Origin of the sequence: Acinetobacter sp. YH16038, from assembly GCF_013417275.1 — a bacterium.
Classification (GTDB): domain Bacteria; phylum Pseudomonadota; class Gammaproteobacteria; order Pseudomonadales; family Moraxellaceae; genus Acinetobacter.
The window spans coordinates 1-57,671 of the sequence record NZ_VPEG01000005.1; the positions used below are offsets into that span (position 1 = coordinate 1).

The window sequence follows — 57,671 nt, forward strand, 5'->3', positions numbered from 1 at the left end:
GAGAATTGAGACATCAATATGGCAATAAACTGATCCCACCGGGAAGCCGCTCTAAATTTCTGTCCAACATGGTGCACTTTAGCAAGTTGTTCAAAATCCTGTCGCACAACAGGTTTAATTAGCTCATGAAATACGGTATTCTGATGTGACAAAACCTGAATCCTGGTCGTTAAAGTGTTTGTTTGCACTCATATTTTAACTGTTAGGACTCAGGTTTTTTTATTTAAAGCAAACTATGGGACAGCAGTGCCTATCCAGGTCGCTTTTTTATTATATCAAGCTTTAAAAATTAATGTGACCACTGACCTAAAGTTACCCGGTCATTTCCGCCATAATCTTTCACTGTACGGACCTGTTTATAGCCAGCTTGAGTAAACAGATGGCGGACCGCATCGCCCTGATCATAGCCGTGCTCAAGCACAACCCAGCCATTTACGGTCAGATGTTTTTTGGCTTGCTGAATAATCATCTCAATATCAGCCAAGCCATTTTTGTCTGAAACCAGCGCACGTTCTGGTTCAGTCGCCAGATCCTGCATATGTTCATCGGCTGCATCAATATACGGTGGATTAGAAACAATCACATCAAAGAACTGACGACCCAATGGTTTGAACCATGAACCCAATACAAACTGTACCTGAGACAAGTCATGCTGTTCAGCATTGAACTTGGCCACCTCTAGAGTCGGTTCATAAATATCAGTTGCAGTAACTGACCACGCTGGACGTTCCGAAGCCAAGGATAAGGCAATCGCACCAGTACCTGTCCCCAGATCTACCACACGGGCATCTTCAGGCAAGTCCAGCTTAAGTACAGTTTCAACCAATACTTCTGTATCGGGACGTGGCACCAACGTGTCTTTGGTGACTTTCAGATCCAATGTCCAGAATGGTTGTGAACCAGTCACATAAGCCAATGGCTCACCCGCAGCAATGCGCGCCAGAGCATCAACATAAGCCTGTTCCTGTTCAGGCATCAGTTCCTGATCCTTTTTCATCACCAGATCAAAAGAATCAATCTTGGTAATGTGTTCCAGCAACCAGGCATTTTCCTGACGTTCATAGCTCTCTGGTTCACCACGCAAAGCCAGCGCTTGTAAAATATTCATTATCCACCATTCTGCTGTGCGAGCATGGCAAGCTGATCCGCCTGATATTCACGGTGCAGGCTATCTAACAGTTCGGTCAAATCACCTTCCATCACCGCATCCAGTTTATATAAAGTCAAGTTAATACGATGATCAGTCATACGACCCTGTGGATAGTTATAAGTCCGGATACGTTCTGAACGGTCACCTGAACCTACCAGGTCACGACGCATTTCAGAAGTTGCCGCATCTGCTGCTGCACGCTTGGCATTTTCAAGACGTGACACCAGAAGCGCCATCGCTTTGGCCTTGTTCTTATGCTGTGAACGTTCGTCCTGACATTCCACCACAGTACCTGTTGGAATATGGGTAATACGTACCGCAGAATCGGTTTTGTTAATGTGCTGACCACCGGCACCTGATGCACGATAAGTATCAATACGCAAATCCGCCGGGTTAATGTCAACTGAAGTATCCACATCAACCTCAGGAAGAATCGCGACTGTACATGCTGAAGTATGTACACGGCCTTGGGATTCTGTTGCTGGGACACGTTGTACACGGTGTGCGCCACTTTCGAATTTCAGACGACCATAGACACCTTCACCATTGACCAGGCAGATCACTTCTTTATAACCGCCGTGTTCACCTTCATTTTCGGACAGGATTTCGATACGCCAGCCCTGACTCTCTGCATATTTACTATACATACGGAACAAGTCACCCGAGAAGATCGCTGCTTCGTCACCACCGGTTCCTGCACGGATTTCCAAATAAGCCGAGTTCGCATCATTCGGATCTTTCGGAATCATCAAAATGTTCAGATCTGCTTCCAGCTGTTCGATCAGGGCTTTATTTTCCTTGATCTCTTCCTGAGCCATTTCTTTAAAGTCAGGATCGCTCAGCATGGCTTGAGCAGTCTCGATATCTTCTTCAGCCTGTTTATATTTGGTCCATACTTCAGTAATTTCGGTCAGATCATTGTGCTCGCGGGAAAGCTGGCGAAAGCGTTTATTATCTGAAATGACTTCCGCATCTGCTAATAAGGCAGTGAGTTCTTCGTGACGGTCGGAGAGCTGGTCTAATCGTAAACGTAACGATTCTTTCATTTTTTAAAGTATCTCAAACTAAGGCTATAGCTAAATAAAGGTCTTAGCACAGCGAAATCAAAAATTGCGCCTAGTTTAACGATTCTCAGGCATAAAGAACATCTTTATTCAGTACAAGCTTTCTGCGGCTAAAGCATCCAGATAATTAACTTCCATACGATTAAAATCAACCTAACGCCTCTTTTTTAATCAATTTAATCCGCATTCTTTACTTATTTTACAAACTCGCAAATAAAGCATCTAAATATGGAGATCTTTCTTCACAATGTAATGACGATTTTTTGTTACATTTTCCGCCATCGATACACAATATAATCCGATCACGGATATGGAGTTCCAGCATGAAACTGAGCGCAGTTTTATTAAGTACCGCTTTAGCCGCAGGGTCAATGATGACCGTTAATGCTCATGCCGACAGCACTGCTCGTGTTGCTGCTGCAAGTGCATTAGGTAGTGTGGCTGGTACAGCTTTGGGTAAAAACATGGGGGGCAACACAGGTGCAACAATTGGTGCAGCTCTTGGCGGTGCTGGTGGTGCAGCTGTAGCAAGTAACAAGAAAAACCGTACTGAGTCTGCCATTGGTGGTGCTTTAGGTGGCGGTGCTGGTTATACCGTAGGTAAAAGCATGGGTGGCTCCAACGGTGGTTACATTGGTTCTGCGTTAGGAGCAGCAGGTGGTGCAGCTTTAGGTAATAAAATTGCCAAAGACAAAACAGCAGACCGTCGAGCTGAAAAACGTGCGAAACATTGGAAAAAACGTTACCGTTAATTCAGCTCTTATAGTGTCTCAATCGCATCTTACATTCGACATAAAAAGCACCTTCGGGTGCTTTTTTAATTACTTCTAAATGAGTCCAACTACTTGTAATACGTGAAAAATATTGTTTAGTAATTATGAATAAATTAAGGAGAGAAAAAACACATTTCGTCTACAGACTCTCCATGCTGTTTCGCTCTTGCTAGATTAAATTTAACTCATAGACAAATACAGCCATATATATAAAAGGTGTACTCATGAACTACAAATCTCTAATGATCGCGGTTGTTGCTACCTCAGCTATGGGCATGGGTATGACAGCAGCGAATGCGGGTAATACAACGAATACTGCTCTTGCTTCTGCACTTGGTGGCGTAGTTGGTGCTGCAGTAGGTAATAGAGTTGGTGGTACAACTGGCGCAACAATCGGTTCTGCAATCGGTGGTGGTGCAGGTGCAGCCATTTCAGCGAATAAACGTGACCGTAACGGTGCCATTATCGGTGGCGCACTGGGTGGCGGTGCAGGTTATGCCGTAGGTAAAAATATGGGTGGTAACAATGGTGGCCTGATTGGTGCAGCATTGGGTTCTGCGGGTGGTTCTGCACTTGGCAAGAAAGTAAGTGAAGACCGTCGTTATGATGACCGCTATGACCGCCGTTATAATTCCTCACGTAATTACCGTTATAACGACTACCGCTATAACAACCGTGGCCGTCGTTAATCGTTCAATACAAAGCTTAATCTCTTTTACAACCTTCCCTCTTTTAAGCATCCTCGGATGCTTATTTTTTTTGCCTATACATTTCGTTTACACTTATATCGTTTTTTTTCGATATACAAATCCGGTTGAACATCGTATGCTTTTAGTCATGTCAAATAAAGAGTAATATTATGCGTACGCTTAACGATACTCAGTTCTCCATTCTTGAACTGGTTCCTGTTCGTGACGATAAAACCATTCAATTCTCCCTGCAACATGCTCTGGAACTGGCACAAACCGCAGAAAAGCTGGGTTACCGCCGCATGTGGTTAGCCGAGCATCATAATATGGATGGTATTGCCAGTTCAGCAACTGCTGTCCTGCTTGGCTATTTACTGGCAAATACCAATAGCATCAAACTTGGCTCTGGCGGCATTATGTTGCCAAACCATGCACCCTTGGTAGTAGCAGAACAGTTCGGTACATTAGCGACTTTATATCCAGATCGTATTGAGCTGGGTCTAGGCCGTGCTCCTGGTACCGATCAAATGACCATGCGTGCTTTACGTCGTGGCCGTCAGGAAACTGAAGATCAGTTCCCGCAGGATGTTTTAGAAATTCTGCAATACTTTAAAGATCCGATTCCAGGCCAACGCATTGTGGCAACTCCAGGCCAAAGCACACACGTACCTGTGTGGTTATTAGGTTCGAGCCTGTTTAGCGCACAACTGGCAGCAAAACTTGGTCTACCCTATTCTTTTGCATCTCACTTTGCTCCGCGTATGCTTGGTCAAGCGATTCAATTGTATCGGGACAATTTCGAACCGTCTGAATATCTGGATCGTCCTTATGTTTCTATGGGCGTACCGACTTGTGTCGCAGATACAGATGAAGAAGCTGAATATCTGGCAACAAGTGCTTACCAGCGTGTCCTTGCCCTGATTCGCGGTCAAAGCCTGAAATTGAAAGCACCGATTGATTCTATGGAAGGACTCTGGTCACCACCTGAAAAAATGTCTGTCGACAATTTCTTTGCCATGGCGCAAGTGGGTTCCAAAGAAACTGTTAAAGCCGGTTTGGAAGCACTCATAGCAAAATATGATGTAGATGAGTTTATCTTCACCTGTGACATCTATGACACAGAGAAACGTCTGCATAATTTTGAATTGCTGATGCAGATCAAAAACGGGCAATAATGCTGTCTTGCTTTGCCTAATTTATTCTCATCTATATACCCATTCTTAGGAATGGGTATATTTTTTTTAAAACTTTATTTGAAAATCGTAAGTTTCCAAATGGATAAATTTATTTCTAAGATGGAGCTCCTGTTCTTTAATACATCTATCTCTTATTAAAAATACAATAGAAAAAAGAATGACTGTCTAAGTTAAATTTTGAACTTTACCGTTCTAGGGCTTTTGTTAATATCTATAACAAAGCAAATAAGACCAATTATTAAATAATTTCAAGGAAAAACAATGTCCACCAAGCAGGATGCATACGCGGGTATATTTGAGAATCGTCCCGAAAATTTCCAGCATTTTACTGGCATTAAAATGCCCTCTTCCCAGCTCGCTGAACTTGACTGTGCCGGAAAAGATATTGCGATTATCGGTACGGATCAATTTACCGTAAGCCAGCTCAACAAGATTAGCCAGCAAGCTCACTCAGTAAAAGTTTTTCAGATTAATCCGCAATTTGTATTGCCAGGTACTGAACGTGGTTTGCAGCGGTTATTAAATCACCCCTTAATCATTAAAAATCGACGCCTATTTAATAACCGAATTAAAAGCATTTTATCATTACGTTATCTAGAAAATCAGGTACAAAATTTATGGCTCAGACGCCAGCTCATGCCAAATCTTGCAGCCGCATCCAAAGTTTATCTTAAATCAGATCACTATTATGCTGCTCTGCAACGTGAAAATTGCCAGCTGATTACCTGGCCTATTGCAAAAATTTCCGAAAATAGTATTCATTGTATTAATGGAGATGAACATCAGGTTGAGCTAATTGTGCATACTTTTCAATCAGCAAGTTAATCTGTTTTTAGCACATAAGATTAAAAATTCGGAGTGTATTTGGAAAAATTTAGCTCTGCAAAATTGAATTTTTGATTTCATTGAATAGCAAAAAAATTTAAAAAACAATTACTACATTTTTTATTAAAATATTGAATATTTCAACAACTTATAATATTCATATTTTATTTCTATGAAAGCAGTATTTTTATTAATTTTTATCTATAAATCAGAGCCAAACTGAAGTCTGGCTCTGAATTCTTTTTAGCCAATTCGACGTTTTAGCCCTGTCATCTGTAAGACACGCGTTGAGATTTCTTCAATCGACATTTCCGAAACATTCAGGTACTTGATCCCTTCCGAAATATAGATGCCTTCAATTGCACGCAGTTCCATCTGGCACTGACTAAAGCTGGCATAACGGCTGTTGGCCTTACGTTCTGTACGGATTGCAACCAGACGCTCTGCATCAATCATCAGGCCAAAAAGCTTGTTTTTATGCGGTCTTAGCACTGCTGGCAGGCGGTTATCGTCCAGATCTTCTTCAGTTAGCGGATAGTTCGCTACACGAATTCCAAATTGCAAAGACAAATAAATTGAGGTCGGAGTTTTACCGGAACGCGATACGCCAATCAGGATCAGATCAGCCTTATCATAGTGACGCGTACGCGCACCATCATCGTTGTCGAGCGCAAAATGTACGGCATCAATACGCGCCTTATAAGACTCGGAATCGGTCACCGCATGGGTCTGACCGACTAAAGTCGTAGGTTCGGTACCAAGCTCTTCTGACAACTTACTAATAAGCCCTTCAAAAACATCAAGATTTATTGCATTTGCGGTATTAATGATGTCTCGCACATAGGGATCCACCAACGTATCGAAAACCAAAGGTTTTTGGCCATCTTTTTGGGCACGTTCATTGATCTCTGTGACCACATTCATGGCCGCTTCTTCAGAGCTAATATAAGGGATAATATGAATGTCAAAATCCACATGCGGAAACTGCGCTAACAGCGAGTGGCCAAGGGTTTCAGCAGTAATGGCAGTACCATCGGAAATAAAAAACACACTCCGCTGAATTTGTTTACCTTCTGACATTAAAATTCTCCTCAAACATTTGTCTTAGTACTATATAATCTTTATAGTAAACCGATCTTACATGACTGTCGCTTAGTAAAATCAAAAACCTAGAAGATTTGCTATACTCTCATGCCAAGATAGTGATTAATACTGCAAAAGTGGAGTAACAACTTTGGAAGCGCGCGTAATTGGTCTAGAAAAATTAGGGAAGCACGATGTTGAGCTTGTAGGTGGGAAAAACTCATCTCTGGGCGAAATGATCAGCCACTTATCTAATGCTGGTGTATCAGTACCAGGTGGCTTCGCAACAACAGCTGCTGCTTATCGTGAATTTCTCGAGCAAAGTGGCCTAAACGCTAAAATCAATGCAGAGCTTGCTGCACTTAACGTTGATGACGTCAATGCACTTGCTGAAACTGGTGCAAAGATTCGTCAATGGATTGTGGAAACTCCACTTACTGCTGAACTGGAAAAGGAAATTCGTGCAGCTTTTGCAGAACTTTCAAACGGCAACCCTGACATCGCGGTTGCCGTTCGTTCATCTGCGACTGCAGAAGACTTACCTGATGCTTCTTTCGCAGGTCAGCAAGAAACCTTCCTGAACATTCGTGGTATCGATAACGTTCTGATCGCGATCAAAGAAGTGTTTGCATCTTTGTACAATGACCGCGCGATCTCTTACCGTGTACACCAAAACTTTGCGCATGACGTGGTTGCCCTTTCTGCAGGCGTACAACGTATGGTTCGCTCAGAAACTGGTGCTGCTGGTGTAATGTTCACTCTAGATACTGAATCAGGCTTCCGTGATGCAGTATTCATTACAGCTTCTTATGGCTTGGGTGAAATGGTAGTTCAGGGTGCAGTAAACCCGGATGAATTCTATATTTCAAAACCGCTTCTAAATGCAGGCAAACACGCTGTACTGCGCCGTAACTTAGGTTCTAAACACCAGAAAATGATTTATGGTGAAGAAGCAGCTGCAGGTAAATCAGTTGTTGTGGTGGATGTAGAGAAAGCAGATCGTCAACAATTTGCATTGAACGATCATGAACTGCAAGAATTGGCTAAGCAAGCACTGATCATTGAAAACCACTACGGTTCTCCAATGGACATCGAGTGGGCGAAAGACGGTGATGACGGCAAAATCTACATCGTTCAGGCGCGTCCTGAAACTGTGAAGAGCCGTGAAAATGTCGGCACGATGGAACGCTACCTGTTAAAACAACGTGGTACTGTAATCTGTGAAGGCCGTTCAATCGGTCAACGTATCGGTTCTGGTAAAGTCCGCATCGTAACTTCAATTAAAGAAATGGACAAAGTACAAGACGGTGATGTACTTGTATCTGACATGACTGACCCGGATTGGGAACCAGTGATGAAACGTGCTGCTGCGATTGTAACTAACCGTGGTGGTCGTACTTGTCACGCTGCGATCATTGCACGTGAACTTGGGGTTCCAGCAATCGTAGGTTGTGGTAATGCAACTGAAGTACTGGTAGACGGTCAAGAAGTAACTGTATCTTGTGCTGAAGGTGATACTGGTTTCATCTACGAAGGTGCGCTTGATTTCGAAATCCAAACCAACTCTATCGAATCTATGCCAAAACTTCCGTTCAAAATCATGATGAACGTAGGTAACCCGGATCGTGCATTTGACTTCGCGCAAATTCCGAACGAAGGTATTGGTCTTGCTCGTCTAGAGTTCATCATCAACCGTATGATCGGTGTGCATCCTAAAGCATTATTGAACATCGACAGCCTGCCACGTGAAACTCGTGCTGCTGTACTTGCTCGTACTGCAGGTTATGCATCTCCAATCGAATTCTATGTAGAAAAACTGGTTGAAGGTATCTCTACTCTTGCTGCTGCGTTCGCTGACAAACCAGTGATCGTACGTATGTCTGACTTCAAGTCAAACGAATACGCTAACCTGATCGGCGGTAAACTGTACGAACCAGAAGAAGAAAACCCAATGTTGGGCTTCCGTGGTGCAAGCCGTTATGTATCTGATAACTTCCGTGACTGCTTCGAACTTGAATGCCGTGCACTGAAAAAAGTTCGTGACGAAATGGGTCTGACTAACGTTCAAATCATGATCCCGTTCGTACGTACTGTTGCTGAAGCTAAACGTGTTATTGAGCTATTAGGTCAAAACGGTCTGAAACGTGGTGAAAATGGTCTTAAAGTGATCATGATGTGTGAATTGCCAACTAACGCTTTGTTAGCTGAACAATTCCTTGAACACTTCGATGGTTTCTCTATCGGTTCAAATGACTTGACTCAGTTAACGCTTGGTCTTGACCGTGACTCTGGCATCGTTTCTCACCTATTTGATGAACGTGATCCAGCAGTAAAAGCACTGCTTTCTATGGCCATCCATGCTTGCCGTAAAGCCGGTAAATATGTAGGTATCTGTGGCCAAGGTCCTTCTGACCACCCAGATCTTGCACAATGGCTGATGGAACAAGGTATTGAATCTGTATCTCTTAACCCAGACTCAGTATTGGATACCTGGTTCTTCCTGTCTGAAGAGAAAGCTCAAAAGGCTTAATTCGCTCTATAAGAAAAGACCCTTTCATAGGGTCTTTTTTTATGTTCTCAATATTACCTAGATACTGTCTTAATCACATTTATAATTAAGCGATTAATCATATGTTTTTTGATTTAGCTGAAATCAAATTATTTACATAAGCATAAGCTTCTTAGTGTAATGACAAACAAATACCAACAAACAGTATGATAAAAAATTGCATAATTAAATTTAAGTGAATTTTCACATCTTGATAGCAAAATCATCAATCCTTGCTACACTGTCTCAATTATGGAGGAATTTGGTGATGAACATTCTTGAAAATCCTAAACTTATCCATATATTACACTTATATTCTTTTATTTGTTTTCAGCCTGAAAATACTTAAACTCCTAGTTCAATTTTTGTCTAAATTTATATTTTTGAGATTCAGTTTATATGCAGATTTACTTGGCACGAAATAATCAACAAGCTGGCCCATATACGCTCGAGCAATTAAATCAGATGCTTGCCAACCAACAAGTACTTCTGACTGATTTGGCTTGGCATCAAGGTATGACCGAATGGAAGGCTTTAGGTGAACTCACCCAAGGGAAACTGATCTATCAGCCTGAAGGCTATGTAGCACCAGAAACGCCAGCAACACCGACCTATCAGGCTCCACAGAACGCAACTGAGTCAAGTACAGACCATCTTCGTGCCCGCAGTTCTCAAAATGTTGTAGCAAAAAAAGAACTGGCGAGTATTCCAAGCCGTATTTTAGCCAAGATTGTGGATCTGCTTTTATGGCTGCCTGCGACGTTTATTTTGACCGCATTTTTTACTCCTGAACAGGAAACCCAATTCGCACAACTGAACCAGGAGTTTATGAATGTGATGTTAAGTAGTGACGCTGACCCTGCTCTGGCACAGCAACTACAAACTCAGATGTTTGACATGTTTTCACAGCAGGCCTGGATTGCGACTGCAATTTACCTAGTGATCATGCTCGCTATTCAGGCCTTTCTGATTGCCAAATCGGGTCAAAGTATCGGTAAAAAACTGACTAAAATTAAGATCGTAGATGCCGAGACTGGTGAAAAAACCAGCTTGATGCGCGCCTTCACTATTCGCAGTGTATTCTTTATTTTCCTGAATATTATCTTCATGCCACTCAGCACAATCATTGATTGGGCATTCGGTTTAGGGCAAAAACGTCAAACCGTGCACGATAAACTGGCAAAAACCCAAGTCGTTAAACAATAATTAGTTCTGCCATAAAATGGGATGTTTTGACATCCCATTTTCCTACATAACTTTGAAATTACAATAAAATTCCTATAAATATTCTTGAAACCCGACCGACAAAATCGGTTTTTATTACAGTCATTTAAAGCACCTTTATATATAGCTTAGTTTGGCAATATCAGGCATAATGCCCTACAACGTAGCGGTGTATTATGATTAGAAGGGTGTTTTGTAAAAAAACGGCCTCTTTTATCATGCGACACTTTAATCGCTATCCCATATTAAATTAGGGAATGGGACTCTTCACCGAGGTTGTAAAATGAGACAAACGATTTTAGCTGTATTGTCTTTATCAACGATGGCTGCACTTTTAACAGGGTGTGGTGGTGATCTAGTACTTCTGAACTCTAAGGGTCCAGTTGCAGCAGGCCAAAGTAGCCTGATGATGACTGCGATTTACTTAATGCTATTGGTGGTAATTCCATCAATTATCATGGCATTATGGTTCGGTTGGAAATATCGCGCATCGAATAAAGACGCAGACTATAAACCTACATGGGCACACTCTACTGCAATTGAAATTGTAGTTTGGGGTATCCCTGTCATTATTATTGGTATTTTAGCTTGGTTAACTTGGTGGGGTTCCCACAAGTACGACCCATACCGCCCACTTGAGGCAGATAAAGCACCATTAACAGTTCAGGTCATTGCTGAACAGTTCAAATGGATCTTCATCTACCCAGAACAAAACATTGCGACTGTAAACGAAATTCGCTTCCCAGAGAAAACTCCGGTAAGTCTTCGTTTGACTTCTAACTTCACGATGAACTCATTCTTCATCCCTGCGTTAAGTGGTCAGATCTATGCAATGGCGGGTATGCAAACTCACCTGAACTTAATGGCAGACGAAACTAGCCCAGCTGAAGGCTACCGCGGTTTCTCTTCTAACTATTCAGGCTATGGCTTCTCACAAATGCGCTTCCGTGCACATGCTGTGACTGATGCTCAGTTTGCTGAATGGGTAGCTGCAGTTAAAGCAGGTAACGGTACTTCAGTAAATCCAGAAGCAGTTCAAAAAACTGTTTTAGACCAAGCTGAATTTGCAAGCTTGCGTGACGGTAACCGTGGTAAACACCAAATCGAAGCGATTATTGCAAAAGCTACGACTCCTGAAGAGAAGGCTGCTGCTGAAGCAATGAAGCCTTACCCAACTAAGCCACATCCAGTGACTTACTACTCTTCTGTTGAGCAAGGTTTGTTTGAATCTGTGATCAATAACTACATGAGTAACTATCACGGTGCTGATCACTCAGCGTCTTCTGTTGCTCACCAGGAAGCAGCTGCTTCTGAAGCACATGTAGATGTTGAACATGCGACTGCTTCTCAAGGAGAATAATTCATGAGCTTCTTAGGTAAGTTAGGTCCAGATGCAATTCCGTACGATCCAATCGTACTGGTAACTGTTGCAATGATGATCTTAGGTGGTATCGCAGTTGTTGCAGGTATTACCTACTTCAAAAAATGGGGCTACCTGTGGAACGAATGGTTCACATCTGTAGACCATAAAAAAATTGGTATCATGTATATCTTTGTATCAGTGATCATGCTGGTACGTGGTTTCGCCGATGCGATCATGATGCGTCTTCAGCAGTTCCTTGCAAAAGGTGGCGGCGAAGGCTACTTGCACCCAGAACACTATGACCAGATCTTCACCGCACACGGTGTGATCATGATCTTCTTTGTGGCAATGGGTCTTGTTGTTGGTTTAATGAACATCTCTGTACCGCTTCAAATCGGTGCACGTGACGTTGCATTCCCATTATTGAACTCTTTAAGCTTCTGGCTGTTCGCTGGTGCTGCGGGTCTGATGATGGCTTCACTTGCGATTGGTGAATTCGCTGCGACTGGTTGGATGGCTTATCCTCCACTATCAGGCATTGAATACTCTCCTGGCGTCGGTGTGGATTACTACATCTGGGCACTGCAGATTTCAGGTCTGGGTACGCTATTAACGGGTGTTAACTTCTTCGTTACCATCATCAAAATGCGTGCGCCTGGCATGAAACTGATGGAAATGCCAATCTTTACCTGGACATCTTTATGTACAGCAGTATTGATTATCGCGGCATTCCCAGTGTTGACTGCTACTATTGCAATGCTGTCTCTTGACCGTTACTTCGGCTTCCACTTCTTCACAAACGAGCTAGGCGGTAGCCCAATGCTTTATGTGAACTTGATTTGGACTTGGGGTCACCCAGAAGTATACATTCTGGTATTACCAGCATTTGGTATTTACTCTGAAGTTGTATCGACTTTTGCTCGTAAAGCTTTGTTCGGTTACAAATCAATGGTGTATGCAACAGTTGCAATTACAGTATTGTCATTCGTTGTATGGGTTCACCACTTCTTTACCATGGGTGCAGGTGCCAACGTTAACGCGTTCTTCGGTATCATGACCATGATTATTGCGATTCCTACTGGTGTTAAAATCTTCTCTTGGTTGTTCACTATGTACAAGGGTCGTATCGTTTACACTACCCCAATGCTATGGACACTTGGCTTCCTTGTGACTTTTGGTATCGGTGGTTTAACAGGTGTATTGATGGCAGTTCCACCAGCGGACTTCCTGGTACACAACTCTTTATTCCTGATCGCTCACTTCCATAACGTAATTATTGGTGGTGTAGTATTCGCGATGTTCGCGGGTATTATCTTCTACTGGCCGAAAATGTTCGGTTGGAGACTGAATGAGACTTGGGGTAAAGCAGCATTCTGGTTCTGGTTCTTTGGTTTCTACTTTGCATTCATGCCACTTTATATCCTTGGTTTCATGGGTATGACTCGTCGTCTGAATACATTTGATAACCCAGACTGGGATCCATATGTAAACATCGCAATGTTCGGTGCTGTTCTAGTTGCACTTGGTATTGTATGTTTCATCATGCAAATCGTTGTTGGTTTCCTACAACGCGATCAACGTCTAGATTTGACTGGCGATCCATGGGATGGTCGTACGCTTGAATGGGCTACATCTTCTCCTGCTCCGTTCTATAACTTTGCTCATCTTCCAAAGATCAATGGTATTGATACTTTCTGGATCGAGAAAGAAAACGGTGTTGCTTATGCAAAACCTACGAAGTACGAAGATATCCATATGCCGACTAACCGTGCTGCTGGTTTCATTATCGCAATGTTCATTACTGTTATGGGCTTCGCGTTAATCTGGCACATCTGGTGGTTAGTAGCGGTTACTTTCGTAGCAGCTATCATCAGCTTCATCGTGTCTTCTTTCACCAAGAAAGTGGATTACTATGTTCCTGCTGCTGAAGTTGAGCGTATTGAAGGTGAACGTTATGCGATCCTTGAAAAACACTTGAAGAAGGACTAAGACCATGGCTGAAGTACTTCATCACGATAACCACGGACACGATGAGCATCATCATCACGATGATACTGACATCACTGTCTTTGGTTTCTGGACTTACTTGATGAGTGACCTTATCCTTTTCGGTACACTCTTCATTGCATTCGCTGTTTTAAGTAGCCACGTTCCATTAGGCACTCCAAGCGCGCGTGATCTGTTTGGTGATTCATTAGGCTTCGTTTTAACTGAAACGTTTGCCCTTTTGATCTCTTCCGTAACTTTTGGTTTTGCCGTTCTAGCTGCCTACAAGAAAAACGTTGGTCAGGTTCTTACCTGGTTAGCGATCACTTGGTTATTCGGTGCTGCCTTCATCGGTATGGAACTTTATGAGTTCAATCATTTAGTTCATGCTGGTCATGGCCCTAGCACTTCTGCGTTCCTGTCTTCGTTCTTTACGCTGGTAGGTACGCACGGTATCCACGTGACTTCAGGTTTGGTATGGATGATCGTGTTAATGATTCAAATCAAGAAATATGGTTTGACTCTACCTAACACTCGTCGTCTTGCGTGCCTAAGCTTGTTCTGGCACTTCCTTGACATCGTATGGATCTGTGTATTCAGCGTAGTTTACTTGATGGGAGTTCTATAATGAGTCATGATCATAACGCTGCTGGCGAATCACACGGTAACATGAAGCAATATACTGTTGGCTTCATCCTGTCTGTTGTCCTTACTGTAATTCCATTCGGTATGGTCATGGCAGGTGGTTTTAGCCGCGGTATCTTGATTACTGCTATTGCAATTACTGCAGTCGCTCAGATTCTTGTGCAATTAATTTACTTCTTGCACATGAACTCTTCTTCGGAGCAACGCTGGAACGTAATTGCATTTGTGTATACCATCTTAACCATCGCTATTCTTTTAGTGGGTTCTGTATGGATCATGAACTACCTACACTACAACATGATGATCTAAACTGGTTGTCATGCTGAAAAAGTATTTATTCCTGACTAAGCCAGGAATTCTCTTCGGTAACTTTGTTACCACTTTGGGTGGCTACTTCGTAGCCACTCAAGGTTCTGTAGATTTCCTTCTCCTGCTTCTTACTCTTATTGGTACTACTCTCGTAGTGGCATCAGGATGTGTGGTCAATAACGTTATTGATCAGGACATCGACCAAAAAATGCAGCGCACGCAAAATCGCGCACTTGTCAAAAAAACCATTTCTGTACCTGTTGCTCTCACCTTTGCTTTTGTACTGGGTTTGATCGGTTTTGGCATTTTATGGTTCTGGGTAAATGCATACGCTTTCCTATTCGCAGTTATTGGTTTTGTCGTATACGTTGGTTTTTACAGCTTATGGACAAAACGAACAACTATTCACCAAACACTGGTAGGCAGTATTTCTGGCGCAGCACCGCCTGTGATCGGCTATACCGCAGTTGCAAGCCAGTTTGACCTGGGGGCCCTACTGATTTTTCTTGGGTATGCACTCTGGCAAATGCCTCATTCATGGGGAATTGCAGTTTACCGTTTTGAAGATTACAAAAATGCAGGCATTCCAATTCTGCCTGTCGCCCGTTCAATTCGACGTACCAAGATCGAATCTTTGATCTACGTGATATTGTTCGGAATTACCATGAATGCTTTATTTGTTTATGGTTATGCAAACTGGATCTATCTGGTGGTATTAAATCTGATGACGCTTTACTGGATCTATCTCAGTATTCAGGGCTTTAAAGCTGAAGATGATCAGGCATGGGCAAAACAGTATTTCATGTTCTCGGTCAAACTGATTACCGTGATCAGTATTATTTTCAGTTTTACTTCTACTGCCCCGCAGAATCCAATCATATTCTTTTAAGTAGATAGAGTTTTACTCTATCTTTTTTTATTTCTTCACTAAATACATAATCCCTTCCGAGCTTACTTAAAGTAACTTTGTTTCCTTTAGATACTTAACTCTTGTAAATTTTTTATTTGTTTCCATACCTGCTCAAACATTCATCATCTGGCAAGATTTGCTTGTATTTCAGCCCCAAAACCACTAAACTTCACGCTTCGCATATTATGCGACACAACCAAGGTTGTGACTCCTTGCTTCAATTTCACTTAAATTGGGGCTGTTTAAACCGTAAGGAGCTGACAATGCGTCACTACGAAATCGTACTATTGGTACATCCAGACCAAAGCGATCAAGTTGTGGGTATGGTAGAACGTTACCTAACTCACATCAAAGAAGCTGAAGGTCAAATCCACCGTCTTGAAGACTGGGGCCGTCGTCAATTGGCTTACCCAATCAACAAGATCCACAAAGCTCACTACATTCTGATGAATGTTGAGTGTGGTCAAACTACTCTTGATGAGCTAGAAGAATTGTTCCGTTATAACGATGCAATCATTCGTAGCCTTATCATCCGTCGTGAAAACGCTATCACTGAAGAGTCACTATTGGCTAAGAGTGCTGAAGAAAAACGTGCGCGTAAAGCTCAACGTGAAGAAGCACAACAAGCTCAAGACTCTGCTGAAGCATAAGGAGAACCTAACATGGCACGTTTTTACCGTCGTCGCAAGTTCTGCCGCTTTACAGCTGAGAACGTTACGTACATCGACTACAAAGATATCGACACTTTAAAACAGTACATCACTGAAAACGGCAAGATTGTTCCTAGCCGTATTACAGGTACTAAAGCTCGTTACCAACGTCAGCTAGCACTTGCTATCAAACAAGCTCGCTACTTGTCTTTGATCCCTTACACTGACAATCATAAGTGAGGTTGAGCTGTGGATATTATCTTATTACAACGCATTAAAAACCTTGGTAAACTTGGTGATAAAGTTTCAGTTAAAGCTGGTTACGGCCGTAACTACTTGATCCCTCAAGGTAAAGCAGTTGCAGCTACTGAAGCTAACACTGCTGCTTTTGAAGCTCGTCGTGCTGAACTTGAGAAACAAGAAGCTGAAGTATTAGCTGCTGCTCAAGCACGTGCTGACCAATTGAACGAAGTAAACATCGTAATCACTGCGAAAGCTGGTGATGAAGGTAAACTGTTCGGTTCAATCGGTACTCGTGACATCGCTGACGCGTTGACAAATGCTGGTCTTACAGTTGACCGTGCTGAAGTTCGTCTTCCAAATGGCGCACTTCGCAACACTGGTGAATTCAACATCGCAATCCAATTGCACCATGATGTTGCTGCAGAAGTTCTGGTTACTATCGTAGCTGAGTAATTTCTCACCGAAAAAAGGGCATGCTTTGGCATGCTCTTTTTTTATCTCTAAAAAATATAATCTGCTCAACAGTAGAAAATTCAATTTATTCTTCGCGTTCACAAAAAATTGCACTTCGCATTTTGGATCAGACCGCGTATCATTTCATCTCGTAGTGAATAAACCTTATTCATCTCCGACAATATTTAACCATTGTATTTAAAATCAGGGATTTATATGTCACAGGCGAATGCCAGCAAAAAGGCACCTACCGCTAAACCAGAAATTGTTGCTGATACCCAACTTAAGGAGTTCCGTACTCCCCCGCACAATTTAGCGATTGAACAGGCTGTACTTGCTGCCCTTATGACTGTGGCTGAATCTTTTGAACAAGTCGGCGATGTACTTACCGAAAATGATTTTTATGCGACCCGGCATAAATATATCTTCCGTGCCATTGAACAGCTTTCTAAGGAAAACTCGCCTTATGATGCAGTACTGGTTCATGACTGGCTGATCAAGCAGAACTTACTCGATGCGGTCGGTGGTGAAGAATATTTAATGCAGCTGATGGCTGATTCGCCTTCGAGTTTCTATAACCTGGAAACCTATGCCGGCAAAATTAAAGAGTTCTCTACTTTACGTAGCATGATCAAGGTCAGCTCTGAAATTTTACAGAATGCCTATGACACTAAAGGCCGTCCGGTGAGTGAAATTCTAGATCTGGCTGAAACTAATATTTTCTCGATTGCCGAACAACATAATAACAATGCCAAGGCTCAAGGCCCAAAAGCCATTAATACCGTTGTCGCAGACGTATTCGATAAGCTAAATGAACTTTCTCAGCTTGAAGGTTCAATTACCGGTCTGACCACCGGTTTCGTGGAACTGGACAATAAAACTTCCGGTATGCAGGCTGGCGACCTGATTATTGTCGCAGCCCGTCCTTCTATGGGTAAAACCACCTTTGCCATGAACCTGGTCGAAAGTGTGCTGTTTAACAACAACCTCCCTGCACTGGTCTATTCGATGGAGATGCCAGCGGATTCAATCGCGATGCGTTTGATTTCCTCTTTCGGCCGCGTGCATCAAGGTCACTTGCGTGCTGGTAAAATGGACAGTGATGAATGGTCAAAAGTGACCAGTACCATTGTGCATTTACAGGAAAAGCATCTTTATATTGATGACTCCTCTGCACTTCCACCGACTGAGGTTCGTGCGCGTGCGCGTCGTATTGCTAAAATGCATGGCGGTAAGCTCGGTTGTATCATGGTCGATTATCTTCAGTTAATGAAAGTGCCAGGTATGGGTGATAACCGTGTCGGCGAGATCTCGGAAATTTCCCGAAGCTTAAAAGCCTTGGCCAAAGAGATGCAGTGCCCTGTGATTGCCTTATCACAGTTGAACCGTTCTCTGGAGAACCGTCCCAACAAACGCCCGGTGATGTCCGACCTTCGTGAGTCTGGTGCGATCGAGCAGGATGCCGACTTGATCATGTTTATTTACCGTGACGAGGTTTATAACAAGGAATCGAAAGAAGCCGGTACTGCCGAGATTATTATTGGTAAACAGCGTAACGGTCCAATTGGTACAGTTCGTCTGGCATTTGAAGGTCAATATACCCGTTTCAGTAATCTCTCTCCTGAGTTCTATGCCCAGTATGATGATGAAGAGTAAGCATTCAAGATTAATCTGTTTCCCAAAAAGAGGCCGAAATGGTCTCTTTTTTATTTAGAATGCTTGCTTTGCATGAAATTATATAAATGAGCATGTCCATTTATGGTAGATAGGTCTACAATATTTGCAATTTTGAAATGACCGCTTTTGTTTTCACAATCCTGTTATTTCTCTCCCTCTTTTGTGTGTTCCACACGATATTATTTTTGTCATCCCGCAGGAGTATCTAGGGTGCGCCAAGCTACAGTTTATATTGACAGTGAAGCACTGCAATATAATTTAAACCGTGTCAAACAACTTGCCCCAACCGCTAAAATCGTCAGCATGGTCAAAGCCAATGCTTACGGACATGGAGTTAAAGACTGCTTAGCAGCCTTAAAAGATAGTGATGCCTTTGGTGTCGCCTGTCTGGAAGAAGCGCTGGAAATTCGTGAACTCGGCTACCAGCAACCCATTACGCTGATCGAAGGCATTTTCTCTGCAGATGAAATGCAGGTTGTGATCGATCAGAATATTGAAGTCATTGTGCATCATCAGCCACAACTGGACTGGTTACTGGCAAATAAAGAAGCCTATATTGCGAAAGGCCTAAAAGTTTGGGTAAAACTCAACAGCGGTATGAACCGTCTTGGTTTTAAAATTGATGTAATTAAAAATGTGATCAATCAATTAAAAGCAGAAGGTTTTACCTGCGTGCTGGCGATGCACTTTGCCAATGCTGATGCGGAACATCCTCTCAATGAACAGCAAATCCGGCAGTTCTTGGAAGTGAAGAATGACTGCGCACCTTTAATGGGTTCTTGCTGTAACTCAGCTGCGATCTATAAATATCCAGAATTGCATTTTGACTTTGTTCGTCCGGGCATCATGCTCTACGGCGCGACTCCATTTGCAGACAAGACTGTACATGATCTAGATCTAAAACCAGTCATGACTTTTACCGCTGAAGTGATTGCATTGAATAATATCAAACCTGGTGAACATGTCGGTTATGGTTCAACTTTTACTGCTGACAAAGACATGACCTTGGCCATTGTTTCTATCGGTTATGGTGATGGTTATCCACGTGCTTTCCCGAAACAGAACTATGTAGCGATTAATGGTCAGCAAACCCGTGTGATTGGCCGTGTGGCAATGGACATGATTGCCATTGATGCAACTGGTCTCAATCTGGAATTAGGTACTGAAGTCGAACTATGGGGCAAATCCCGTCTGGTTGATGATGTAGCTGAAGCCAATGGTACGATTGGTTATGAATTGCTTTGCCGTATGTCTGCCCGCCCGGTACGCAAACTGGTTTAAAGAAAAACTATTTAAAAATAAAAAAGCCCAACTCATGTTGGGCTTTTTTATATTGTCAGCATTCAAGCTGATTTTTGCTCTTCATTTTCGATTAATGACAGTTCAAATAGTAAGGCATCTACTTGTTCCTGGTTAAAATCGCATGGTGTAAAAACCTCAAATCCCATTTCTTGGCAGAATTGTTGAATGGAACTGCGTTTAGAAATATATTTCATTGACCAGTCGCCAAAAGTACGCTGCTCAATCTCTTTGGTTTCAAATAGTTTAATATTTTTATGGCGTGGATCTTTAGACAGTCTCTCTGTCAGTAAAGCTTTTAAAAGCAGACATTCCCCTTCCAGGCACTGGAAAAAATGTCCATCAGCAAAATAAAGCACCCCTGTTATTTGATTAGAATGATTAAAATCACGTGCTTCTTTAAGGATATCCGTTAAATCTTGAAGTAAGTCGGCTTTGGACGAGGTACTTTCACTGGCGTAACAAAATTGGTACATGCGGCTAACCTCTATTCTTATCTATGCAATATCGTATAGAAGTTAGCACTGTATACTAAACGGTCAATTTTTGCTAATACTTATAAGAAAAAATTATTTATAATTCTATAAATATTATAAGAAATAGTCATTCGATGGTGTAGGCAATTCAGCTAGGCCTTTCTTTAAAGTTTCAGACCATTGCCGGCTAATATCCGTAAAATACTCATCGTCTTCAGCAATACGCTTACCCTTTGGCATCATTAAGCTGTCTTTTTTATAGACGAGTACATCTAGCGGCATACCGACAGATACATTTGAACGTAAGGTAGAAGCAAAAGAAATCAGAGAACAACGTAATGCCTCATCGAGTGGCATATCATAGGTCAGAGCACGATCCAGAATCGGCTTACCATATTTACTCTCACCAATCTGGAAATATGGCGTATCCCGTGTCGCACAAATAAAATTGCCTTGCGGGTAGATATGATAGAGCTGCATTTCCTGATTTTTAATCTGGCCGCCGACCAGAAAATTACAATAGTAAGTACTTTGTTCTAAACTATCATCCGTCACATTGGCAATTACTTTTTTGAGCGTATTACCCACCAGTTCCGCGACATCAAACATGGTCGGTAAACTCAGGATATTCGGTTCCTGCCTAAGTTCCAGCTGATTTCTGATATGTCCGATCACTGCCTGTGTTGTTGCCAGGTTTCCGGAGGCCTGGAGTACGATAACGCGTTCCCCATCTACCCCAAAGGTATATAATTTTCGAAAAACCGAAATATGATCCACACCAGCATTGGTGCGTGTATCACTGATAAATAGCATACCTTGCTCTAAACGAAGGGCACAACAATACGTCATTTTTTGTCCTTATTAATGAATTAACATCCTAGTACCTGGACGATGGAATACATGGATTCCACACCGCCTTCTTCTCTTACACCACGTACTGGTGCAACATCCCAATAGTCGCGCCCCACCGCAACATAGACATGCGCACTAGGCGTAAATAACAGGTTACTCACATCAAAACAGTACCATGCCTGTTCAATAAATACCTCAGCCCAAGCATGACTCGCCAGATGTGAGGCATTCTGTGCATAAAGATAACCTGATATATAACGTGATGGTAAACCTAAATGTTTACACATGGCGATAAAAATATGACTGTGATCCTGACAGACGCCCTGACGTGCTTCAAAAGCATCAATCGCAGAACCCTGTACCGTAGTACTATTTGATATATAAGGAACATGTTCGAGTACGGCTTGGGCCAAGCTGATTAAATGTTTACGAGTTAGTGCTGGAACATGCTGCTCTGCAAAATCCTTCATCTCTGCATTGCATTTTGTGGCTTCTGTCGGCTGTAAAAACAGATAGGGATTTAAGGAATCATTCAAGCCCTGCTCATGCGCGAGATTTAGCTCAACGATGCCTTGTGCCATGATCATCAGGCTATGATAGGATTCACGCTGTGTACTGGTCATCCAGAAATTTTTAAAGGCATCATGCCGAATCACTTTCTGACCCGGTACACTGACATCCCAATAATGCACCTTCTGATGTTCATTGGTGGAAGGCATCATTTTGATGTACTGAATACTGTTCCTCACCTCGGCTGTGTACGTATATTGCGTTTGGTGATTCACCATCAATTTCATACATCAGCCTCGAACAAGCGATGAATATGATCACTAAACTGGTAAAACTGCTTCAGATCAGGTGCAGCACGTAACTGTGTCCAGTATTGCTTTACACTGCCCCAGCCAATCTCACAGAGCGTATCCACAATATAATCGATTTTACATAAGGTACGGGTAGTATCCTCACCGAGACGTAACTGCTGATCAAGCTGTTCCAGACATTGGCCCAGACTGAAAAACAGAAATACATCTGATGATTCTGCTTCCAGAATTTCGGCACAATCTGTCACGACATCGCAGATATAACCGGCATTCTGATCAGCAGTTTTAATCAGTTTCAGTAGTTCGGAATAGGCTTTGCCAGACAATACACCGCGTAATTCCTGAATATTGTCTTTTGCCACCTGAAACTGCTGGGTAAATGAAGTCGGTTGGGTACTATCCAGAACCAGCTCATTTAATGAACTGGCATCAAACGCAGGCAAACAGAAAGCATGTGCATAAGCCACAGCGGCTTCATCATCTAAAAATGGAAAATGCGAACATAAAAACTGGGTACGAGATAAATAACGGCCTAACCAAAAAATATGTTGCGCATTGGTATTTAACAAAACCATGACGTTATCCTTCTTTGGAATGTTATGAATGTAAGTTGTCGACTACCCAAGTATCTTTGATCCCGCCACCTTGCGATGAGTTGACCACCAGTGAGCCTGCCTGCATGGCTACCCGGGTCAGACCACCTGGCACAATTTCAGTGCGGTAAGGTGAGCTCAAGACAAAAGGACGCAGATCAATATGTCGTTCAGCAATACCAAAATTGCTTAAAGTCGGACTGACCGACAAATCCAAAGTTGGCTGCGCAATGTATAAATGCGGCGCAGCTAAAATCTTATCTCTAAAAATATCAATATGCTGTTGAGAGGCTTGGGGCCCAATCAGCATGCCGTAACCGCCAGAACCTTGTGCTTCCTTGACGACCAGCTGATCCAAATTCGCCAACACGTAGTCCAGATCTTCCGGATTACGACATTGGTAGGTTGGAACATTATTTAAAATCGGTTTTTCACCTAAATAAAAATGAATCATTTTATCGACATAAGGATAAATCGATTTATCATCTGCCACACCTGTACCCGGTGCATTTGCGATTACAACATTATGTTGTAAATATGCGGACATTAAGCCCGGAACACCCAAAGTACTATCTGGTTTAAAGCACAGTGGATCAAGATAGGCGTCGTCGACCCTTCTATAAATAACATCAACCTGTTGACGCCCACGTATCGTTTTTACATAAACCTTAGAGTTCTCAACAAAAAGATCACGTGATGTCACTAAAGGCACATCCATGTCCCTTGCAAGGCAAGCATGTTCATAGTAAGCACTATTGAAACGACCCGGAGTCAAAACCACAATGAATGGATTATCGGTATAGGCATTTTCCGCCAGAATTTCTCTTAAGAGTTTTGGATATTGCTCAATACCGGCAATATTGGATTGCTCAAACACTTTTGGCATTAACTTCTGGCTGATCTTGCGGCATTCCAGCATATAGGACACACCAGACGGCGTTCTCAGGTTATCTTCCAGTACATAAAATTCGCCTTTGGAATCCCGGATAATATCAATCCCGCTAATCTGGCTATAAATACTGCCTTTCAAATGATGCTGATACATATGCGGCTGATACGCTTCATGGGTCAGTACCTGAAGTTCAGGAACAATATTGGCTTTGAGAATATCCTGCTGATGATAAATATCATGCAGAAACAGGTTTAAGGCACGAACACGCTGTGCTGAACCGAGTGCCACCATATTCCACTGTTTACGGGCAATCACCCGTGGGATTACATCAAACGGAATAGTCCTCTCAGTGCCCTGCTCATCGCCGTATACGGTAAATGTAATACCGTCATAGAGAAAATGTTCTTTTGCCACTTCATTTAGCTGATTCAGTTCATCTAATGTATGCTGTGACAGCCATTCTTCAATTCGTTGACCTGCCTGGCTGTTCATCACCTGATGATTACGCATTTCATTGAAAAATTTCGAAGAAATCTCTTGGTATAAAAAATGCGGACTGTGCTTAATTGAAATATTGAGTGCTGTAGTATTTGTAAAATTTTTGCTTAAATCTGCTGCAGTATGATTTTCTACTGTTGTAATAGTATTTGTATCCTGGCTTTCTTTTAGCATACAAACCTCGTCATTGTAATCTATTATAATAAAATCAGAGCAATATCCATGCCATGACATCCGTTTCGAAGTCTGTATTAACCCAGCAAAGTGCCTATTCACTCAATATCATTTTTCACCAAGATGTTTACGGATTGTAGGACAATTGTTGCGCAGAATAACTTGCGAAAAAAATCCAGATTTCTTATTGTGGTAAGCTCATATTTAATTTGTTTCCACTGATTGCCAGTAAAAATACATTATGTCAGCACAAGAAAAAGAAACCTCCAACAGCCTTTACCGCCAATGGCAAATCTTGTCGCGTCTTTCTACCGGCAAATGGATGGGAACCCGTGAACTCCAGGAAATCCTGAATCGTGAAGGGATCGAGATCAGTTTACGCACCATTCAGCGTGACCTGAACCAGATTGCCCAGCGTTTTCCGATTGAAAGCAGTAAAACTACACCCCAGGGCTGGCGGTGGCGTTCAGATGCCCCGATTCAAAGCTTGCCGCACATGACCAGTTCACAAGCGGTAACCTTTATGATGGTGGAAGAACATTTGAAACATTTGCTGCCACCTAGTCTGATTGAAGAAATGAATCCCTGGTTTGACCTGGCACGACGCAGCCTGTCTTCACAAAATAATGTACGACAATGGATTAACCGGGTCAGAATCGTGCCTGCGACTCAACCACTTATTCCGCCTGTCGTTGATAAAACGGCCCAGCAGGCGATTTATGAAGGCCTGTTACAGGATAAACAGCTGGAATGTGTTTATCAGGGTCGTGGTCATAATGGTGAAGAGAAAACCTATATTTTAAATCCGCTGGCATTAGTGCAAAAAGGTTCAATTATCTATCTGGTCTGTACCCGTCATGATAAATCGGATATTCAGACCTTTGCCCTGCATCGTTTTAAATCTGCGGTTGTACTGAACTCTCGTGCCCTGCATCCTGTGAATTTTGATATTGATGAATATATTGAATCTGGCGCTTTAGGATTTCGGGTCGATTTTAACCAGCCAACAGAAAATGTATTGCTTCAACTGAGCATGCCTGAATCTGATGCACACTATTTTGAAGAAAGTCAGCTAAGCAAAGATCAAAAAATTGAAAAAATTGAAAATGGTATGGCTCTGATTAGTGCGACTGTGCCTTTTACCTCACAACTGGTTTGGTGGTTACGAAGTTTTGGCAATAAAATCAAAAATATCGAACCAAAAATAGTGGCAGATGCTGTTTACCAAGTGAATGAAACTGATTCAGTCTCTTCCAAAGAATAAAAAAGTCCCCATTTTGGGGACCTGATCAATTTATCATTTTATTTTTATTATTGCTCTGGTGATCTGTTACTGAACCAGTCTACTTTCCTCTTGCCCCAGAAAACAGACCGGATGTGTCACATTAGAAATTAAGGAGTCCGGCAACATGAGCAAGCCAGCTCTGCATTATTAAAACGGATCGATTTTTTTGTCATAATTTACACTCCTGATGTGGGGGTAAAATCACTATAAAACGCTTAAGCCTGTTTTTGAAATAAAAAGAATGCATGCCTTTTGCACAATTTTTCCATAGAAGATTATTTGGAAAATTTATTATCTATCTAGAAGTCAGGTATAGCGGCCTACGCCCCATTGTCAGCAAGTTTATAAAATTAAAAAACAATTCTATGCTTGTATAAGCCAGGCAGCTCTGCACATTATTAAATGCTATCGTAGTGGAAATAGGGATTTAATTTCATAATGGCTAACCCTGCGCAATTAGTACGACACAAATTACTTAATACTTTCTTTTCACGGCATTCAGTCTGGTTTGCCTGCATCACCATCGCCGTTATTTTTACGATTTTTCATATCGGTTATGAGCCGCGCTATATTTATTATTTTATGCCGGCAACCTTAGTGAATACACTATGGATCGTCAGTATTCTACTGAGCCTGCTAGGCCTATATGATGTCTTGCAAAACAGACATTCAATCTTAAAAAATTACCCGATTATGGGTCATTTCCGCTTTATCTTTGAAGAATTCCGTCCTGAAATTCGTCAGTATTTTATTGAAGCGGATCGGGATGCTTTGCCATTTTCACGTATGCAGCGCAGTCTGGTGTATCAACGGGCCAAAAATGAAAATTCAGATAAGCCTTTCGGCTCAATCATGAATGTCTATGAAGAAAATTATAAGTTTATTAACCACTCTCTCACTCCTTGCCGACCTGCTGATCCAGAAACCTTCCGCATTCTGATCGGCAATGAGCAGTGTACGCAGCCTTATTCTTCTTCAATTTTGAATATCTCGGCTATGAGTTTCGGGAGTTTAAGTGCCAATGCGGTTCGGGCTTTGAATCTTGGTGCGCAAAAAGGCAAATTCTTTCATGATACAGGTGAAGGTAGTATCAGCCCTTATCATCTGGAACATGGCGGTGACATTGTCTGGGAAATTGGTAGCGGCTATTTTGGCTGCCGGACCTTAGAAGGTCAGTTTGATCCGGTAAAATTTGCAGAAAAAGCTAAGCTACCTCAGGTAAAGATGATTGAAATCAAGCTTTCACAAGGTGCCAAGCCTGGACATGGGGGGATTTTACCTAAAGCCAAGATTTCAGAAGAAATTGCTCAGATTCGCGGGATTAGCCGTGAACATGACTGTGTCTCACCTTCTGGACATCCGGCGTTTAAAACCCCGATTGAAATGATGAATTTCATTCAACAACTACGTGAGCTTTCTGAAGGTAAGCCAGTCGGATTCAAGCTTTGTCTGGGTCAACCTTGGCAATTTATGAGTATGGTGAAAGCCATGCTACATACCAAAATTTATCCTGATTTTATTGTGGTAGATGGATCTGAGGGCGGTACCGGTGCTGCACCAATTGAATTGATTGACTATATGGGTACTCCTTTAAGAGAAGGTCTTTTGTTTGTGCACAATACCTTGGTCGGTGCAGGATTGAGAGACAAGATTAAAATTGGTGCAAGCGGGAAAATTATCAGTGCCTTTGATATTGCCAGTACCATGGCACTTGGAGCTGACTGGGTTAATTCAGCGCGCGGATTCATGTTTGCAGTCGGATGTATTCAGGCTCAAAGTTGTCATACCAATCAATGCCCTGTGGGAGTCACTACTCAGGATAAAGAGCGTCAAAAAGCCCTGCATGTCCCGACTAAGGCCGAGCGAGTATTTTATTTCCATAAAAATACAATGCATGCCCTGTCTGAGCTAATCGCTTCAGCAGGTTTAAAACATCCTTCTGCTATTAAACCGCATCATCTGGCACAGCGAATCAGCAATCATGAAATCAAGAACTTTGCCCAGATTCATTTCTGGCTTAAAGAAGGTGAATTATTACATTGCGAAAATAAAGATGAGGAAAATTTCTATTTCCGTATGTGGAATATGGCCAAATTGGAAAGTTTTTAGACTTAGAATAAGTGAAATTTAATCGAGTTAGACAAGAAAAAGGCGTTTACTAAAACGCCTTTTTTTAATTGAGAGTGTCACAGTCTAATAATAGGTCTTACTGCCATGCGCATGTAAAAAGGCTGGAATTAAACCTGTGAGTGCTGCACGGATATCCGCGCGTTCATTAATCAATTGATGTGAACCTTCTTCCAGCATTAGCAAAGTTTGCAGGCGGAACTTGCGCCGGATAAATTCAATATTATAACGCCAGTCCACTGTCTGATCCTGAGCACCTTGAGCTAACCAGACAGGGATACGACAGGCTGGACGTGCTTCCATTTCCTGCATCCAGCGTGACATCGCCAGAATCCAGTCCATGCCCATCATGCGGGGTTGCAAAGGATCTTTGAGGCGGATAAAACGCAGAAATTCAGGATTATGGTTATTACGACGGAAATGACGTGGTACTTCACGCTTGATCCGGCTGATAATGCCGAGTCCGAGCGGATTATGCCACCAGGCAGTTTTAGCCGGACGAATCAACGGTGACAATAACAGCACGCGATCTACAAACGGATTTTCACGTCGTTCTGCAAATTCGAGCAAATGATGCATCCAGATCGCACCACCAGTACTTTGTCCAATACCAACCCATGGTTTCGGTAACTGCTCTGCATGCTTCACATAACGATATACCGCATGCAAAACCTGCTGGTAATGGTCAAAATTCTGGATACTGGCAGATGAACCATCGCTGAGACCATGCCCCGGCAGGTCATAAGTCAGGACGCTAAAGCCCTGTTCCAGCAACTCACGTACGATCGGCTGATAAATTCCGCTATGTTCCAGATATCCATGTAACAGAAAGGCCGTTCCCTGAATCTTGTCAAAACGGGTATTTTCTAGATTAGGTGTAAATACTTGCACATGCAGTTTAAACAGCGGCATCTGTACATAGCCCTGCCAATGCTTGCAATCCAGCAAATCGAAACCATATAGTCTGCGATAAGACAGCAGATCAATAGTCGGCTGGTCATCCCTATTCAAGTTTAAGGGCTGTAAAAGCTGTGGCGTTGTTTCCCTGCTTGGCACAGGTAAATCCAGCTGTTTCAGGATGGTCGGATTTAAAAACGGAATATCAGACATTAAGGCACCTCCCGACAGTCACTGGAGCCAAACCACATATCGCGGATAGTGGCCAGCATTTCATAATTGGCACGGCGACTATGATCATAATTTTGTCGACTTGGACGCCAACGGGTCAAGGACTTCGGCATCGGTGCTTCCACTGGAATCGTTTGAATACCATTCAGTGCAAACAGACGACGGGTACGCGGCATATGATAACGGTCGGTAATCAGAATCACAGTCGGTGCCCCACCTTTTTTTTGCAATAATAACGAGCTGAAACGGGTATTTTCACAGGTATTCATGCTGCGGTCTTCAAGCAATTTGGCATCGACATTGTAATTTTGTAACCAACGCTGCATATACGGCGCTTCCACACCACTCAATACGATCGGTAACTGATACTGTTTTTCAACTGCGAGTGTAGTTTCCAGACGCAAACGGGTATAGTCATTGACCACAATATCCTTACCATTTTCATGTAAAGTTAAACCACCACCTAAGACCACAATGGCATAAGGTTTAGACTGATTGACCGGTTTCTGTTGCTGCTGTTCCTGCAGTAAAGCCAGATCTTCCTTGATTTCCTCTTTCGCTGTGACCTGTACGGCACTCGCTTCTTCATCTTCCAGAGGATGAGTCGTCAAGAATTCAATATATTGCTCAATCCGTTCCTTGTTTTCATTACTATCCCATTCCAGCAGTTCGCGGACCTTCTGAGTCGGGTCAACGGCTTCCACAGGTTCTTGCTGGGACAATAAAGGCACTTGTGCAGGTTGGTTCTGTTCTGCTTTTTCTTCCTGCTGTTCACGCTGATGTTCTTCAATCATCTGTTGCAGTATCTTGTAGCGTGCCTGAATCAGCATCAGATTGGCAGAATGATTTTTCTGGATATCCTGCTCCATCACACGCAAATAAGCCTGACGGGCAATCCACTGATCAGAACCTGGTTCGAGCGTATCATCTTCACTCAAGGAAGCCATTTTCTGGCTTTGTGCTGCAACTTCGTTAATTTCAAAGGACACAAATCTGTTGAGTCCCTTAACTACAAGCTGCGAATAAAATGGCGAATAGATCAACATCACCAGACAGCCGAAAAATACAAACAGTCCTGCGACGATTTGTACTAAACGGACCATCCAATGGGTGTTTTTCATATACGTTATTTATCCTGATGAGATCGAATTAAGCCTTTACAATCAAATAATACCGGTTCAGGTTCGAGCATAATCTTGAATTTGTCCCAGACAGCCTGCTGTACTGCGCTATAGGTTTGACGGACATCCGTCAGAGAAGCATGACCATAGTTCACCAGAACCAGTGCCTGTTTATGGAACATGCCAACTGACCCAAGCTGTTTCCCCTTCCAGCCTGCCTGATCAATCAGCCAGCCTGCCGCCATTTTAACCTGATCATTGGCCTGTGGATAATGGGGCAAATTAGAAAAATGCACAGCAATTCGGTCAAAAACCTGTTGATTTACGATAGGATTTTTAAAGAAACTTCCCACGTTTGGAAATTCTTTAGGGTCAGGAAGTTTGCTCTGACGAATCCGGATCACCTGCTGCTGCAAGTTTTCTGCTGTGAGATTATCACCCACCGCTGCTTTAAGATCACCATAATTCAGTTTCAGATTTGCCTGTTTTAGTAATTTAAAAGTAACGTGTGTAATCACATAACGTGTTGGATCATCTTTAAAAATACTATGACGATAGGAAAAATGACAGTCTGAGGCAGGAATGGAATCAAATTTTTTCAGCTTACGGTCATAGACCTCTACCGCATGAATAAATTCGCCAACCTCGACACCATATGCCCCAATATTCTGCACTGGAGATGCGCCGACCAGTCCGGGAATCAGGGCCAGATTCTGCAAACCATAGAGTTTCTGTTCTGTCGTCCAGAGTACGAAGTCATGCCAAACTTGGCCCCCACCTACCCGCAGACATTGATGCTGCTCATTTCCTTCCAGCATTTCAATACCTTGGATATCCATATGCAGGACGAGAGCATCAATCTGTTCCGGCAATAACATATTACTACCGCCAGAAAGAATCAGCACATTCAGTTGTTGCTGCTCAGCAAACTCCAGTGCAGCAATCAGATCATCAGTTGATTGGATCCGGCTGTAGTAAGCGGCAATCGCTTCGAGATTTAGCGTATTAAAAGGTTTAAGTTGAACCTGAGTCTGAATCTGCATGACTTAAACCTTTTCTGTTTGATGTTGTTTAAAAATTTCTACCCAGGCCCGACTGCTGGACTCACATTGGTTCAGGACACGTTCAAAACCATCTGCCCCGCCATAATATGGATCTGGCAAAGCCTGTTTTGGATAGTGCTGATCATGTTCACTCATTAAAGCAACCTGGGCACGCAGGCGTCCGAATTCTGCCTCTGCCTGATGCTGGAGCGCCTGAATATCTGCCAGATTTTCCAGATCCATCGCTAGAATCAGATCATAATCAATAAAATCATGGGTTTTGAGTTGACGCGCACGCAGGCCAGAAAGATCATAACCCCGTTTTAAGGCATGTTGCTGGCTACGCAAATCAGGTGCTTTCCCCGGATGGTAATTACTGGTTCCTGCTGAGTCGACCACAATATCGAGTTTCTGTTCATCACAATAATGTCTGAGTACCACTTCTGCCGTGGGAGAACGACAAATATTTCCCAAACAAACACATAACACCTTATATGGCGTTCTGGATGACATAAACAACCTCAGAGTTAATCATTTTCAAGATACTTATGTTAAGTTATTTACCTGATGAATCCTATATCACCGCCCCATAATAATTTTGTATTTGCGATAAAAATTAAAGGATAAAGACATGAATCGATTTCAGTTTCAAACCGTTCCCAACATCATCGCCGGCCTCGGCACGATTCAGGAATTATCCTCTATTCTCAAACAGGGCCGTTATCAGCGTGTTTTACTGGTCACTGATCCAGGCATGCTACAGCATCAATTACACCTGCCTATTCTGGAAATTATTGAAGATGCGGGACTGGATTATGCAATTTATTCCGATGTACAGGCCGATCCACCTGAGCATGTAGTGCTTGAAGCAGCAGATTTTGCCAAACAGGAAAATGTCGATATCGTGATTGGCTTTGGTGGTGGCAGCTCTATGGATGTCGCCAAGCTGATTGCAATCTTGAGTCATCCGTCACAGCACCAATCTTTGTCTGATCTGTATGGCGTAAATCAGGCTACTGGCCCCCGTTTGCCCTTGATTTTGGTTCCTACCACTGCAGGTACGGGATCTGAAGTTACTCCGATTTCAATTGTCACTACAGGTGAAACTACAAAAACAGGAATTGTGGCACCGATCCTGTTTGCAGATACTGCCATTCTGGATGCAACCTTTACCCAAAATCTGCCGCCCTTAATTACTGCTGCGACCGGCATTGATGCCATGGTCCATGCCATTGAAGCTTATACTTCTAAAATCAAAAAAAATCCCTATTCCGATATGCTGGCCAAGCATGCCTTAAAACTGTTAAATGCCAATCTTCAACGTGTGCTGGACGATGGTCAGGATCTGGACGCACGTCAAAACATGCTGGTTGGTTCTATGCTGGCAGGTCAGGCCTTTGCCAATGCACCGGTTGGGGCTGTGCATGCACTGGCTTATCCATTAGGTGGGCATTTCCATATTTCACATGGACATAGTAATGCACTGGTATTAACTGAGGTGATGAAATTTAATACGCCGGATGCCAAAGCCCTCTATGCCGAACTGATGTGCTGGTTAGATCCACAAAGCAAAGGCTGCCATGATGGCCTGACTGACCTGTTTATCGATCATTTTAATAATCATCTGGTGAAAAGTGGCTTAACCCTGAAACTTAAACAGTTAGGAATTCCTGAACATATGCTAATGATCATGGCCGAAGATGCCATGAAACAGAGCCGCCTGTTACAGAACAATCCACGTGAACTTACTCTGGAAGATGCTTACAACATTTATCAGGCGATCTATTAGATTTAGGATTATTTTCGACTCAGCAGATCTAGCCACTACAAGTTATTTAAAAATATGAAAGCAGCTCTTAAACAACGCGAACATTATTCATTTTTTCTGCCGATACAGACTCGTTGGGCGGACAATGACCTGTATGGCCATGTCAATAATGTCACTTATTACAGCTATTTTGATACGGCCGCGAATGCCCTTTTGATTCAGGAAGCCGCATTTGATCCCAAATATTCTCCAATGATTGGACTGGTGGTCAGCTCGCAATGCCAGTTCAATCAGGAACTGTCTTATCCGGAAATTATTGAGGTAGGTGTCGCCATAGAAAAAATGGGGAATAGTTCTCTCAGCTATGATCTGGCAATCTTCAAAATGAATTCTGATACGGCAGCCGCTCAAGGCAGTTTTGTACATGTGTTTGTCGATCGCTACACACGAAAAAGCACCCCGATTCCAACTGAAATGCGGGATGCTTTAGCACGTTTTGTCTCAGTCTAAAATATTTTATTTCAGCTGAATATTGTGCAATTCACCATCAAACTGTTCCAGCAAGTCACGTACAGCCGGTTCAGCATGCAGCAGCTCTTCTGCGCGTTTAAAAGCGCGTACTTTACGTTCTTGCTGCATGGTATATGGCGTTAACTGCTCTACATCTTCAAACTTCACCTGGAAAATGGTCTGTGGCCATTGTTCCTGCAAAGCTGCTTCCAGATGATGTTGTAGCTGCGACAAAAGCGGCTGATAACGCTCTGGAATATGAAAGACCGATGCTGCATTAATCTGGCCAGTCATGATGCCATACTGAGCCAATTCCTGAACTGCCGGAGATAACTGGCTATTACGGAACCAGAATTCCCATTTTTCTACCGTCCATTCACCCTGCATATCCTGTACCGGAATTTGCAGAATATCCTGCGGCATCAGATTACGGTCTGTAGAAATATTTGTATTTGCGATCTGAGTTGATGCAACCTTAGTCTGATTAGAAATTTCTGACTGACTTTCATCTGCTTTATGAACCACTTGTTCTGATTCAGTAGCTGAAGCATCTAGGCTAAACTCTGGTTCCTGTGCTACTGGTGCGGCAATATCTTTTTCAGGAATGAATTCTTCTAAAAGAAAATCATCACTGCTGGCTTCAGGGCTGGATGGAACAGGTTCTGCAGGAACATCGTCAAAACCAAACAGGCCATCTTCCAGGTTTGGATCAAATACAATTTGATCAGACTCAGATTGTTCTACCCTAGTTGATTCAGCTTGTATAACTTGAGGCTCAGAATTGGTTTCTGGCTCGTCTTCATCCAGAAAATCATCCGAAGATGGTTCAGACTGTGCAGTGACTGGATGATTATCCTGCTCGTCTTCATAGCCAGCATCTAATGAAAAATCTTCTACAGCAGCTTGAGCAACCGGCGCACTTTCCTGCTGCGTTATCTGATTTTGCTGTGGAGCTGATGCAGCTACAGCTTGTGATATCTGAACTGTATTGGCTGGAATTTCATTTGGCTGTAACGGACGGAAGGCTAGCAAACGTAGCACCGTCATCTCAAAGCCTTGCTCTTGCGTAACCGCAAGCTGTAGGTCAGCACGACCTTTACAGGCGATCTGATAATACAGTTGCAAATCTTGTGCTGAAATCAAAGCCGATAACTGCATGATCTTTTGATTGATCTCGGCACTGTATTTCAGGCTTAAATCCGGCAGATATTGTAATAAAGCCAGTTCATGCAGGGTAGAAATCAGCTGATCTAATACCAGTGATACATCCAGCGCCTGCTGACGGAATTGCAATAATAATTCGCTAACACGTGCTTTCTGATTCTGATGAATCGCCAGAATCAGATCGTAAATGATGGTTCGGTCGATCAAGCCCAGCATGTCTTTGACATCCTGATGTTGAATGGCACCCTGACCATAAGCAATCGCCTGATCCGTTAAAGACAAAGCATCACGAAGCGAACCCTGTGCTGATTCGGCAATCTGCCAGATCGCATCCTGATCAGCCTGAATGCTTTCTTTGGTGAGAATATTACCCAGATGTTCAGTAATTTCATCAACAGCCAATGGACGCAAAGTAAATTGCAGGCAGCGAGAAATAACAGTAATCGGCAGCTTTTGCGGATCTGTGGTTGCAAACAGAAATTTGACATGCTCCGGTGGTTCTTCCAGTGTCTTTAATAGAGCATTGAAAGAATGCGTGGACAGCATATGTACTTCATCGATCAGATAGACCTTGAAACGACCCTGAGTTGGCGCATAAGGGACATTGTCCAGCAGCTCACGGGTATCTTCAACTTTGGTACGTGATGCCGCATCGATCTCAATCAGGTCAATAAAACGGCCTTCATTGACGGCGGTACAGGTCGGACATACCTCACAAGGAGTCGAAGTAATACCGGTTTCACAGTTCAAGCACTTCGCCAAAATACGTGCAATCGTGGTTTTACCAACACCACGCGTTCCCGTAAACAAATAGGCATGGTGCAAACGGCCACGCTCCAGTGCGCTGGTTAAGGCACGTGAAACATGGTTTTGACCGACCAATTCGTTGAAATTGCGGGGACGGTATTTTCGCGCAAGTACTTGATACATGTATGCTCCTTTTTACAGGTCTAAGCATACTGTTTTTTTATAAAATAGTGAATGAATTAATCAGTTATGATCTGGAGAGATAGACCTATCAATCTGATTTAAATCAACTATCTCGAAGCTGTTTGCTCCATTTTTATGCCTGACTGAAATATCAGGATATTTTTAGTATATTTGGAAAATAAAATATCTATTGATTTTCGCTCTATTTGAGCGGATTAATACAATCTTAGAAATAAAAATTTCTGATCAAAGATAAAGGATTGGGTTGAATCTGTTTAAGCGAATCGCCCTAAAATAAAATCACTCTGCATCTGGTAGCGTTTACCGCTTTTGTCTTCACGGATTTCCAGCACATGCTCTTCCAAATCAACATACAGTAAATTACGAGTCGCTACATTCACCAGCTCAATTTTCTGATGAGAATCATCTTGGAAACGAATCGGGCCACTAAAGGTTTCCACCTCATTATGACCACTCAGGCTTTCACGTTCTAAAGTATAAGTTTGATCTTCGTGCAGAGTTAGCATGACAGCCATGCCCGGACAATCATCACAACGGGACAAGCAGCCCATGCAAGGAGTTGTACCCTGATACTCTCCCGCCCATGCTGGAATCTGTGCCTTGGCTTCAACAATAGTATTTTTAGCTGATTGGGTTTGATCCTGACAACCGAATAAAGCACCGGTTGCCACTAAGGAAATCAGTATTACTTTTTTCATGGTTTCATTTCGCAGCACTGGAATTTGCCACAAAATAGCATATTTTAAATGACTGACTAAACTCCCAAATCAAGGATATTCAGTTAGCGCCAGCCTTTTCTTCCCGTCAATACCGCATCAGCACAGCGCAAAGTTTCCTGCGTCAGCCCCCAAAGACGGTAATCTCCAGTTAATGAACCTGTTGGGAAGTTATGGGTATAGGCAAAACTTAAACCGCGTTCCGGATCACACCAGGCACCAGAACCGTTAAAGCCCATATGACCAAAACCTGTAGAGGCTTTACCCAATGTCAAAATACGGTGATAACCCAGACGCCAGTGCATTGGCACAGGCATCACCCGATCACGACGGGTATATTGCACCTGGCTTAGTCGCTGAAATACTGGAGGTGAAATCAACTGCTGGCCTTGCCAAGCACCGTGATTGGCCAACATCGCATAGATTTTTGCCAGACTGTCTGCAGTAAAGACGCCATTAGCTGAAGGAATAATCGCCTGTAATCCCTCATCACTAAAGAAGCTAAAATTCTTCATGCCTTTAGGAATCATGCCATCCTGAAAATCTTGTGGACTCTGACCACTCCAGACCAGAGCACGCTCCATTAAACCGGGTTTGCGTGTAACTACTCTTTTGCCTTTAGAAGATTGAGATGCAGATTTTGCTTTAAAGATCGGTCGCGCAACTCGAGGCAGTTCATCCAGCGGCACACTAAAATAGGCACCATTTAATTGCAGAGGCTGAACTAAATATTCCTGCATTAATTGGCCTAATGATTTACCGGTTGCCTTTTCCAGTACTCCCCCCACCTGCCAGCCAAAAGTCAAAGGTTGATAAGCGGCATCAGTCGTGGTCTGAAAACGTGGTTCAGCTGCCGCGATCCGCTCCAGCATGTGTGACCAGTTAGCCATTTCAGTGGCATCATCAATGATATTACGGATATCAAACAAACCACTTTGATGGCTCAGCATATGTGCCAAAGTAATCGACCGTTTACCTTTCTGGGCAAATTCAGGCCAGTATTCTGCAACTGATCTGTCATAGTCCAGATAACCTTTACTGACCAGAATGTGTGCCAATGTCGCCAGTACACCTTTGCCAGTGGAATAGCATAGTGACATGGTATCGGGCTGCCAGTTTTCTGTGGCAGACTTCTTTCCGGTATAAATATCGACAACTTTTTGTCCCTGAAAATATACAACAAGTGCCGCACCACCCTGTTCAGTACGTGCATCCTGTAGGCGGCTAAACTGACGAGCAAGGTCGCGAAAACGCGCATCCACATTGCCCTGATAATTATGCTGATCAGCAAACAGATAATCTTTAATTGGCTGCATCATTCTATCCATAGAATTTTGATCCCTTAAAATGAAAAAGCCTAAATCGAGTTTAGGCTTTTGATTCAGATTTAAATCGCTTTTACATGGCCGGTCACATGCGGCTTCTGGTTTTTGCTGTTCCGGATCAGAAAGTCTGTATCATTCGCTGCTTGAGCAGTCAGGAACTCAACTTTAGAGGGTAAGTACATCGGCAGCTTAAACCAGACATCGGCTTCATACGCATCCGGCAATGACAGATTAGCCAGCGCTTTGGCTTTGCTCCACATACCATGTGCAATCGCCTGTTTAAAACCAAAAGCCTTCGCTGTAACAGCATGAATATGAATCAGATTAAAATCACCTGAAGTCATGGCATAACGGCGGCCGGTATTTTCTGAAATTTTCCATTCAGTATTCAGCTTATAGTCCGGCGCTTTACTTTCTGCCGGTTTTTCAGCCGCTTTAGCATCAGTCTTTTGACGTGAAAGATAAGTCGTTAATGCCTCAACGACGACTTCATTGCCTACTTTGACTGTGGTAATAAAATCAAACTGAACACCTTTGTCATGAGGCTGTAACTCACCAAATTTGCATGACAGGGTTAAAGTCTCATTTACACCGACTTTACGGTATTGCTTGACCTGATTACGGATATGTACCAGTCCTAAAATCGGGAACGGAAATGCTTCCGAGGTCATCATGTGCATTTGCAGACTTTGAGATAGTACGGTCAAATAAATAGCTGGAATATAACCATTATTTTTAAAGCCACATACTTCATTATAGGCTTTTAAATGTTTCTGATCGACCTTGAATGAATCCACCACATATTCAACTTGCGGTAGAACTTTTTCAGCTTTCGGCTTTTTAAAAATCAAGCCTTGAATCACTTTTGGATAGGCTAAATAAGGTTTTGGAAGTTGACTAAAATGGCGCGTATTCATACTGAACCTTTGGAAATATTATCTTTATAAAGTGACCTCTCCTGAGCATACTTCAATCATTGTATGAAAGTGAAGCACTGGAGAGGTTTTGAGAATTCTTGGAATTTTCTCTTTAGAATTTTAATCCCCCTTTATAAAAGGGGGACTTCTCCTCTCTTTTATAAAGAGAGGTCGGGAAAGATTCCATTAAGCCCCTAACAGACTTTGACCACAGACACGAACCACGTTGCCATTTAAACCTGTTGAAGCCGTAGAAGCAAACATGGCAATTGTTTCTGCAACATCTACAGGTAGACCACCTTGGCTCATTGAGTTCATACGGCGGCCTGCTTCACGGATTGCAAATGGAATCGCAGCCGTCATTTGTGTTTCGATAAAGCCCGGTGCAACGGCATTAATGGTTATACCATTTTTTAAGGTTGGTGCTGTGAATTTTACCACTCCAATCACACCCGCTTTAGACGCTGCGTAGTTGGTTTGACCCAGGTTACCTGCAATGCCTGAAATTGAGGATACACAGATAATACGGCCATTGGCATTTAGACCATCGTTGGAGATTAAATAGTCATTTACACGTTCAATGGCAGACAGGTTGATGTTAATCACCAGATCCCATAGCTCAGGCTTCATATTGGCCAAAGTCTTGTCGCGGGTAATACCGGCATTGTGCACAATAATGTCCAGACCGCCTTGCTCAGCTGCTGCCGCTTTGATTTTCTCACCTGCATCTGCAGCAGTAATATCGATGGCTAAAGTTGAACCGCCAATTTCACCGGCTACACGGTCAAGGTCTGCTTGCTGTTGCGGAACATCCAGACAGATGACATGTGCGCCATCACGTGCCAATACATGAGCAATCGCTTCACCAATACCACGGCTCGCACCGGTCACTACAGCAGTTTTACCCGCTAATGGTTTAGTCCAGTCCACATCCACTTTTTCAGCAGGTGAAACACGGATCACCTGACCAGAAACATAGGCAGAACGTGGAGAAACTGCAAAACGTAAAGCAGACTCAAGGTTTGCTTCAGCACCGGCATCTACATAGATCAGGTTCGCTGCAATACCCTTTTTAAACTCTTTACCAACAGATTTTACAAAACCTTCCAGTGCGCGTTGAGCAATTGACTGGCTAACTGATTTAGCAGTTTCAGGCGTAGTTCCTACAATCACGACACGGCCAGAACTTTGGATTTGACGCGCAATCGGGTTAAAGAAATCATAAAGTGATTTTAACTGTTCTGAATTTTCGATTCCTGAAGCATCAAAAATGACAACTTTGAATTTTGATTCTTTATCGCCCGGATTAAACGCGCCCAGATTCAGTCCAGCCGATGCAGCAGCCTGTTGCAGTTCAGCATTGTTACCTGCATAACTATTGGCATGAATATTTGCCAGAACCTGAGCAATAGCACCAGTCAAGGCACTTGCCGGTGCTGCTCCAAACAATACCGCACCTTTGACAACTGGTGTAGCAGACTCAAAACGGTCTAAAGAAGTTGGGGATGGCAGACCCAAATTTTTAATGACAAATTTACCAATAGGAGATTTTGCAAAAGTTTGGTACTGATCAGTCATGTTTATTATCTCTCATACAAATTAATTTTTGGTTGATCTAAAGTTATCCTTAAACTTCAGTATGATGCCAGACACTTATATTTCAATAGATCTACCAGTTTCCGCCCAATCATACTTGAGATAACAGGCAGATGACTTGACCTAAGCGCAGTCTGTAATGTCATTGTAGTCAATACAGCCTATCTTCTTCTATGCTAATGTAACCGCCAAGAAGACGATCTATTTGCCTGGTAAAGCCTTATGAGCAAAACAACTCAAGATAATCCAGCAGTCGAGAACTCTGCGACAGAAACTGTGTCAAAACCATCAACGCGTAGCAAGCGTAGCACTAAAAATCCTGATACAGCCAATGCCGCAGAAAAAAGTCCGGCTAAAACCACACGTACACGCAGTACATCTGCACGTACCAAAAAAACGACTTCAAGCCAACAAGATTCAGCATCTATAACACAGACTTCTGTTCAACAGGAACCAAACATGAGCCAAAATACAGTTCGCCGCGTTGCTATTATCGGTGGTAACCGCATTCCATTTGCACGTTCTAACGGTGCTTACTTTACGGCATCCAATACTGATATGTTCACAGCAGCCCTGAATGGTCTGGTTGAACGTTTTAACCTTCAAGGTCAACGCTTAGGTGAAGTGGTTGCAGGTGCTGTACTGAAACACAGCCGCGACTTCAACATGACGCGTGAATGTGTACTAAATACGGCTCTTGCACCAGAAACCCCTGCTTATGACATCCAGCAAGCATGTGGTACTGGCCTTCAAGCGGCCTTCCTGGTCGCGAACAAGATTGCTCTAGGTCAAATCGAAGTGGGAATCGCAGGCGGTGTAGATACGACTTCTGATGCACCAATCGCTTTCGGTGATGGCTTACGTAAAGCATTACTTGAGCTGAACATTGCGAAAACAGCGAAAGACCGTTTAAAAGCGCTGACTAAAATCAATGTGAAAGACCTGATGGATGCACCAAAAAATGGTGAGCCACGTACTGGCCTGTCTATGGGCGACCATCAGGCGATTACTACACTGGAATGGGGTATTTCTCGTGAAGCGCAAGACGAGCTTGCAGCCTCTTCACATCAAAAAATGGCAGCAGCTTATGAAGAAGGTTTCTTTGATGACCTGGTAACTCCATTCCTGGGTCTTGAACGCGACAACAACTTGCGTCCAGATTCTTCAGTTGAAAAACTGGCGAAACTAAAACCTGCTTTTGGTAAAGGCGATGCACGTACCATGACAGCGGGTAACTCTACTCCACTGACTGATGGTGCGTCTTGTGTGCTATTGGCTTCTGAAGAATGGGCTAAAGCAAATGGCCATGAAGTATTGGCTTACCTGACTTTCCAGGAAACTGCTGCCGTTGATTTCGTAGAGAAGAAAGAAGGCCTGTTGATGGCACCTGCTTATGCAGTTCCTCGTATGCTGGAACGTGCTGGTCTGAAACTGCAAGATTTTGACTACTATGAAATTCATGAAGCATTTGCATCACAAGTACTTTCAACATTGAAAGCTTGGGAAGATCCAAAATTCTGTAAAGAGCGTTTAGGTCTGGATGCTCCACTAGGTTCAATTGACCGTGCCAAACTGAACGTAAAAGGTTCCTCTCTTGCTGCAGGTCACCCATTTGCAGCAACTGGCGGTCGTATTATCGCGACTGCGGCAAAACTGATTAACCAGAAAGGTTCAGGTCGTGTGCTTGTATCGATCTGTGCAGCAGGTGGTCAAGGCGTAACGGCGATTATTGAGAAATAATCCAAGCCTCATATAAAAAACCGCTCTGTATGAGCGGTTTTTTTATTGCAATATTATTAGCGAAGCATTTGAAGATTACTCTAGTAAAGACTTAGGTTAAGCTTTTCGGTAGTCTGGTTCCAGACCCATTTTGGCTTCAAGGTGATCATAGCACCACTGGAAGATAAAGGTATATACCAGAATACATAGCGTCATCGCCAAATCCAGAAGAAAAGCCTGCGCCAGACTGATCTGTAATGCATAAGCTACCATCGGAATCGTGGCCAGCATCAAACCACCCTCAAATCCAATCGCATGAGTAATCCGCACTTTGATTGTTCTTTTAAGACAATGTTTGGCTTCAAACTTTTCAAAATAATGATTAAACAGCATATTCCAGAACATTGAAGTCACAGCCATCGCAATTCCGAGAGCGCCTGTGACCTCAAGCGGCATATGCATGAGCGTACTCAGTAATATGGCAATCACCACCAATAAAATGCCTTCATATAAGGTGGCATGAATCAGTCTTCTTTTCGAAATTAACATTTCCGTTCAACAAGTCAGGAGATAAAAGAATTTTATTTTTTTAAATTTGATTATTCGAGTTAGAATCTATCAATAAAAATGAAAGATAGAATTCATGAATATTAATCAAGAACAGCTGCTAATGTTTAAACTGGTCATGGAAACCGGCTCCTTCTCTGCTGCTGCACGTAAACTTGGTAAAGTTCCTTCTGCAGTGAGCATGTCCATTGCCAATCTGGAAATTGATCTTAATCTGGTGTTATTTGAACGCATTGGCCGTGAACCGAAACCCACCGCACAGGCGCAAGTGCTATATGAAAAAACTGAACAGCTTTTGGTTGAAATGAATCAATGGAAGCAACATGCGCTTGCGCTCAGTTCTGGTCTGGAATCTGAATTAAATATTGTGGTGGTGTCTGAGCTCCTCCATACCCGCTGGACCGATTATATCGTTTTGCTGGAACGGGAATTTCCAGCCCTGCAAGTCAATGTCTTTAGCGCACCTCAGGAGGATGCTCATCGCATGCTGTTTGAAGGTTCAGCGCAGTTAGCGCTGATGTTTGAACGAGAACAGCTGGAAACCCGGGAACAGTTTATAGAATTAAAACGTGAGGTACTGGTCGCTGTGGCGGCCAAACAACATCCATTAAGTCAATTTCACCAGGTCAGCTATGAACAGATTTTACAAAACCGACAGATTGTTGTTGCCAGTCGTGATCGTAGCATTAAGCCAGAACTGCTCTTTTCCCGGAATTACTGGCGCACTGATAATCATCATTCAGCCTGCAGCATGATCCAGCAAGGTTTGGGCTGGGGCGTGCTTCCCTTAGAAATGATTAATGAACAGCCACATTTGCAGGAGCAGCTACAGATCTTGCATCTGCTCGATTTCACCCCAAAATTTGAATATTTTGTCGATCTGGTCTGGAGTCGAGAAACTCGACTGGGTACAGCTGCTCATTTTTTGATTAATCACTTGCGTCAGCAGCGAAAAACCGACCATTAATCACAGAAATTCAACGACAGTCTACTTGGTAAGAGGATGATTTATGATATATAAGAATGCATAAGCAATAACCATAGAACTAGATCGTAATGACATTAACTGCACTAAACCAATTAAAAAACTTGACGACTATTGTGGCAGATAGCAGTGATTTAAGCGCAATTAAGAAATTTCGCCCTCTGGATGCAACCACAAATCCATCTCTGATTACTGCAGCAGCGAAACAACCTGAAAATCAGGCATTGATTGAAGCTGCTTTTCAACAAGCCCAGCAAGAAAGCTATGTAAATAATGCCCTGATTGAACGCACGATTGATATTTTGACCGTCAAATTCGGTGTTGAAATTTTAAAACTGATTGAAGGTCGTGTTTCGACTGAAGTGGATGCTTCCCTGTCTTTTGATACTGAAGCGACCATCGCCAAGGCTAAAGAATTACTCGCGCTGTATGATCAATATGGAATTAATTCTGACCGCATCCTGATTAAGATCGCATCGACTTGGGAAGGTATTCAGGCAGCGAAAGCACTGGAAGAAGAAGGTATCCATACCAACCTGACCTTATTATTTGGTCAGCATCAGGCCCATGCCTGCGCTGATGCCAAAGTGACTTTAATCTCGCCTTTTGTCGGCCGCATTCTAGACTGGTACAAAAAAGCGGAAGGTGTTGAGTCGTATCCAATTGAAAAAGATCCGGGCGTACTCTCAGTGAAGCGCATTTATGAATTCTATAAAGCGCATGGGATTAAAACTGAAATCATGGGTGCAAGCTTCCGTAGTATTGAGCAGGTTTTGGGCCTCAGCGGTTGTGATCTACTGACTGTTGCACCAAACTTGCTGGAACAACTTGAAAATGATCAGCGTGAAGTTCAGGCTCAGCTTTCAGCCAAAGATATTCAATCTCAAGGTGAACTGAATCCAATCAGTCATGCCGATTTTGATGCACAACTGAAACAGGACCAGATGGCCAGTGAATTACTGCAAGGTGGTATCGATGGCTTTATCAAGGCACGTGAGCAACTGGCGGCTTTATTAAAGGAAAGTTTTTTGAGCACCACCTAAATTCACAGCGAATTTATAGAATTTCTCCAGGCCGATGTTGCTATAATGCCGCATCGGCTTTTTTCATTTTTGCGAGTTCTTCGTGTTTGGTATCACAGATCTAACGACCTTTATTATTGGGACAACGTTAATTGTGTTACTGCCGGGGCCGAATTCCCTCTATGTCATGTCAATTGCCTCTCGTTTTGGCATCAAGACCGGTTATATGGGTGCCTTAGGGGTTTATACCGGTGACTTGATTCTGATCCTATGTACGGCGTTAGGCGCAGCCTCTCTACTTCATGCGTTTCCCGTGCTGTTTATTGCCCTGAAAATTATTGGTGCTGTTTATCTCAGTTATCTTGGTATCAAACTGATCATTGCCGCCTATCAGACTTTCTTTCCGAAACAGTCGTCACAACGTGTTCAGATTAAAAAGGCTACTTCTGAAACTGTCGAGTCGATTCAGCCTTTCCGTACAGCATTAACAATCAGTGTTTTAAATCCTAAAGCGATTCTGTTCTACCTGTCTTTTTTTGTGCAGTTTGTTGATCCTGTTTACCCTTATCCGGCACTGACTTTTGCACTCTTGGCTTTAATCCTGCAACTGATCAGCATGACCTACCTTTCAATCCTGATCTTTTCCGGGGTCAAACTCGCGAGCTATTTCAACCAGAATTATAAATTGACGGCTGGCGGGGTTGCTTCAGTAGGAATTCTCTTCTGCGGGTTCGGAATTAAACTGGCGACATCTACTTTCTAAGAATCAGCAGCTTTCTGGCAAGAGCAGCGCTTTCAAAAATTGTTAAAAACATTGTGTTGATATATGAAAAGCGTATGATTTAAACGCATTTAAAAATAGTGTCATGGATGATGCCTAAACTTTTACAAGATCTCTCCTTTCCTGCCATCATGGCGGGTTTTATTACCTGCATGATTGGGATCAGCGTATCCGCGGTACTGGTCATTGAAGCAGCCCAAAGCCTGGGTGCAAATGCAGCGCAAATCAGTTCCTGGTTATGGGCACTCGGCATAGGTATTGGGGTTTCCGGCTTGCTGCTTTCCTGGAAATATCGCTATCCGATTTCCACCGCATGGTCGACAGCCGGTCTGGCGTTAATTATTGCCTCCGCAGGCCATTACAGTCTGGCCGAAGCGATTGGCGCTTTTCTGATTTGCGGCATCCTGATTGCCTGTCTGGGATTTTTCGGAATATTTGACCGGATTTTTCAGTTTATTCCACAAAGTCTGACCAGTGCCATGCTGGCTGGTGTCTTACTGAAATTTGGTATTTCAGTATTTGGCAGCCTGCAACAATCCTGGGGCTTTGTACTTACCGTACTGGCCATTTATCTCATTTCTAAAAAGCTCAGTACCCGTTATAGCATTGTCATTACCGTACTGCTTGCAATTGTACTCTGTCCGTTCTTTATCGATTTTACACTTCCCCATTTGAACTGGAGTATCGCTCAGCCTGTATGGACCACGCCAGAATTTAGCCTGCAAGCTATTTTAGGACTAGCTCTTCCGCTGATGGTGATTAATCTGGCATCGCAATATTTACCAGGCCTGGCTGTAATTAAAAGTTATGGCTATCCACCCAAGGTAAATTCGATTTTAGGTTGGACGGGCCTCACTCAGGCACTACTCGCTCCCTTTGGCTGTTTCAGTGTTAATCTTGCCGCGATTAGCGCAGCAGTCAGTCTGGATGCACAGGCACATCCTGATCCGGCTAAACGTTATATCGCGGGTATGAGCTGTGGTCTGTTTTATATCCTGATGGGTTTCTTCGCTGCGACCCTGACCAGCTTATTGATGGCTTTTCCGGGTATTCTGATTACGGTTCTGGCTGGCATTGCCCTGTTTGGCACCATTGGCCATAACATCGCACTGGCTTTTCAGGACAGTCATGACCGGGAAGCCGCACTGATGACCTTTCTGTTCAGTGCATCCAATATCCAGTTTTTCGGCATTGGTTCTGCTTTCTGGGGTCTACTGCTTGGTTTGATGGTTTATTTACTATTTAAGCTTAAACCTCAGTTGGCTTAAATTTATAAAAGTAGAGATGACTTATGTCTATATTTTTTTAATGCCCTGCTGCTTGAGAAAACAGATTTATGACCACTACACCGGAAATAATCAGGGCAATACCAATAAAAGCAGGAAGATCCAGCGCCTGCTTAAATACAATATAACCGACAATGGCTGTGAGAATGATCCCTACACCGGCCCAAATCGCATAAGCAATGCCTAAAGGAATTACCTTAATCACCTGAGACAGCAAATAAAAGGCGATACAGAATAAAACGACCACCGCTAAAGAAGGCCACAAATGGGTAAAGCCTTCAGATTTCACTAGAAATGTAGAGCCAGTGACTTCAGCAATTATAGCCAAACCCAACAAAAAATATGCCCAAGTTGCAGGATTCATTTTTTCACTCTCCAAATTTATCTTTCCTAGACCAAAACTTAGTTATGGTCTTAAGAAATAAATTTTTTATAAGTTTATGTTGAGGGGCGAAAGCTGATGCAAAAAATCCAGCGTCTTGATAAAAGTCTGCTGACTTTCTTTCTTGCCCATAAAGAACTGATATTCATGAATCAGCCAAGCTTTAGATTCGGGATAAAAAACTTCTGTTACTGGAACCTGCTGCGCTTTTAAAGCTTTGATAAAAGGCAAGGATTGGGTGTCGGTCAGAAAATCCTTGTTGCCCCCGCTAATGAATACTGGCGGATAAGATGGCGTAATATACTGGATTGGAGAAATACGTTTTAGAAACTCGGTATCATTTTTACGGTCACCTGTATAAGCCTGAATCAGGCTATATACTCCCCACTCTACGATCTTCATTTCATCAGGTGCGGTACTGGCAAATGACTCCAAGTCATAAATACCACAGTGCAGAATCAGACCTTTAAGCTGGGAAGGTTGCAGATAAGGTTGAAAATCCGATTGTTTGGCAAAGGCGGGATTTGTTAAAAGTGCAGCATAGTGGCTGGCCATATTCGCCCCGGCAGAATCTCCGGCCAGATATAAATTTTCGGCATCAATCTGGTATTCGGCTGCATGTTGAGTAATAAACTCCAAGGCCTGATCAATCTGATGTAACTGGCTTGGATAAATGGCTTGAGGTGCAAACTGATATTGGACCGATACCACATTATAACCTTGCGCAGCCAGAAGTTTAAAATAACCCCGGGCATGTTCTTTGGAACCAGAAATCCAGCCACCACCATGAATCCACACAATGGTTGGTTGCGGGCCGATACTTTCGATATTTTGTGGTTGATATAAATCCAGAGAGAGCTTTTTCTGCGGTTCATAGACCATATTCTGATGCACGATGACCGAACCTGGTGCATAGCGATCCATCACCTTTTGCTGCATCCCTGTGGTCAAATTAAAAGCACTGGCAATGACCCGGCTGTTCTGTACAGTATTTTGACAGCCTGCCAGAATAATTGAACAGAACAACAATAAATGAATAGCAAAAAACCTCAAAACCTTCCCCCTCGATCAGCCCAAAAATAAGCCCAGGCAGTTTAAACCATCCCCAGAAAAACAGCGTCATTTATCCTGTTATTTTTGATCAATAAAACCTGAATCCCTAGTTTTTTGCTCTGTTTTTTCTTTCATCAAATCTCTGCATTTATGTGAAAATACCTGTAATTTAAAGATTTTTTGCCATTTTTCAGCTTTTTGCAATTGCACCCATGGGTACATTGTGCTATCAATAAATCAGAGCGTAAAAAACACACAACATACGGAGAAAAATCATGGCTTACCAACATATTTTAGTCCCAGTAGACGGTTCAGATATTTCCTTTTCTGCAGTTCGACATGCAGCCAAAATTGCCAAGGCATTTGGCAGTAAACTTTCCCTGATTAGCCTGATTGCAGAAGACCCTTTTACTGAAGCTGACTTCTACTACAGTTCAACGATTATGAAAGAGTATTTTGCTCAGGCTCATGCCAATGCAAAAAATGCCCTAAAAGAAGCCACTGCAATTGCAGGCAGTGAAGGTATAGAAGCAGATTCCCGCATTGTGACTGGCCTGGTGAATGCCGAACATATTGCTGAGACTGCAGAGGAAACCCAGGCTGATCTAATCGTCATGGGTTCACACGGCCGTAAAGGCTTCCAGAAAATGATTCTGGGCAGCTTTGCACAGGATGTTCTTGGCGCCAGTCAAATTCCGGTGTTAATCGTTAAAAAATAATCTGATTTGCGCATCTTCAAGGTGCGCAATTTTTTCAGGCAGTGTTTCTGTCTGAACCCTTCTACAGTAAACCTCCATTTTCTAAATGATCATTTCACTGCATATTCTAAAAATGAGGAAGCACCATGCAAAACTATGAACATATTCTTGTCGCACTCGATGAATCCTCGATGTCCTATGCTGCAGCTGAACATGCCCGTGAGCTGGCCAAAGCTTTTAATAGTAAGGTGACATTGGTCAGTATTATTGCTGTAGACCCATTTAAAGGCGTGGACTTTTATAAGGTTGCTCCCGCAGTCACTGACTATTTCATGCAGGCAGAACAACATGCACTGGATCTTTTAAATGAGATTAAGGCAAATTTTGTGCATGATGGTACCCAGGTCACGACCAAGATCATTCATGGAATGGCACCTTCTGAAGGAATTCTTCAGGCAGCGCAGGAAGTTCCGACCGATCTGATTATCATGGGCTCACATGGCCGTAAAGGTCTGCAAAAACTGATGCTGGGCAGCGTGGCACAGAATGTCCTTTCCCAGTCCGAGATTCCGGTATTGATTGTGAGACCTTAACGTAACCCAGACAACAAAAAAGCCTGCGATGCAGGCTTTTTTTAGCGAACTTTTTGATTCAGTTCGTTCAGGAAGAGTTCAGCATCCAGCTGGCTATTAAATACTTTTTTGTATTCTCCAGCTTGCTGAATAGAATGCGGTGTATATTGAAGGGAGATTTCAAACAGACCAGTCGCAGCATTTCTGCTGACATGAACCGCAATAATATGCCGAGTATTTAAATAAAAACCATCTTCGATTTTCACTAACATCTTGAATAAGACCTCTAGTATATCAATTTGAAGATTTCTTCATGTTTAATAGAAAAGTATAGTTTTACTTTCCTGTCTAGCCTCTTACTGTAAACCTTTTATGTGACTGATTTCACATTATAGTATTTTAAATGCGCTTAAATTCACCATTTAAAATAAGTCAATAATAAAAAGCCGGATCAGTTGATCCGGCTTTTTACATAACGATCTTATACGCTTAACATGCTGTTCAATGTCTCTGAGACATTTTTCGATTTCACCTGTGGTTTTAAAGCTTCAAGTTGTGCTTTGACTTCACTGCGTTGTGGTTCAATCAGGGTATACCAGCGTGAAAGCACCTGAAGTAGACGTGAACCGACAATCGGGTTTTTCTGATCCAGATATTTCGCCAGCTCGATATAATGCTGCACACCAAAGCTCCAGGTATTGACCGGATTGGCATTCAAACCGCCACTCACCGCACGGATACGGTTTGGCACTTTCAAGTCATAATCCGCATGCTCAGTGAGTGCTTTAATTGTTTCTGCAGTCGCTTTTGGATGAGCTGCTTGCAGCATGAACCATTGATCCAGTGCCAGTGCTTCATCTTTAAAGCGGTTATAGAAATCATCCAGGAATGCTTTAGCTTGAGGTGCATCATTCCATACCAATACACGCAAGGCACCCAAACGTTCAGACATATTGCCTGTGTTTTGGTATTGCTGCTCTGCCAGTTCAAATGCACTTTCATCACCTTGACGTGCAATCAGCATTAGCATGATATTTTTCAGTGCACGCACACCCATCGCCTGAGAAAAATCTGACTGCAGTTCAGGATCCAGACCCAGATAGATTTCTTTAGCTGTTGCTCCAAAAGCACGTGCCAATTTATGCAGCAAGGCATCACGTTTTTCTTGGATCATGGCCGGATTGTAGTCTGTATCAATCCGGCTACCCAGGTAACCTTCTGCCGGTACATCAAATAAGCGTGAAGCCAATAGCGGATCTTTTTGAATCAGATCAGGTAAGGTATTCAGCATTGCCTCGATATAGATTTCAGAAGGTTGATCATCCAGCAGAATGCGTTCTAATAAAGTCTGGGTCGCTTGCCACTGGTTAAAACCATTGGTTTCATATTGCAACAGGAACGCCAGTTCTTGTTCAGAGTAATCAAAATGAAGATCAACGGGTGCAGAGAAGTTACGCAGTAAAGAAACAATCGGCTTGCTGGTTATACTGCTAAACTCGATGGTCGCTTCATCTTGATCAAACAGATATACCCCATCTTTGACGCCATTTTCAAATAAGGCATCAGAGTTCAGGCTCAGCTGCTCACCGGTATTCGCATCAAACAAGGCCAAAGCCACTGGAATCGGAACAGCTTTCAGATTCGGATATTTCGGATGAGCTTTCAGGCTTTGCTTAAAGCTAAGACGATAAGTTTGTGCATCTGCATCATACTCACCTTTTGCGACCAGTTTCGGTGTACCTGGCTGGTTATACCAAGTCAGGAAGTTCGATAAATCTACCCCTGAACCGGCAGTCAAGGCAGCCACCCAGTCTTCAACCGTTACGGCCTGACCATCATGACGGCGGAAATACTCATCTGTACCTTGACGGAATTTTTCTTTACCGAGCAAAGTCGCCATCATACGGTTAATTTCTGCACCTTTTTCATACACGGTCGCCGTATAGAAGTTATTAATTTCTACAAAATGATCCGGACGCGGTGGATGCGATAAAGGGCCAGAATCTTCCGGAAACTGATGCGCTTTCAGGACTGCCACATCATCAATACGTTGTACCGCAGCAGATTGTAGATCTTCAGAAAAAGACTGATCACGGAATACGGTCAAACCTTCTTTCAGACACAGCTGGAACCAGTCACGGCAGGTAATCCGGTTACCTGTCCAGTTATGGAAATATTCATGGGCAATCACTGATTGCACACGCATGATGGCAACATCAGTTGTATATTCTTCATCAGCCAATACACATGAGGTATTGAAGATATTCAGACCTTTGTTTTCCATCGCACCCATGTTAAATGCGCTGGTTGCTACGATCATATAATTATCAAGGTCGTATGGCAGACCATAATGCTCTTCATCCCAACGCATGGAATGTTTCAACGCTTCCATCGCGATTTTGCATTTTGGAATGTCTTTTTCTTCGGCATAGATTTCCAGTGCGACATCACGACCCTCTGATGTGGTATAGCGATCTTTCATCACTGCCAGATCACCAATCACGCAGGCAAATAAATAGCTTGGTTTTTTGGTTGGATCTTGCCAAAGTGCATAGTGACGGTTTTCATCCACTTCACCAGTTTCGATCAGGTTACCGTTAGCCAGTAGAACCGGATACTTTTTGTCGGCTTCAACACGAGTAGTAAATACAGACAATACATCTGGGCGGTCTGGATAGAACGTGATTTTACGGAAACCTTCCGGCTCATTTTGAGTCACGAACAGATCTGAACTGGCCTGATACAGACCTTCCAGCATGGTATTGCTTTCTGGATGAATCTTGACCACTGTTTCAATAGTCGCCTGATCTGGAGCATTGCTAATCACCAGTTGCTCAGCATCTAGAATATAATCTGATGCATTTAGTGGCTGACCATTTAACTGGATTGATTGCAGTTCCAGGTCACGACCAAGCAATACCAGATCACCTGCTGTTTGACGCTGCATCTCCAGTTTGCTGCTGACCAGCGTATGATCGTCATAGACTTGAATATTCAGGTCGATTGAATCTACAACAAAAGAAGGTTTTTGATAGTCTTTTAAATAAATGGTTTGATCTGCTTCGATCACCGGATTCGCCGCGATATTCATATAATGTCCTGATCCTTTTTGCACAGCTTCTAAGGCAAAAGATTGTCAATGCATTGATCATACGCCTTGATCTTGAACCTGTCTGTGCGTTTCATTTGTATTGTATATGGGAATAATTACTGATCTTTTCAATTGAGCTACATCAAAATATACGATAATCGCCTTATATTTGCCCGATATCTAAAATCCCCATCTCTAAAACAACTTAAAGATAAAATAAAAAAAGCTTTCATCTGCACTGTATGATTCCTCTATGCATGATTCCTGCACATGCAAAGTATTATTCCAATATGAAAAATTACTGCCTGGGTTCAGGACAACCTTATATCTAATTTAGATGCTGGGCGCTGCAAAACCTGACTTCTAAAAGATTAAGTTCTGGTTAATCTGCGTTCCAAATTTCATTTTAAATGCACAAATGACATGCACCAGTTTGAATGCATTTTGCATCACCCAACAGCAATGGCAGGATTCAAAGAAAGATATATGCCAAGTTTTCGGCTAATATCATATTTTTTTACATTTTCTTATGTGCTTGATTTAAAAATATATAATTTATGATTAATAGCAATTCCGAAATATTGATTAAAAAATGAGCATAGTTTTTGCTACAGTTTAAGTGTGTTTTCTCCAAGCGCAAAGACTCCAAGAATAACGACAACAAAGAAATTGAGGTGAGCTATGTATTTAAAACAGCATGTGGTACGGATTGAAAATCTTAAAACACTTCAGGTTCTGGATCAGGCCAATATTGATCATAAAGTCATTGCCCTGTTTATGAGTTCTGAAGGCGTTCAGCTACAGGCGCATGAGGTCAGTGCGATTCTGAATACTTATGATGCACTCGGTGCCAAAAAGGTTCCATCCAAAAAAGTGCAGGCGTTGATTCAAGCGAAACATCAAGGAGAGGAAGACGAAACATTACCCTGCCCCGTTTAAAAACGATGATCCAGTTTTCTTGAATACAGGGCTACTTCGGTAGCTCTGTTCGTTTAAAGGCTCTCTTCTCCTGAAAATCTGCTGCATTAAAAATATTCTCAAATGACGCGTGACTTTGATGAGCTGTGTATAATCGCAGTTTCTCTTTATTCTGGAGTTGTGCGCAATCATGGTATTCAACGTTCTGCAAAAACAGCTTGACGAAAGTACGCAGTGCCCGTTATGTAAGGCCTCCATGTACTGGATCGAGGCAGAACAGTATGATCAGGACATTACTTATCATGAATGCAGCCACTGCCAGCATCAGCTCTATACCGACCAGAAACACAACTGTTATTGCGATCAGTGTCTGGCTCAGCGTAAACGTATGCTGAAAGAAGTCCGTTTACAGGAAAACCGGAAATTTCATAAAAAACAGGATCGGCATGAATATGAGCTCAATCAGCTCAGCTTTATCAATAAACTGTTTCTGCTCTCGATTCTGGATGAACAGGTTCAGGAACATAGCCAGCATCAGGAATATATTGACTGGCATGCCATTAAATATTATTCCATCAGCCCGAATTACCTGTATCAGCATGGTCTGGTCAAAAATCTGCTGAAAGACCAGATTCTAGTTCCTAGAGATATTCAACAAGAGAATCAGCAGTACTATATTAATGTACGTCTGGATGGCTATTCTGAGCCAAGCCTGTTTAGTATTACCCAGCAATTGCGTTACTGGTTCTATGAAAATCTGAGCAAAGGCGTACCTTTTAAAAGTGCGGATGAAGTCAAAGATGCACTGTATTGTCTGCTGTATCAGGAAGTCATTCAATTCGCTCAGTTCTATTGCCGTAGCTGGGGTATCCAGATTGCGGGCAATCAAAGTTTTCAGGCTTTCTGCTATCGCCTGCTCGATGTTTTGGCTGTGGGACAGATTTATTATCTCGTGCAATCGGCCCTCGAATATCTGTATCAGCAGAAAGCTTTAAAACCACGAAATGAAAATTTCATTAATACCAATTTACTGAAAAAGACCCTACAGCAGTATCGGGAACGTTCAGTGAATGAAAAATGGGAAACCTCTATTCTGCCTCGTCCACCACAATTGCCTTTGAGCAAAATGAGCAGCATCCTGTTTTTTCGTTTCCTGGGTTATGATGAAAATATTTTCTTCCAGCCGATCTGGCGTTCATGGCAGAAGATTGAACCACGCCTGAAATTTTATTCACAAAAACGCTGTATGCATTGCGGCTCACAAGAGCTTACTGTTGAATATGATGCTAGCGATTATGTCAGCCTGTTATGCCGTAACTGCAAACATCAAGACCATTATTTTACCCGCTAAGCATTTAGCAGCCCTATTCATATTTGAAAGATCATGATGATGAATACTTCCGTGCAACAATTACAAAATACTTTTCTCGATCAGATCTGTGAAGCCTGGTCATTGCTTCAAGAGCAGCAACCCTTGGTGCATGTGATGACTAATGCGGTGGCCAGCAACTATGTGGCCAATATCTTGCTGGCTGCGAATGCTTCGCCCGCCATGATTGATAATCCTTTTGAAGCAGAGGGTTTTGTCAAAATTGCCGGGGCACTCAGTTTAAATTTGGGAACACCGACTACTGAACAGGTCGAGGCAATGCAGATTGCTGCGAAAACAGCACACAGCATTCAAAAGTCATGGGTACTAGATCCTGTTGGTTATGGAAATGTACTGCATTGGCGTTCAGGTGTTGTGGATCAGCTCATGACCTATCAACCCACAATTTTACGGGGAAATGCTTCAGAAATTGGTGCCTTGGCAGGGAAAAATATTGAGTCCAAAGGCGTCAATAGCACTGTCGATAGCTCAGAAGTCTATCTACAGGCGCAGGCCTTACTGGAACAATGTGAATGTATCGCTATTTCAGGTGAGTCTGATTACATCATTTCCAGAGATTATCCGGTGATTCAGGTTTTAGGCGGTTCATATTTACAGCCGCGCGTCACAGCAACTGGATGTGCCCTAGGGGCCCTGATTGCAGCGTATAGTGCAGTAAGTTCTCCTGCGATCGCAGCGCTCTCTGCTCATGTTCATTTTGCAATCGCCGGTCAATTGGCTTTTGCTAAAGCACCGACCTTAGGCCAGTTTAATGCTGCATTTACCGATGAGATCCATCAATTGAATATAGAAACGATCCGTCAATATGCAGACTTTCGGATTTTGGCGGATTAAGCATCAGTCGGGTGTTTTATAATGAACACATGGAACACCCTATTACACTATTCAACTTATTTTTTAGATAATTAAATTCAGCCCTAATCTGGCAAAAATAATTTTTCAAGCGCTCAAGCTGAGTATTGTGTAAGCTTTGGATGAGCTTTTGTATCTCGAATTTGACTAATATCTTTCAAAATTACGTGAAATATATATTTTACCACTTAGTCAAATTCACACTTATTTTTAAACTTTATTTAAATTTGTTTAAGAATTCTAAATAAAGCATGTCTGGATTTTGATACTTCAGTAAGATTTATTACTTCTAAACCTGTAAAACCTATTACGCATTCTTGGCTTCCGAAATATTCAATACTCCATTTAGCCTGAAGAATAAGCTTAGGTGAGCATTAATATCTAAGTCATAAATAATATTCAATAAAAGAGTCAGTTGCCCTTAAGCAACTGACTCAAAAAAATAACAAAGACAGGCGATTAACCCTGATAATGGATACTCACCGACTTAATCCGGTTATTTTCGATTTCCATTACCTTGAATTGAATACCTTGGTAGTTCAGTTCAGTGCCTACCTCGACCACACTATTGGTTTTATCCAGAATCAGACCGGCAACACTGATATAGCCTGCATCTTCATCAATCAGATCCAGCATACCGAGCTCAAGTTCTAACTGGTACAAATCCAGCATACCAGATGCAATCCAGTGTGTATCATCAACTTTGACCAGATCCAGCTGCTCATCGGCATCCGGGAATTCACCGGCAATTGCCTCAAACACATCTAGCGGTGAAATCAGACCTTGTACATGACCAAATTCATCACTGACCAGCACCAGAGAGCCTTTTGAGGTACGTAAGGTATTAATCGCGTCAATCACCTTCATTCTTTCAAAGATATAGATAGGGCGATGACGCTTGATCAAAGCTTTTAATTCTTCCGGTTCATCCAGCACATCTAACAGTTCTTTGGCACGAACGATGGTAATCACCTTATCCAGACTGCCCCGACAAACCGGAAACAGGCTGTGGGGTACAGACAGGATTTTTTCACGGATCTGTTCCGGACTATCTTCCAGATCGACCCAGGAAATCTGGCTTCGTGGGGTCATGATCGATGCTACAGAACGCTCTGCCAAGGTCAATACTCCGCCAATCATATAGCGTTCTTCATCCGCAAAGGTTTCCTGTGCTTCATGCTGAGTAGTACTGGTGGTTTCAAGCTTAGCGCCCATCAGTTGGAGAATACTGTTAGCGGTACGATGACGCAGCGGAATCTTGGCTTCATGCTTCGCAGCATTGCGCTGACTAAACTGGTTAAAGGCTTCAACTGCAATTGCAACGCCAATACCAGAATAGATGTAACCTTTCGGAATATGGAAACCGAAACCTTCTGCCATCAGGCTGATCCCGATCAGTAGCAGGAAGCTCAAACACAGAATCACGACCGTAGGATGACGATTCACAAAGTCAGTCAATGGTTTAGATGCCAGTAACATCACGGCCATCGCGATAATCATCGCCGCCATCATGACATAGATATTATCAACCATACCTACAGCGGTAATCACTGAGTCCAGTGAAAATACGGCATCCAAAATGACAATCTGAGCCACAACTGCCGTAAAGCCCGCATATGCCACCTTGGTCGTGACCTGTATTTCAGGCTTGCCTTCAATTTTTTCATGAAGTTCGGTGACAGCTTTATAAAGCAGGAATAAACCACCAAAGAGCAGAATCAAATCCCGTCCGGAGAAGGTCCAGTTAAATAATTGAATAAGCGGTTGAGTCAAGGTGACTAACCAGGAGATCGCGAACAACAGACCTAAACGCATCAGCAAGGCTAAGGATAGACCGATCACACGGGCCTTATCACGCTGTTCAGGGGGAAGTTTCTCAGCCAGAATGGCAATAAAGACTAGGTTATCAATACCTAAAACGATTTCGAGAATAATAAGAGTAATTAAACCAACCCAAATTCCGGGATCTAATAAAAATTCCATTAGAACACCATCCCGTTTGAGTATGTAAGCAACGAATATAGAAGATCAACGCACGGCGAGGGATCCATTTAATTTAACCTTTTCGACTTAAGATGTATCCATTATGCATAAACTTATGATTTTTGAACAATAAAATTTATGAAAAACTGTTGCACCGCTTTACCTCTCCTTATTCTAAAATCTTTTAATTTTCAAATCATTGGCCGAAATCTGTCATGTTCTACATAACTCATTACAAATTAAAGAAAATTTAAGCTTTTTTTTGACCCTAAGCCCATTAAATCTATCTGATAGAAGCCTGAGATATAAATTACTGTTTCTCTTAATA

General features: G+C 42.7%; 54 protein-coding genes. 30 read left to right on the top strand and 24 right to left on the bottom strand.

Annotation, left to right across the window (positions count from 1 at the left end):
• The 3 genes from FTV34_RS02595 to prfA all read right to left on the bottom strand — a co-directional run.
• A partial coding sequence (locus tag FTV34_RS02595) for a DUF4372 domain-containing protein (RefSeq protein ID WP_141214591.1) occupies nt 1–152 on the bottom strand: 152 nt, incomplete at its 3' end.
• A 137-nt stretch (nt 153–289) separates the two neighbouring features.
• On the bottom strand, nt 290–1,108 hold the full coding sequence (gene prmC, locus FTV34_RS02600; protein ID WP_180068738.1) for a peptide chain release factor N(5)-glutamine methyltransferase: 819 nt from the start codon (nt 1,106–1,108) through the stop codon (nt 290–292).
• On the bottom strand, nt 1,108–2,196 hold the full coding sequence (gene prfA / locus FTV34_RS02605) for a peptide chain release factor 1 (protein WP_076753704.1): 1,089 nt from the start codon (nt 2,194–2,196) through the stop codon (nt 1,108–1,110). The genes prmC and prfA overlap by 1 nt, the downstream gene beginning before the upstream one ends.
• 341 nt (nt 2,197–2,537) lie before the next feature.
• Between prfA and FTV34_RS02610 the strand changes: the two genes are divergently transcribed.
• The 4 genes from FTV34_RS02610 to FTV34_RS02625 all read left to right on the top strand — a co-directional run bounded on the left by FTV34_RS02610 (nt 2,538) and on the right by FTV34_RS02625 (nt 5,697).
• On the top strand, nt 2,538–2,966 hold the full coding sequence (locus tag FTV34_RS02610) for a glycine zipper domain-containing protein (RefSeq protein ID WP_004892936.1): 429 nt from the start codon (nt 2,538–2,540) through the stop codon (nt 2,964–2,966).
• Between the two features lie 245 nt (nt 2,967–3,211).
• Nucleotides 3,212–3,676: a hypothetical protein gene (locus FTV34_RS02615; protein ID WP_004815715.1), complete on the top strand. Its 465-nt coding sequence runs from the start codon at nt 3,212–3,214 to the stop codon at nt 3,674–3,676.
• 170 nt (nt 3,677–3,846) lie between these two features.
• Nucleotides 3,847–4,851 carry an LLM class flavin-dependent oxidoreductase gene (locus tag FTV34_RS02620; protein ID WP_180068740.1) on the top strand — a complete coding sequence of 335 codons (1,005 nt, stop codon included), beginning with the start codon at nt 3,847–3,849 and terminating at the stop codon, nt 4,849–4,851.
• Between the two features lie 282 nt (nt 4,852–5,133).
• Complete coding sequence (locus FTV34_RS02625; RefSeq protein WP_179992468.1) at nt 5,134–5,697, top strand: flavoprotein; 564 nt, start codon at nt 5,134–5,136, stop codon at nt 5,695–5,697.
• 243 nt (nt 5,698–5,940) lie between these two features.
• Here FTV34_RS02625 and FTV34_RS02630 read toward each other — a convergent pair whose 3' ends face one another.
• A complete protein-coding gene (locus FTV34_RS02630; RefSeq protein ID WP_180068742.1) occupies nt 5,941–6,777 on the bottom strand; it encodes a pyruvate, water dikinase regulatory protein in 837 nt (278 codons plus the stop codon).
• Nucleotides 6,778–6,931: 154 nt separating this feature from the next.
• Here FTV34_RS02630 and ppsA point away from each other — a divergent pair, with 154 nt between their 5' ends.
• The 12 genes from ppsA to alr all read left to right on the top strand — a co-directional run bounded on the left by ppsA (nt 6,932) and on the right by alr (nt 20,069).
• Nucleotides 6,932–9,310, top strand: coding sequence for a phosphoenolpyruvate synthase (gene ppsA / locus FTV34_RS02635; RefSeq protein ID WP_004783865.1), 2,379 nt, complete (start codon nt 6,932–6,934; stop codon nt 9,308–9,310).
• A 417-nt stretch (nt 9,311–9,727) separates the two neighbouring features.
• Nucleotides 9,728–10,534, top strand: a complete 807-nt coding sequence (locus tag FTV34_RS02640; RefSeq protein WP_180068744.1) for an RDD family protein — start codon at nt 9,728–9,730, stop codon at nt 10,532–10,534.
• Between the two features lie 301 nt (nt 10,535–10,835).
• Nucleotides 10,836–11,912, top strand: coding sequence for a ubiquinol oxidase subunit II (cyoA, locus tag FTV34_RS02645; RefSeq protein ID WP_180068746.1), 1,077 nt, complete (start codon nt 10,836–10,838; stop codon nt 11,910–11,912).
• A gap of 3 nt (nt 11,913–11,915) precedes the next feature.
• A complete protein-coding gene (gene cyoB / locus FTV34_RS02650; RefSeq protein ID WP_166134966.1) occupies nt 11,916–13,904 on the top strand; it encodes a cytochrome o ubiquinol oxidase subunit I in 1,989 nt (662 codons plus the stop codon).
• A 4-nt stretch (nt 13,905–13,908) separates the two neighbouring features.
• Nucleotides 13,909–14,529, top strand: a complete 621-nt coding sequence (gene cyoC / locus FTV34_RS02655; RefSeq protein ID WP_004783873.1) for a cytochrome o ubiquinol oxidase subunit III — start codon at nt 13,909–13,911, stop codon at nt 14,527–14,529.
• On the top strand, nt 14,526–14,855 hold the full coding sequence (locus tag FTV34_RS02660; RefSeq protein ID WP_171064814.1) for a cytochrome o ubiquinol oxidase subunit IV: 330 nt from the start codon (nt 14,526–14,528) through the stop codon (nt 14,853–14,855). Before cyoC ends, FTV34_RS02660 begins: the two co-directional genes overlap by 4 nt.
• 10 nt (nt 14,856–14,865) lie before the next feature.
• Nucleotides 14,866–15,744 (top strand): heme o synthase, encoded by an 879-nt coding sequence (gene cyoE / locus FTV34_RS02665; RefSeq protein WP_159123183.1) that lies wholly within the window; start codon nt 14,866–14,868, stop codon nt 15,742–15,744.
• A gap of 284 nt (nt 15,745–16,028) precedes the next feature.
• Nucleotides 16,029–16,415: a 30S ribosomal protein S6 gene (gene rpsF, locus FTV34_RS02670; protein ID WP_004696436.1), complete on the top strand. Its 387-nt coding sequence runs from the start codon at nt 16,029–16,031 to the stop codon at nt 16,413–16,415.
• A 12-nt stretch (nt 16,416–16,427) separates the two neighbouring features.
• Nucleotides 16,428–16,655, top strand: coding sequence for a 30S ribosomal protein S18 (gene rpsR / locus FTV34_RS02675; RefSeq protein WP_004278792.1), 228 nt, complete (start codon nt 16,428–16,430; stop codon nt 16,653–16,655).
• A 9-nt stretch (nt 16,656–16,664) separates the two neighbouring features.
• A complete protein-coding gene (rplI, locus tag FTV34_RS02680) occupies nt 16,665–17,111 on the top strand; it encodes a 50S ribosomal protein L9 (RefSeq protein WP_004783880.1) in 447 nt (148 codons plus the stop codon).
• 216 nt (nt 17,112–17,327) lie between these two features.
• Nucleotides 17,328–18,767: a replicative DNA helicase gene (dnaB, locus tag FTV34_RS02685; RefSeq protein WP_004783882.1), complete on the top strand. Its 1,440-nt coding sequence runs from the start codon at nt 17,328–17,330 to the stop codon at nt 18,765–18,767.
• Between the two features lie 231 nt (nt 18,768–18,998).
• Nucleotides 18,999–20,069, top strand: coding sequence for an alanine racemase (gene alr, locus FTV34_RS02690; RefSeq protein ID WP_180068748.1), 1,071 nt, complete (start codon nt 18,999–19,001; stop codon nt 20,067–20,069).
• A gap of 62 nt (nt 20,070–20,131) precedes the next feature.
• Here the strand turns inward: alr and FTV34_RS02695 are convergent, their stop codons facing one another.
• The 5 genes from FTV34_RS02695 to FTV34_RS02715 all read right to left on the bottom strand — a co-directional run bounded on the left by FTV34_RS02695 (nt 20,132) and on the right by FTV34_RS02715 (nt 24,393).
• Entirely contained in the window at nt 20,132–20,563 is a 432-nt protein-coding gene (locus FTV34_RS02695; protein ID WP_180068750.1) for a BLUF domain-containing protein, read from the bottom strand.
• A gap of 114 nt (nt 20,564–20,677) precedes the next feature.
• Nucleotides 20,678–21,412, bottom strand: coding sequence for a proteasome-type protease (locus FTV34_RS02700; RefSeq protein ID WP_004783888.1), 735 nt, complete (start codon nt 21,410–21,412; stop codon nt 20,678–20,680).
• Nucleotides 21,413–21,432: 20 nt separating this feature from the next.
• Nucleotides 21,433–22,212 (bottom strand): transglutaminase family protein, encoded by a 780-nt coding sequence (locus tag FTV34_RS02705; RefSeq protein ID WP_180068752.1) that lies wholly within the window; start codon nt 22,210–22,212, stop codon nt 21,433–21,435.
• Entirely contained in the window at nt 22,209–22,811 is a 603-nt protein-coding gene (locus tag FTV34_RS02710) for an alpha-E domain-containing protein (protein WP_004783892.1), read from the bottom strand. Before FTV34_RS02710 ends, FTV34_RS02705 begins: the two co-directional genes overlap by 4 nt.
• A 22-nt stretch (nt 22,812–22,833) precedes the next feature.
• On the bottom strand, nt 22,834–24,393 hold the full coding sequence (locus tag FTV34_RS02715; RefSeq protein ID WP_180068754.1) for a circularly permuted type 2 ATP-grasp protein: 1,560 nt from the start codon (nt 24,391–24,393) through the stop codon (nt 22,834–22,836).
• Between the two features lie 241 nt (nt 24,394–24,634).
• Between FTV34_RS02715 and FTV34_RS02720 the strand changes: the two genes are divergently transcribed.
• Nucleotides 24,635–25,657 carry a YafY family protein gene (locus tag FTV34_RS02720; RefSeq protein ID WP_180068756.1) on the top strand — a complete coding sequence of 341 codons (1,023 nt, stop codon included), beginning with the start codon at nt 24,635–24,637 and terminating at the stop codon, nt 25,655–25,657.
• Between the two features lie 459 nt (nt 25,658–26,116).
• Nucleotides 26,117–27,787, top strand: a complete 1,671-nt coding sequence (locus FTV34_RS02725; protein WP_180068758.1) for an FMN-binding glutamate synthase family protein — start codon at nt 26,117–26,119, stop codon at nt 27,785–27,787.
• An 84-nt stretch (nt 27,788–27,871) separates the two neighbouring features.
• Here FTV34_RS02725 and FTV34_RS02730 read toward each other — a convergent pair whose 3' ends face one another.
• From FTV34_RS02730 to FTV34_RS02745, 4 genes are read right to left on the bottom strand one after another with little or no spacing between them, the layout of a single operon-like run.
• Nucleotides 27,872–28,915, bottom strand: a complete 1,044-nt coding sequence (locus FTV34_RS02730) for an alpha/beta hydrolase (protein ID WP_004783902.1) — start codon at nt 28,913–28,915, stop codon at nt 27,872–27,874.
• Nucleotides 28,915–30,054 carry a YdcF family protein gene (locus FTV34_RS02735; protein ID WP_180068760.1) on the bottom strand — a complete coding sequence of 380 codons (1,140 nt, stop codon included), beginning with the start codon at nt 30,052–30,054 and terminating at the stop codon, nt 28,915–28,917. The genes FTV34_RS02730 and FTV34_RS02735 overlap by 1 nt, the downstream gene beginning before the upstream one ends.
• 5 nt (nt 30,055–30,059) lie before the next feature.
• Complete coding sequence (gene murB / locus FTV34_RS02740) at nt 30,060–31,097, bottom strand: UDP-N-acetylmuramate dehydrogenase (RefSeq protein WP_180068762.1); 1,038 nt, start codon at nt 31,095–31,097, stop codon at nt 30,060–30,062.
• 3 nt (nt 31,098–31,100) lie between these two features.
• A complete protein-coding gene (locus tag FTV34_RS02745; RefSeq protein ID WP_004783908.1) occupies nt 31,101–31,610 on the bottom strand; it encodes a low molecular weight protein-tyrosine-phosphatase in 510 nt (169 codons plus the stop codon).
• A gap of 118 nt (nt 31,611–31,728) precedes the next feature.
• On the opposite strand from FTV34_RS02745, the gene FTV34_RS02750 reads away from it, so the two are divergent.
• Both FTV34_RS02750 and FTV34_RS02755 read left to right on the top strand, forming a co-directional pair.
• Nucleotides 31,729–32,886, top strand: a complete 1,158-nt coding sequence (locus tag FTV34_RS02750; RefSeq protein WP_180013043.1) for an iron-containing alcohol dehydrogenase — start codon at nt 31,729–31,731, stop codon at nt 32,884–32,886.
• 54 nt (nt 32,887–32,940) lie between these two features.
• Nucleotides 32,941–33,375, top strand: coding sequence for a thioesterase family protein (locus FTV34_RS02755; RefSeq protein WP_159123193.1), 435 nt, complete (start codon nt 32,941–32,943; stop codon nt 33,373–33,375).
• Between the two features lie 6 nt (nt 33,376–33,381).
• On the opposite strand, the gene dnaX is transcribed toward FTV34_RS02755, so the two are convergent.
• From dnaX to FTV34_RS02780, 5 genes are all read right to left on the bottom strand, one after another.
• Nucleotides 33,382–35,469 carry a DNA polymerase III subunit gamma/tau gene (gene dnaX, locus FTV34_RS02760; RefSeq protein ID WP_180068763.1) on the bottom strand — a complete coding sequence of 696 codons (2,088 nt, stop codon included), beginning with the start codon at nt 35,467–35,469 and terminating at the stop codon, nt 33,382–33,384.
• Nucleotides 35,470–35,744: 275 nt separating this feature from the next.
• Nucleotides 35,745–36,188 (bottom strand): copper resistance protein NlpE N-terminal domain-containing protein, encoded by a 444-nt coding sequence (locus FTV34_RS02765; protein ID WP_180068765.1) that lies wholly within the window; start codon nt 36,186–36,188, stop codon nt 35,745–35,747.
• Between the two features lie 83 nt (nt 36,189–36,271).
• Nucleotides 36,272–37,534 (bottom strand): serine hydrolase, encoded by a 1,263-nt coding sequence (locus tag FTV34_RS02770; protein WP_180068767.1) that lies wholly within the window; start codon nt 37,532–37,534, stop codon nt 36,272–36,274.
• Between the two features lie 59 nt (nt 37,535–37,593).
• Nucleotides 37,594–38,448: a MaoC/PaaZ C-terminal domain-containing protein gene (locus tag FTV34_RS02775; RefSeq protein ID WP_180002218.1), complete on the bottom strand. Its 855-nt coding sequence runs from the start codon at nt 38,446–38,448 to the stop codon at nt 37,594–37,596.
• A 186-nt stretch (nt 38,449–38,634) separates the two neighbouring features.
• Complete coding sequence (locus tag FTV34_RS02780; RefSeq protein WP_180068769.1) at nt 38,635–40,026, bottom strand: 3-oxoacyl-ACP reductase; 1,392 nt, start codon at nt 40,024–40,026, stop codon at nt 38,635–38,637.
• Between the two features lie 240 nt (nt 40,027–40,266).
• On the opposite strand from FTV34_RS02780, the gene FTV34_RS02785 reads away from it, so the two are divergent.
• Nucleotides 40,267–41,784, top strand: a complete 1,518-nt coding sequence (locus tag FTV34_RS02785; protein WP_180068771.1) for an acetyl-CoA C-acetyltransferase — start codon at nt 40,267–40,269, stop codon at nt 41,782–41,784.
• Nucleotides 41,785–41,880: 96 nt separating this feature from the next.
• Here FTV34_RS02785 and aceI read toward each other — a convergent pair whose 3' ends face one another.
• Nucleotides 41,881–42,312, bottom strand: a complete 432-nt coding sequence (gene aceI, locus FTV34_RS02790; RefSeq protein ID WP_180068773.1) for a chlorhexidine efflux PACE transporter AceI — start codon at nt 42,310–42,312, stop codon at nt 41,881–41,883.
• A 94-nt stretch (nt 42,313–42,406) separates the two neighbouring features.
• Between aceI and FTV34_RS02795 the strand changes: the two genes are divergently transcribed.
• The 4 genes from FTV34_RS02795 to FTV34_RS02810 all read left to right on the top strand — a co-directional run bounded on the left by FTV34_RS02795 (nt 42,407) and on the right by FTV34_RS02810 (nt 46,386).
• Nucleotides 42,407–43,297, top strand: a complete 891-nt coding sequence (locus FTV34_RS02795) for a LysR family transcriptional regulator (protein ID WP_180068775.1) — start codon at nt 42,407–42,409, stop codon at nt 43,295–43,297.
• 89 nt (nt 43,298–43,386) lie between these two features.
• Nucleotides 43,387–44,358 carry a transaldolase gene (gene tal, locus FTV34_RS02800; protein ID WP_180068777.1) on the top strand — a complete coding sequence of 324 codons (972 nt, stop codon included), beginning with the start codon at nt 43,387–43,389 and terminating at the stop codon, nt 44,356–44,358.
• 82 nt (nt 44,359–44,440) lie between these two features.
• Nucleotides 44,441–45,100, top strand: a complete 660-nt coding sequence (gene leuE, locus FTV34_RS02805) for a leucine efflux protein LeuE (protein ID WP_159124305.1) — start codon at nt 44,441–44,443, stop codon at nt 45,098–45,100.
• 110 nt (nt 45,101–45,210) lie between these two features.
• Nucleotides 45,211–46,386 (top strand): benzoate/H(+) symporter BenE family transporter, encoded by a 1,176-nt coding sequence (locus tag FTV34_RS02810; RefSeq protein WP_180068779.1) that lies wholly within the window; start codon nt 45,211–45,213, stop codon nt 46,384–46,386.
• A gap of 37 nt (nt 46,387–46,423) precedes the next feature.
• On the opposite strand, the gene FTV34_RS02815 is transcribed toward FTV34_RS02810, so the two are convergent.
• Nucleotides 46,424–46,768: an SMR family transporter gene (locus FTV34_RS02815; RefSeq protein WP_179992451.1), complete on the bottom strand. Its 345-nt coding sequence runs from the start codon at nt 46,766–46,768 to the stop codon at nt 46,424–46,426.
• 66 nt (nt 46,769–46,834) lie between these two features.
• Nucleotides 46,835–47,839 (bottom strand): alpha/beta hydrolase, encoded by a 1,005-nt coding sequence (locus tag FTV34_RS02820; RefSeq protein ID WP_180068781.1) that lies wholly within the window; start codon nt 47,837–47,839, stop codon nt 46,835–46,837.
• 275 nt (nt 47,840–48,114) lie between these two features.
• On the opposite strand from FTV34_RS02820, the gene FTV34_RS02825 reads away from it, so the two are divergent.
• Both FTV34_RS02825 and FTV34_RS02830 read left to right on the top strand, forming a co-directional pair.
• Complete coding sequence (locus tag FTV34_RS02825) at nt 48,115–48,558, top strand: universal stress protein (protein ID WP_125279008.1); 444 nt, start codon at nt 48,115–48,117, stop codon at nt 48,556–48,558.
• Between the two features lie 125 nt (nt 48,559–48,683).
• Nucleotides 48,684–49,130 (top strand): universal stress protein, encoded by a 447-nt coding sequence (locus tag FTV34_RS02830; RefSeq protein ID WP_104425970.1) that lies wholly within the window; start codon nt 48,684–48,686, stop codon nt 49,128–49,130.
• A 41-nt stretch (nt 49,131–49,171) separates the two neighbouring features.
• Here FTV34_RS02830 and FTV34_RS02835 read toward each other — a convergent pair whose 3' ends face one another.
• Entirely contained in the window at nt 49,172–49,381 is a 210-nt protein-coding gene (locus tag FTV34_RS02835) for a hypothetical protein (RefSeq protein WP_004783945.1), read from the bottom strand.
• Between the two features lie 209 nt (nt 49,382–49,590).
• The gene (gene pepN, locus FTV34_RS02840; RefSeq protein WP_180068783.1) at nt 49,591–52,200 is read right to left on the bottom strand and encodes an aminopeptidase N; all 2,610 of its coding nucleotides are present in this window, start codon (nt 52,198–52,200) and stop codon (nt 49,591–49,593) included.
• Between the two features lie 681 nt (nt 52,201–52,881).
• On the opposite strand from pepN, the gene FTV34_RS02845 reads away from it, so the two are divergent.
• The 3 genes from FTV34_RS02845 to thiM all read left to right on the top strand — a co-directional run bounded on the left by FTV34_RS02845 (nt 52,882) and on the right by thiM (nt 55,342).
• Nucleotides 52,882–53,139 carry a hypothetical protein gene (locus FTV34_RS02845; RefSeq protein ID WP_004783954.1) on the top strand — a complete coding sequence of 86 codons (258 nt, stop codon included), beginning with the start codon at nt 52,882–52,884 and terminating at the stop codon, nt 53,137–53,139.
• Between the two features lie 169 nt (nt 53,140–53,308).
• Complete coding sequence (locus tag FTV34_RS02850; protein WP_180053403.1) at nt 53,309–54,469, top strand: hypothetical protein; 1,161 nt, start codon at nt 53,309–53,311, stop codon at nt 54,467–54,469.
• A gap of 39 nt (nt 54,470–54,508) precedes the next feature.
• Complete coding sequence (thiM, locus tag FTV34_RS02855; protein ID WP_180068785.1) at nt 54,509–55,342, top strand: hydroxyethylthiazole kinase; 834 nt, start codon at nt 54,509–54,511, stop codon at nt 55,340–55,342.
• Between the two features lie 477 nt (nt 55,343–55,819).
• Here the strand turns inward: thiM and FTV34_RS02860 are convergent, their stop codons facing one another.
• Nucleotides 55,820–57,343 (bottom strand): TerC family protein, encoded by a 1,524-nt coding sequence (locus FTV34_RS02860; RefSeq protein WP_179992446.1) that lies wholly within the window; start codon nt 57,341–57,343, stop codon nt 55,820–55,822.
• Nucleotides 57,344–57,671 lie beyond the last annotated feature (328 nt).

Bases quoted from the DNA above. Each gene is read 5' to 3' on its own strand.
- prmC (WP_180068738.1), bottom strand. From the start codon at position 1,108: ATGAATATTTTACAAGCGCTGGCTTTGCGTGGTGAACCAGAGAGCTAT.
- prfA (WP_076753704.1), bottom strand. From the start codon at position 2,196: ATGAAAGAATCGTTACGTTTACGATTAGACCAGCTCTCCGACCGTCAC.
- FTV34_RS02610 (WP_004892936.1), top strand. From the start codon at position 2,538: ATGAAACTGAGCGCAGTTTTATTAAGTACCGCTTTAGCCGCAGGGTCA.
- FTV34_RS02615 (WP_004815715.1), top strand. From the start codon at position 3,212: ATGAACTACAAATCTCTAATGATCGCGGTTGTTGCTACCTCAGCTATG.
- FTV34_RS02620 (WP_180068740.1), top strand. From the start codon at position 3,847: ATGCGTACGCTTAACGATACTCAGTTCTCCATTCTTGAACTGGTTCCT.
- FTV34_RS02625 (WP_179992468.1), top strand. From the start codon at position 5,134: ATGTCCACCAAGCAGGATGCATACGCGGGTATATTTGAGAATCGTCCC.
- FTV34_RS02630 (WP_180068742.1), bottom strand. From the start codon at position 6,777: ATGTCAGAAGGTAAACAAATTCAGCGGAGTGTGTTTTTTATTTCCGAT.
- FTV34_RS02640 (WP_180068744.1), top strand. From the start codon at position 9,728: ATGCAGATTTACTTGGCACGAAATAATCAACAAGCTGGCCCATATACG.
- cyoA (WP_180068746.1), top strand. From the start codon at position 10,836: ATGAGACAAACGATTTTAGCTGTATTGTCTTTATCAACGATGGCTGCA.
- cyoB (WP_166134966.1), top strand. From the start codon at position 11,916: ATGAGCTTCTTAGGTAAGTTAGGTCCAGATGCAATTCCGTACGATCCA.
- cyoC (WP_004783873.1), top strand. From the start codon at position 13,909: ATGGCTGAAGTACTTCATCACGATAACCACGGACACGATGAGCATCAT.
- cyoE (WP_159123183.1), top strand. From the start codon at position 14,866: ATGCTGAAAAAGTATTTATTCCTGACTAAGCCAGGAATTCTCTTCGGT.
- rpsF (WP_004696436.1), top strand. From the start codon at position 16,029: ATGCGTCACTACGAAATCGTACTATTGGTACATCCAGACCAAAGCGAT.
- rpsR (WP_004278792.1), top strand. From the start codon at position 16,428: ATGGCACGTTTTTACCGTCGTCGCAAGTTCTGCCGCTTTACAGCTGAG.
- dnaB (WP_004783882.1), top strand. From the start codon at position 17,328: ATGTCACAGGCGAATGCCAGCAAAAAGGCACCTACCGCTAAACCAGAA.
- FTV34_RS02695 (WP_180068750.1), bottom strand. From the start codon at position 20,563: ATGTACCAATTTTGTTACGCCAGTGAAAGTACCTCGTCCAAAGCCGAC.
- FTV34_RS02700 (WP_004783888.1), bottom strand. From the start codon at position 21,412: ATGACGTATTGTTGTGCCCTTCGTTTAGAGCAAGGTATGCTATTTATC.
- FTV34_RS02705 (WP_180068752.1), bottom strand. From the start codon at position 22,212: ATGAAATTGATGGTGAATCACCAAACGCAATATACGTACACAGCCGAG.
- FTV34_RS02710 (WP_004783892.1), bottom strand. From the start codon at position 22,811: ATGGTTTTGTTAAATACCAATGCGCAACATATTTTTTGGTTAGGCCGT.
- FTV34_RS02715 (WP_180068754.1), bottom strand. From the start codon at position 24,393: ATGCTAAAAGAAAGCCAGGATACAAATACTATTACAACAGTAGAAAAT.
- FTV34_RS02720 (WP_180068756.1), top strand. From the start codon at position 24,635: ATGTCAGCACAAGAAAAAGAAACCTCCAACAGCCTTTACCGCCAATGG.
- FTV34_RS02725 (WP_180068758.1), top strand. From the start codon at position 26,117: ATGGCTAACCCTGCGCAATTAGTACGACACAAATTACTTAATACTTTC.
- FTV34_RS02730 (WP_004783902.1), bottom strand. From the start codon at position 28,915: ATGTCTGATATTCCGTTTTTAAATCCGACCATCCTGAAACAGCTGGAT.
- FTV34_RS02735 (WP_180068760.1), bottom strand. From the start codon at position 30,054: ATGAAAAACACCCATTGGATGGTCCGTTTAGTACAAATCGTCGCAGGA.
- murB (WP_180068762.1), bottom strand. From the start codon at position 31,097: ATGCAGATTCAGACTCAGGTTCAACTTAAACCTTTTAATACGCTAAAT.
- FTV34_RS02745 (WP_004783908.1), bottom strand. From the start codon at position 31,610: ATGTCATCCAGAACGCCATATAAGGTGTTATGTGTTTGTTTGGGAAAT.
- FTV34_RS02750 (WP_180013043.1), top strand. From the start codon at position 31,729: ATGAATCGATTTCAGTTTCAAACCGTTCCCAACATCATCGCCGGCCTC.
- FTV34_RS02755 (WP_159123193.1), top strand. From the start codon at position 32,941: ATGAAAGCAGCTCTTAAACAACGCGAACATTATTCATTTTTTCTGCCG.
- dnaX (WP_180068763.1), bottom strand. From the start codon at position 35,469: ATGTATCAAGTACTTGCGCGAAAATACCGTCCCCGCAATTTCAACGAA.
- FTV34_RS02765 (WP_180068765.1), bottom strand. From the start codon at position 36,188: ATGAAAAAAGTAATACTGATTTCCTTAGTGGCAACCGGTGCTTTATTC.
- FTV34_RS02770 (WP_180068767.1), bottom strand. From the start codon at position 37,534: ATGGATAGAATGATGCAGCCAATTAAAGATTATCTGTTTGCTGATCAG.
- FTV34_RS02775 (WP_180002218.1), bottom strand. From the start codon at position 38,448: ATGAATACGCGCCATTTTAGTCAACTTCCAAAACCTTATTTAGCCTAT.
- FTV34_RS02780 (WP_180068769.1), bottom strand. From the start codon at position 40,026: ATGACTGATCAGTACCAAACTTTTGCAAAATCTCCTATTGGTAAATTT.
- FTV34_RS02785 (WP_180068771.1), top strand. From the start codon at position 40,267: ATGAGCAAAACAACTCAAGATAATCCAGCAGTCGAGAACTCTGCGACA.
- aceI (WP_180068773.1), bottom strand. From the start codon at position 42,312: ATGTTAATTTCGAAAAGAAGACTGATTCATGCCACCTTATATGAAGGC.
- FTV34_RS02795 (WP_180068775.1), top strand. From the start codon at position 42,407: ATGAATATTAATCAAGAACAGCTGCTAATGTTTAAACTGGTCATGGAA.
- tal (WP_180068777.1), top strand. From the start codon at position 43,387: ATGACATTAACTGCACTAAACCAATTAAAAAACTTGACGACTATTGTG.
- FTV34_RS02810 (WP_180068779.1), top strand. From the start codon at position 45,211: ATGCCTAAACTTTTACAAGATCTCTCCTTTCCTGCCATCATGGCGGGT.
- FTV34_RS02815 (WP_179992451.1), bottom strand. From the start codon at position 46,768: ATGAATCCTGCAACTTGGGCATATTTTTTGTTGGGTTTGGCTATAATT.
- FTV34_RS02825 (WP_125279008.1), top strand. From the start codon at position 48,115: ATGGCTTACCAACATATTTTAGTCCCAGTAGACGGTTCAGATATTTCC.
- FTV34_RS02830 (WP_104425970.1), top strand. From the start codon at position 48,684: ATGCAAAACTATGAACATATTCTTGTCGCACTCGATGAATCCTCGATG.
- FTV34_RS02835 (WP_004783945.1), bottom strand. From the start codon at position 49,381: ATGTTAGTGAAAATCGAAGATGGTTTTTATTTAAATACTCGGCATATT.
- pepN (WP_180068783.1), bottom strand. From the start codon at position 52,200: ATGAATATCGCGGCGAATCCGGTGATCGAAGCAGATCAAACCATTTAT.
- FTV34_RS02845 (WP_004783954.1), top strand. From the start codon at position 52,882: ATGTATTTAAAACAGCATGTGGTACGGATTGAAAATCTTAAAACACTT.
- FTV34_RS02850 (WP_180053403.1), top strand. From the start codon at position 53,309: ATGGTATTCAACGTTCTGCAAAAACAGCTTGACGAAAGTACGCAGTGC.
- thiM (WP_180068785.1), top strand. From the start codon at position 54,509: ATGAATACTTCCGTGCAACAATTACAAAATACTTTTCTCGATCAGATC.
- FTV34_RS02860 (WP_179992446.1), bottom strand. From the start codon at position 57,343: ATGGAATTTTTATTAGATCCCGGAATTTGGGTTGGTTTAATTACTCTT.